General features: G+C 66.2%; 50 protein-coding genes and 1 pseudogene (2 of these 51 running past the window's edge). 16 read left to right on the top strand and 35 right to left on the bottom strand.

What is annotated here, in order from left to right; genetic code table 11:
- A protein-coding gene (locus tag AC5Y2L_RS16335) for a serine/threonine-protein kinase (protein WP_499936737.1) crosses the window boundary here: on the top strand, positions 1 to 39 show its end. The gene continues 1,479 nt to the left of window position 1, outside the view; only the last 39 of its 1,518 coding nucleotides appear in the window; its start codon lies beyond the left edge, outside the window; it ends in the stop codon at positions 37 to 39.
- A gap of 317 nt (positions 40 to 356) precedes the next feature.
- Here the strand turns inward: AC5Y2L_RS16335 and tpiA are convergent, their stop codons facing one another.
- From tpiA to AC5Y2L_RS16360, 5 genes are all read right to left on the bottom strand, one after another.
- A complete protein-coding gene (gene tpiA / locus AC5Y2L_RS16340; RefSeq protein WP_499936735.1) occupies positions 357 to 1,142 on the bottom strand; it encodes a triose-phosphate isomerase in 786 nt (261 codons plus the stop codon).
- Complete coding sequence (locus tag AC5Y2L_RS16345; protein ID WP_499936733.1) at positions 1,139 to 2,374, bottom strand: phosphoglycerate kinase; 1,236 nt, start codon at positions 2,372 to 2,374, stop codon at positions 1,139 to 1,141. Before AC5Y2L_RS16345 ends, tpiA begins: the two co-directional genes overlap by 4 nt.
- A gap of 2 nt (positions 2,375 to 2,376) precedes the next feature.
- Positions 2,377 to 3,396 carry a type I glyceraldehyde-3-phosphate dehydrogenase gene (gap, locus tag AC5Y2L_RS16350; RefSeq protein WP_499936732.1) on the bottom strand — a complete coding sequence of 340 codons (1,020 nt, stop codon included), beginning with the start codon at positions 3,394 to 3,396 and terminating at the stop codon, positions 2,377 to 2,379.
- Between the two features lie 258 nt (positions 3,397 to 3,654).
- Positions 3,655 to 5,166, bottom strand: a complete 1,512-nt coding sequence (locus tag AC5Y2L_RS16355; protein WP_499936730.1) for a WS/DGAT/MGAT family O-acyltransferase — start codon at positions 5,164 to 5,166, stop codon at positions 3,655 to 3,657.
- Between the two features lie 14 nt (positions 5,167 to 5,180).
- Entirely contained in the window at positions 5,181 to 6,731 is a 1,551-nt protein-coding gene (locus AC5Y2L_RS16360) for an acyl-CoA synthetase (RefSeq protein WP_499936729.1), read from the bottom strand.
- A gap of 335 nt (positions 6,732 to 7,066) precedes the next feature.
- Between AC5Y2L_RS16360 and AC5Y2L_RS16365 the strand changes: the two genes are divergently transcribed.
- The gene (locus AC5Y2L_RS16365) at positions 7,067 to 7,567 is read left to right on the top strand and encodes a QsdR family transcriptional regulator (RefSeq protein WP_499936727.1); all 501 of its coding nucleotides are present in this window, start codon (positions 7,067 to 7,069) and stop codon (positions 7,565 to 7,567) included.
- Here AC5Y2L_RS16365 and AC5Y2L_RS16370 read toward each other — a convergent pair.
- The 3 genes from AC5Y2L_RS16370 to AC5Y2L_RS16380 all read right to left on the bottom strand — a co-directional run bounded on the left by AC5Y2L_RS16370 (position 7,562) and on the right by AC5Y2L_RS16380 (position 11,122).
- Positions 7,562 to 9,331 carry a DUF3556 domain-containing protein gene (locus AC5Y2L_RS16370; protein WP_499936726.1) on the bottom strand — a complete coding sequence of 590 codons (1,770 nt, stop codon included), beginning with the start codon at positions 9,329 to 9,331 and terminating at the stop codon, positions 7,562 to 7,564. The genes AC5Y2L_RS16365 and AC5Y2L_RS16370 overlap by 6 nt on opposite strands.
- 87 nt (positions 9,332 to 9,418) lie before the next feature.
- Entirely contained in the window at positions 9,419 to 9,742 is a 324-nt protein-coding gene (locus tag AC5Y2L_RS16375) for a hypothetical protein (protein WP_499936725.1), read from the bottom strand.
- Positions 9,743 to 9,847: 105 nt separating this feature from the next.
- Positions 9,848 to 11,122: a PucR family transcriptional regulator gene (locus AC5Y2L_RS16380; protein WP_499936723.1), complete on the bottom strand. Its 1,275-nt coding sequence runs from the start codon at positions 11,120 to 11,122 to the stop codon at positions 9,848 to 9,850.
- A 172-nt stretch (positions 11,123 to 11,294) separates the two neighbouring features.
- Between AC5Y2L_RS16380 and AC5Y2L_RS16385 the strand changes: the two genes are divergently transcribed.
- From AC5Y2L_RS16385 to AC5Y2L_RS16395, 3 genes are read left to right on the top strand one after another with little or no spacing between them, the layout of a single operon-like run.
- Positions 11,295 to 12,038 (top strand): lysophospholipid acyltransferase family protein, encoded by a 744-nt coding sequence (locus tag AC5Y2L_RS16385; RefSeq protein WP_499936855.1) that lies wholly within the window; start codon positions 11,295 to 11,297, stop codon positions 12,036 to 12,038.
- A gap of 3 nt (positions 12,039 to 12,041) precedes the next feature.
- Positions 12,042 to 13,664, top strand: a complete 1,623-nt coding sequence (fadD12, locus tag AC5Y2L_RS16390) for an acyl-CoA ligase FadD12 (protein ID WP_499936721.1) — start codon at positions 12,042 to 12,044, stop codon at positions 13,662 to 13,664.
- Positions 13,661 to 14,947 (top strand): alpha/beta hydrolase, encoded by a 1,287-nt coding sequence (locus AC5Y2L_RS16395; RefSeq protein WP_499936719.1) that lies wholly within the window; start codon positions 13,661 to 13,663, stop codon positions 14,945 to 14,947. The genes fadD12 and AC5Y2L_RS16395 overlap by 4 nt, the downstream gene beginning before the upstream one ends.
- A 104-nt stretch (positions 14,948 to 15,051) precedes the next feature.
- Here the strand turns inward: AC5Y2L_RS16395 and AC5Y2L_RS16400 are convergent, their stop codons facing one another.
- The 5 genes and pseudogenes from AC5Y2L_RS16400 to uvrC all read right to left on the bottom strand — a co-directional run bounded on the left by AC5Y2L_RS16400 (position 15,052) and on the right by uvrC (position 21,600).
- Complete coding sequence (locus tag AC5Y2L_RS16400) at positions 15,052 to 16,440, bottom strand: WS/DGAT/MGAT family O-acyltransferase (protein WP_499936717.1); 1,389 nt, start codon at positions 16,438 to 16,440, stop codon at positions 15,052 to 15,054.
- Positions 16,441 to 16,718: 278 nt separating this feature from the next.
- Complete coding sequence (gene whiA, locus AC5Y2L_RS16405; RefSeq protein ID WP_499936853.1) at positions 16,719 to 17,696, bottom strand: DNA-binding protein WhiA; 978 nt, start codon at positions 17,694 to 17,696, stop codon at positions 16,719 to 16,721.
- A pseudogene (gene yvcK / locus AC5Y2L_RS16410) lies at positions 17,693 to 18,779 on the bottom strand (uridine diphosphate-N-acetylglucosamine-binding protein YvcK). The gene whiA and the pseudogene yvcK overlap by 4 nt, the downstream one beginning before the upstream one ends.
- Positions 18,776 to 19,660 (bottom strand): RNase adapter RapZ, encoded by an 885-nt coding sequence (gene rapZ / locus AC5Y2L_RS16415; RefSeq protein WP_499936716.1) that lies wholly within the window; start codon positions 19,658 to 19,660, stop codon positions 18,776 to 18,778. The pseudogene yvcK and the gene rapZ overlap by 4 nt, the downstream one beginning before the upstream one ends.
- Positions 19,657 to 21,600, bottom strand: coding sequence for an excinuclease ABC subunit UvrC (uvrC, locus tag AC5Y2L_RS16420; RefSeq protein WP_499936715.1), 1,944 nt, complete (start codon positions 21,598 to 21,600; stop codon positions 19,657 to 19,659). The genes rapZ and uvrC overlap by 4 nt, the downstream gene beginning before the upstream one ends.
- A 199-nt stretch (positions 21,601 to 21,799) precedes the next feature.
- Here uvrC and AC5Y2L_RS16425 point away from each other — a divergent pair, with 199 nt between their 5' ends.
- Positions 21,800 to 22,219 carry a hypothetical protein gene (locus tag AC5Y2L_RS16425; RefSeq protein WP_499936713.1) on the top strand — a complete coding sequence of 140 codons (420 nt, stop codon included), beginning with the start codon at positions 21,800 to 21,802 and terminating at the stop codon, positions 22,217 to 22,219.
- A gap of 84 nt (positions 22,220 to 22,303) precedes the next feature.
- Positions 22,304 to 23,800: a glucose-6-phosphate dehydrogenase gene (zwf, locus tag AC5Y2L_RS16430; RefSeq protein WP_499936711.1), complete on the top strand. Its 1,497-nt coding sequence runs from the start codon at positions 22,304 to 22,306 to the stop codon at positions 23,798 to 23,800.
- Positions 23,801 to 23,809: 9 nt separating this feature from the next.
- On the opposite strand, the gene AC5Y2L_RS16435 is transcribed toward zwf, so the two are convergent.
- The 7 genes from AC5Y2L_RS16435 to AC5Y2L_RS16465 form a co-directional block, all read right to left on the bottom strand.
- On the bottom strand, positions 23,810 to 25,579 hold the full coding sequence (locus AC5Y2L_RS16435) for an LppX_LprAFG lipoprotein (RefSeq protein ID WP_499936709.1): 1,770 nt from the start codon (positions 25,577 to 25,579) through the stop codon (positions 23,810 to 23,812).
- Between the two features lie 338 nt (positions 25,580 to 25,917).
- Positions 25,918 to 27,771, bottom strand: coding sequence for a protein phosphatase 2C domain-containing protein (locus AC5Y2L_RS16440; RefSeq protein ID WP_499936708.1), 1,854 nt, complete (start codon positions 27,769 to 27,771; stop codon positions 25,918 to 25,920).
- A gap of 253 nt (positions 27,772 to 28,024) precedes the next feature.
- On the bottom strand, positions 28,025 to 28,492 hold the full coding sequence (locus AC5Y2L_RS16445) for a PH domain-containing protein (protein WP_499936706.1): 468 nt from the start codon (positions 28,490 to 28,492) through the stop codon (positions 28,025 to 28,027).
- Positions 28,489 to 28,971 carry a 6,7-dimethyl-8-ribityllumazine synthase gene (ribH, locus tag AC5Y2L_RS16450; RefSeq protein WP_499936705.1) on the bottom strand — a complete coding sequence of 161 codons (483 nt, stop codon included), beginning with the start codon at positions 28,969 to 28,971 and terminating at the stop codon, positions 28,489 to 28,491. The genes AC5Y2L_RS16445 and ribH overlap by 4 nt, the downstream gene beginning before the upstream one ends.
- Complete coding sequence (locus tag AC5Y2L_RS16455) at positions 28,968 to 30,245, bottom strand: bifunctional 3,4-dihydroxy-2-butanone-4-phosphate synthase/GTP cyclohydrolase II (protein WP_499936703.1); 1,278 nt, start codon at positions 30,243 to 30,245, stop codon at positions 28,968 to 28,970. The genes ribH and AC5Y2L_RS16455 overlap by 4 nt, the downstream gene beginning before the upstream one ends.
- 92 nt (positions 30,246 to 30,337) lie before the next feature.
- The gene (locus tag AC5Y2L_RS16460; RefSeq protein ID WP_499936701.1) at positions 30,338 to 30,901 is read right to left on the bottom strand and encodes a hypothetical protein; all 564 of its coding nucleotides are present in this window, start codon (positions 30,899 to 30,901) and stop codon (positions 30,338 to 30,340) included.
- 12 nt (positions 30,902 to 30,913) lie between these two features.
- Positions 30,914 to 31,549, bottom strand: a complete 636-nt coding sequence (locus tag AC5Y2L_RS16465) for a riboflavin synthase (RefSeq protein WP_499936699.1) — start codon at positions 31,547 to 31,549, stop codon at positions 30,914 to 30,916.
- A 79-nt stretch (positions 31,550 to 31,628) separates the two neighbouring features.
- Here AC5Y2L_RS16465 and AC5Y2L_RS16470 point away from each other — a divergent pair, with 79 nt between their 5' ends.
- Both AC5Y2L_RS16470 and AC5Y2L_RS16475 read left to right on the top strand, forming a co-directional pair.
- A complete protein-coding gene (locus tag AC5Y2L_RS16470) occupies positions 31,629 to 32,360 on the top strand; it encodes an LppX_LprAFG lipoprotein (protein WP_499936851.1) in 732 nt (243 codons plus the stop codon).
- Positions 32,357 to 34,051: an MFS transporter gene (locus AC5Y2L_RS16475; protein ID WP_499936697.1), complete on the top strand. Its 1,695-nt coding sequence runs from the start codon at positions 32,357 to 32,359 to the stop codon at positions 34,049 to 34,051. Before AC5Y2L_RS16470 ends, AC5Y2L_RS16475 begins: the two co-directional genes overlap by 4 nt.
- On the opposite strand, the gene ribD is transcribed toward AC5Y2L_RS16475, so the two are convergent.
- Genes ribD through AC5Y2L_RS16500 form a run of 5 tightly spaced genes read right to left on the bottom strand, consistent with a single transcriptional unit; the run spans position 34,048 to position 38,639 of the window.
- The gene (gene ribD, locus AC5Y2L_RS16480; protein WP_499936695.1) at positions 34,048 to 35,073 is read right to left on the bottom strand and encodes a bifunctional diaminohydroxyphosphoribosylaminopyrimidine deaminase/5-amino-6-(5-phosphoribosylamino)uracil reductase RibD; all 1,026 of its coding nucleotides are present in this window, start codon (positions 35,071 to 35,073) and stop codon (positions 34,048 to 34,050) included. The two genes, AC5Y2L_RS16475 and ribD, sit on opposite strands and share 4 nt — an antisense overlap.
- Positions 35,070 to 35,783 carry a ribulose-phosphate 3-epimerase gene (rpe, locus tag AC5Y2L_RS16485; protein ID WP_499936693.1) on the bottom strand — a complete coding sequence of 238 codons (714 nt, stop codon included), beginning with the start codon at positions 35,781 to 35,783 and terminating at the stop codon, positions 35,070 to 35,072. The genes ribD and rpe overlap by 4 nt, the downstream gene beginning before the upstream one ends.
- 24 nt (positions 35,784 to 35,807) lie before the next feature.
- Complete coding sequence (locus AC5Y2L_RS16490) at positions 35,808 to 37,208, bottom strand: RsmB/NOP family class I SAM-dependent RNA methyltransferase (protein WP_499936691.1); 1,401 nt, start codon at positions 37,206 to 37,208, stop codon at positions 35,808 to 35,810.
- On the bottom strand, positions 37,205 to 38,143 hold the full coding sequence (gene fmt, locus AC5Y2L_RS16495; RefSeq protein WP_499936689.1) for a methionyl-tRNA formyltransferase: 939 nt from the start codon (positions 38,141 to 38,143) through the stop codon (positions 37,205 to 37,207). Before fmt ends, AC5Y2L_RS16490 begins: the two co-directional genes overlap by 4 nt.
- Positions 38,144 to 38,156: 13 nt before the next feature.
- Entirely contained in the window at positions 38,157 to 38,639 is a 483-nt protein-coding gene (locus AC5Y2L_RS16500; protein WP_499936687.1) for a MarR family winged helix-turn-helix transcriptional regulator, read from the bottom strand.
- A 178-nt stretch (positions 38,640 to 38,817) separates the two neighbouring features.
- Between AC5Y2L_RS16500 and AC5Y2L_RS16505 the strand changes: the two genes are divergently transcribed.
- Positions 38,818 to 39,633, top strand: coding sequence for a class I SAM-dependent methyltransferase (locus AC5Y2L_RS16505; RefSeq protein ID WP_499936686.1), 816 nt, complete (start codon positions 38,818 to 38,820; stop codon positions 39,631 to 39,633).
- 113 nt (positions 39,634 to 39,746) lie between these two features.
- Here the strand turns inward: AC5Y2L_RS16505 and AC5Y2L_RS16510 are convergent, their stop codons facing one another.
- The gene (locus AC5Y2L_RS16510; RefSeq protein WP_499936849.1) at positions 39,747 to 41,705 is read right to left on the bottom strand and encodes a primosomal protein N'; all 1,959 of its coding nucleotides are present in this window, start codon (positions 41,703 to 41,705) and stop codon (positions 39,747 to 39,749) included.
- 134 nt (positions 41,706 to 41,839) lie between these two features.
- Positions 41,840 to 42,613, bottom strand: a complete 774-nt coding sequence (locus tag AC5Y2L_RS16515; protein WP_499936685.1) for a lysoplasmalogenase — start codon at positions 42,611 to 42,613, stop codon at positions 41,840 to 41,842.
- On the opposite strand from AC5Y2L_RS16515, the gene lipI reads away from it, so the two are divergent.
- The 3 genes from lipI to AC5Y2L_RS16530 all read left to right on the top strand — a co-directional run bounded on the left by lipI (position 42,612) and on the right by AC5Y2L_RS16530 (position 46,171).
- Positions 42,612 to 43,577, top strand: a complete 966-nt coding sequence (gene lipI / locus AC5Y2L_RS16520) for an esterase LipI (RefSeq protein WP_499936683.1) — start codon at positions 42,612 to 42,614, stop codon at positions 43,575 to 43,577. The genes AC5Y2L_RS16515 and lipI overlap by 2 nt on opposite strands.
- A 47-nt stretch (positions 43,578 to 43,624) precedes the next feature.
- Entirely contained in the window at positions 43,625 to 44,602 is a 978-nt protein-coding gene (locus tag AC5Y2L_RS16525; protein ID WP_499936682.1) for an alpha/beta hydrolase, read from the top strand.
- 84 nt (positions 44,603 to 44,686) lie between these two features.
- Positions 44,687 to 46,171 carry a flavin-containing monooxygenase gene (locus AC5Y2L_RS16530; protein WP_499936681.1) on the top strand — a complete coding sequence of 495 codons (1,485 nt, stop codon included), beginning with the start codon at positions 44,687 to 44,689 and terminating at the stop codon, positions 46,169 to 46,171.
- A gap of 22 nt (positions 46,172 to 46,193) precedes the next feature.
- Here AC5Y2L_RS16530 and AC5Y2L_RS16535 read toward each other — a convergent pair whose 3' ends face one another.
- The gene (locus AC5Y2L_RS16535; protein ID WP_499936680.1) at positions 46,194 to 47,813 is read right to left on the bottom strand and encodes a GMC oxidoreductase; all 1,620 of its coding nucleotides are present in this window, start codon (positions 47,811 to 47,813) and stop codon (positions 46,194 to 46,196) included.
- 176 nt (positions 47,814 to 47,989) lie between these two features.
- Between AC5Y2L_RS16535 and AC5Y2L_RS16540 the strand changes: the two genes are divergently transcribed.
- Together AC5Y2L_RS16540 and AC5Y2L_RS16545 are read left to right on the top strand one after the other, a co-directional pair.
- Entirely contained in the window at positions 47,990 to 49,162 is a 1,173-nt protein-coding gene (locus tag AC5Y2L_RS16540; RefSeq protein ID WP_499944168.1) for an alkane 1-monooxygenase, read from the top strand.
- Between the two features lie 36 nt (positions 49,163 to 49,198).
- Complete coding sequence (locus AC5Y2L_RS16545; RefSeq protein ID WP_499936677.1) at positions 49,199 to 49,765, top strand: pyridoxamine 5'-phosphate oxidase family protein; 567 nt, start codon at positions 49,199 to 49,201, stop codon at positions 49,763 to 49,765.
- A gap of 44 nt (positions 49,766 to 49,809) precedes the next feature.
- Here the strand turns inward: AC5Y2L_RS16545 and metK are convergent, their stop codons facing one another.
- The 5 genes from metK to mihF all read right to left on the bottom strand — a co-directional run bounded on the left by metK (position 49,810) and on the right by mihF (position 53,898).
- The gene (gene metK, locus AC5Y2L_RS16550) at positions 49,810 to 51,021 is read right to left on the bottom strand and encodes a methionine adenosyltransferase (protein WP_499936676.1); all 1,212 of its coding nucleotides are present in this window, start codon (positions 51,019 to 51,021) and stop codon (positions 49,810 to 49,812) included.
- Positions 51,022 to 51,114: 93 nt separating this feature from the next.
- On the bottom strand, positions 51,115 to 52,380 hold the full coding sequence (gene coaBC / locus AC5Y2L_RS16555) for a bifunctional phosphopantothenoylcysteine decarboxylase/phosphopantothenate--cysteine ligase CoaBC (RefSeq protein ID WP_499936674.1): 1,266 nt from the start codon (positions 52,378 to 52,380) through the stop codon (positions 51,115 to 51,117).
- 21 nt (positions 52,381 to 52,401) lie between these two features.
- Positions 52,402 to 52,734, bottom strand: coding sequence for a DNA-directed RNA polymerase subunit omega (gene rpoZ, locus AC5Y2L_RS16560; RefSeq protein ID WP_499936672.1), 333 nt, complete (start codon positions 52,732 to 52,734; stop codon positions 52,402 to 52,404).
- A gap of 67 nt (positions 52,735 to 52,801) precedes the next feature.
- Positions 52,802 to 53,380 carry a guanylate kinase gene (gene gmk / locus AC5Y2L_RS16565; RefSeq protein ID WP_499936847.1) on the bottom strand — a complete coding sequence of 193 codons (579 nt, stop codon included), beginning with the start codon at positions 53,378 to 53,380 and terminating at the stop codon, positions 52,802 to 52,804.
- 200 nt (positions 53,381 to 53,580) lie between these two features.
- Complete coding sequence (gene mihF, locus AC5Y2L_RS16570; RefSeq protein ID WP_003407240.1) at positions 53,581 to 53,898, bottom strand: integration host factor, actinobacterial type; 318 nt, start codon at positions 53,896 to 53,898, stop codon at positions 53,581 to 53,583.
- A 441-nt stretch (positions 53,899 to 54,339) separates the two neighbouring features.
- Between mihF and AC5Y2L_RS16575 the strand changes: the two genes are divergently transcribed.
- Positions 54,340 to 54,768 carry a TOBE domain-containing protein gene (locus AC5Y2L_RS16575; RefSeq protein WP_499936671.1) on the top strand — a complete coding sequence of 143 codons (429 nt, stop codon included), beginning with the start codon at positions 54,340 to 54,342 and terminating at the stop codon, positions 54,766 to 54,768.
- Positions 54,769 to 55,019: 251 nt separating this feature from the next.
- On the opposite strand, the gene pyrF is transcribed toward AC5Y2L_RS16575, so the two are convergent.
- Together pyrF and carB are read right to left on the bottom strand one after the other, a co-directional pair.
- The gene (gene pyrF / locus AC5Y2L_RS16580) at positions 55,020 to 55,856 is read right to left on the bottom strand and encodes an orotidine-5'-phosphate decarboxylase (RefSeq protein WP_499936669.1); all 837 of its coding nucleotides are present in this window, start codon (positions 55,854 to 55,856) and stop codon (positions 55,020 to 55,022) included.
- Positions 55,853 to 57,671, bottom strand: the 3' portion of a protein-coding gene (carB, locus tag AC5Y2L_RS16585) for a carbamoyl-phosphate synthase large subunit (RefSeq protein WP_499936668.1). 1,535 nt of this gene lie beyond the right edge of the window; only the last 1,819 of its 3,354 coding nucleotides appear in the window; the start codon falls outside the window, past its right edge; it ends in the stop codon at positions 55,853 to 55,855. The genes pyrF and carB overlap by 4 nt, the downstream gene beginning before the upstream one ends.

Consider the following 57,671-nt stretch of genomic DNA (forward strand, 5'->3'; position numbering starts at 1 on the left):
TTCATTGATGGCGTGCTGACGACACGCGGATTCCGCTGATGATCGGCGCAGCGCCGGCACGGCGCACCGAGGTGTCCAATGACACATCTGTGATGAACACGACGGAGCCGTTTCATACGGCGCACAAGCTCGACGCAACCGAATACCGATCCTTGGACGCGATCCCGCTGCCTCGGCGATTGGCATGTGCGACACGATCTACGCAGCGAAGGCGCTGCTTTGGTGCGTGGTCGCGGCGACTATCACCCCGCGGGTGGTCAATCCATTCAGCAACAACGCATCAAGGTAAGTCGACACGACGTCGAGTCGATTCCGCTCCTTACCCACAACTGGACGCCGCATCAGCGCAGCTGCTCTTACACCAGCGGCCCGCCGGCGGCGATGGCCGCCAAAGTCGCAAACTGCTCGCCGTCCAGCGACGCCCCGCCGACCAAGCCACCGTCGACGTCGGGTTGAGCGACGAGGTCGCCGACGTTCTTGGCATTCATCGAGCCGCCGTAGAGCACTCGCACTGATTCGGCGATCTCCGACGAGGCCAGGGACGCCAACTCCGCCCGGATCGCCGCGCACACTTCCTGAGCATCGGACGCGCTGGCCACCCGTCCGGTTCCAATCGCCCAAACCGGTTCGTAGGCAATGACGACCTTGCCGATCTGCTCCGCCGACAGCCCGGCCAGGGAGCCGCGCAACTGCTCGACGTTGTGGGACACGTGATTTCCGGCCTCCCGGACCTCGAGGTGCTCGCCGATGCACACGATCGGGGTCAGCTCGTTCCTGAGTGCAGCGGTGGCTTTGTCCGCCACCAGCGCATCGTCCTCGTGGTGATAGGTGCGCCGCTCGGAATGCCCGACGACGACGTAAGTGCAACCCAGCTTGGCCAGAAAGGCGCCGCTGATATCGCCGGTGTAGGCACCCGAGTCATGTTGGGAGAGGTCTTGGGCGCCGTAGGTCAGCCGCAGCTTGTCGCCGTCGACCAAGGTCTGCACGCTGCGCAGGTTGGTGAACGGCGGCAGCACTGTGACGTCGACCTTGTCGTAGTACTTGTCCGGCAGCGCAAACGCCACCTTTTGCACCAGCGCGATCGCCTCGAAGTGGTTGAGGTTCATCTTCCAGTTGCCGGCTATCAGTGGCTTGCGGCTCACGAGTCTCCTTTGCTCGGCTGCGCGCTGCGCAGTACCTCGATACCGGGAAGTGTTTTGCCCTCAAGGTATTCCAGCGACGCGCCACCACCGGTGGAGATGTGCGAGAAATCCCCCTCGGGGATACCGAGCGCGCGCACCGCAGCCGCCGAGTCGCCGCCGCCCACCACGCTGAACGCGCCCTTGCGGGTCGTCGCGGCGATCGCCTCGGCAACGCCGCGGGTGCCGGCGGCGAACTGCGGGAATTCGAAAACGCCCATCGGGCCGTTCCAGAACACCGTGTGGGCGTTGGACAACAAGACCGCGAAGCGTTTGACCGATTCCGGGCCGATGTCCAGCCCGATCATGTCGCCTGGGATGGCGTCGCACGCCACCGTCTGCGATGGCGAGTCGGCAGCGAACTGCTCGGCCACCACGATGTCCCTCGGCAGTCGCAGGACGTCGGCGTAGGTGTCCAGCAACCGGCTGCAGGTCTCGACCATTTCGGTTTCCAGCAACGATTTACCCACCGAAAACCCTTGTGCGGCAAGGAATGTGAAGCACATGCCGCCACCGATCACGATACTGTCGGCTTTGGTCGCCAGCGACTCGATGACGCCGAGCTTGTCCGACACCTTCGACCCACCCAACACCACCGCATAGGGGCGTTCCGTGGAACTGGTCAGCTGCTCTAGCACGCTGATCTCGTCGGCGACCAGCGTGCCGGCGTAATGCGGCAGCAGCGTGGCGACGTCGTACACCGAGGCCTGCTTGCGGTGCACCACACCAAAGCCGTCGGAGACGAAAGCGCCTCCCGGCGACACCAATTCGGCGAGTTGCCGAGCCAAGGCCAGCCGCTGGCCGTCGTCTTTGCTGGTCTCGCGCGGGTCGAAGCGGATGTTCTCCAACAGCAGGATGTCGCCGTCGGTCAGGCCTTCGGCGCGGGCCAGGGCGTCGGCACCGACAACATCATTGGCCAACTGCACATGCCGGCCGAGCTGCTCGCCAAGCGCCGCGGCCACCGGCGCCAACGACAGCTTCGGGTCGGGCCCGTCCTTGGGCCGGCCCAGATGAGCCGCGACCACAACCTTCGCGCCGGCGTCCAGCAGCGTCTTCAACGTCGGCACCGACGCGGTGATCCGGCCCGGGTCCGTGATGACGCCGTCGTCCAGCGGCACGTTCAGATCGCTGCGCACCAGCACGCCGCGACCCGAAACCCCTTCGGCGAGGAGGTCTTTCAGAGTCGGGATGCCCACGGCTACAGCGACTTGCCGACCAGTGCGACCAGATCAACGAGACGGTTGGAATAGCCCCACTCGTTGTCGTACCACGACACCACCTTGGCCTGGTTGTCGATCACCTTGGTCAGGCCGGAGTCGAAGATCGAGCTGTGCGGGTCGGTGACGATGTCGCTGGAGACAATCGGCGCGTCGTAGTACTTCAGGATGCCTTTGAGTTTGCCCTCGGCGGCGGCCTTGAACGCCGCGTTGATCTCGTCGGCGGTGGCCGACTTGGACAGGTCGGCGGTCAGGTCGGTGACCGAGCCGGTGGGGATCGGCACCCGCAGCGCGTACCCGTCGAGCTTGCCCTTGAGGCCCGGCATCACCAGGCCGATGGCTTTGGCCGCGCCGGTGGAGGTCGGCACGATGTTCAGCGCGGCGGCCCGAGCGCGTCGCAGATCCTTGTGCGGACCGTCCTGCAGGTTCTGATCCTGGGTGTACGCGTGAATGGTGGTCATCAGCCCCTTGACGATGCCGAACTCGTCGTCGAGCACTTTGGCAAGCGGCGCAAGGCAATTCGTGGTGCACGACGCATTGGAGATGATGTTCTGGCTGCCGTCGTACTTGTCGTCGTTGACCCCCAGCACGATGGTGATGTCCTCGTCGGTGGCGGGCGCGGAGATGATCACCTTCTTGGCGCCGGCCTCCAGGTGGCCCTTGGCCTTGGCGGCGTTGGTGAACAGCCCGGTCGACTCCACCACCACGTCGACGCCGAGGTCTCCCCAGGGCAATGCCGCGGGTCCCTCCCTGACTTCCAGCGCCTTGATTTTGGCGGGGCCCACGACGATGGTGTCCTCGCCTTCCAGGGAGATGTCGTGCGGCAACCGGCCCAGGATGGAGTCGAATTTCAACAGGTGCGCCAGCGTGCTGTTGTCCGTGATGTCGTTGACCGCGATCACTTCGATGTCGGCGGTGCCCTGTTCCTGTTGAGCCAAGAGGGCCCGGTAGAAGTTTCGTCCGATTCGACCGAAGCCGTTGATGCCTACTCGGACCGTCACGTGTCTCTCCCTGTCTGCTGTGTCTTCGTGAGCCCGCTGATGAACCGCTCGTGGTCAGCCTAGATCAGTCATAGTCAACGGTCGCAGGGCCGGTAACAGTCGCGCAGCTAGGACCCTGTGACTGAAGTGACTTGAGAGCACCGATAGACGCATGTGTCAGGCGCTCTGCCGCCAGGTGGCCCGCCGAGCATTGATTCTGCGCTGACGGCGCACCCTACTCGCACTTCTCCTACGCAGACGCAAAGTCAAACTGCACTGTCAGCGCTTCTTCATCGGCCCGCGTCGCGGGAGAGCGGGCTGTGGCGGCTGGGCCCATTCGGCGCCGGTGGCCTCGAACAGCCGGGTGATCTCGGCCACATGCATGTCGGCGAGGTCCCACACATCGGGCACCAGTTCGCGGTCGGCGATGAAGCCGAAGTCGAGCCGGTCCAGATAGCTGACGACGGTGATGTTGAGGCCCTGCCCGTCGGTGACGATCGACACCGGAAACTGGTGAGCCAGCTTGGCCCCGGCGAAGTACAACGGCTCTCGGGGGCCGGGAACGTTGGAGATCACCACGTTGAATGGCAACGAGACCCGGTCGGCCAATCGCAGCCGCGACGCGAGCCGCACCGCGGCGGTGGACAGCACCGGGGGCGAGTATCGGGTGAGGTCGACCAGTTCGGAAGCCGGGACCAGCTCGTGGGTGCGCTTGGCGTCCTGCATGGACTTGCGGCAGCGGGCGACGCGTTCCAGCGGATCCGCGCAGTCGGTGGGCAACTCGGCGACGATGGCCGACACCCGGTTGGTCCACGGGTCCGTCTCGTCACCGCTGCGGATCGACACCGGCACCATCGCCCGCAGCGGGCGGTCCGGCAGCGCATCGTGAGCCAGCAGATACTCGCGCAGCCCGCCGGCGCAGATCGCCATGACGATGTCGTTGACGGTGCTGCCGGTGGCGTCCTTGAGCCGCTTGACGTTCTCCAGCGAGGTGGTGCGCATGGCGAAACGACGGTGCGGGGTGATCGTCTTGTTCCACGGAGTCGGCGGTGCCGTGATCGTGGGCAAGGCGATGGTAGGCCGGCTCCCGCGGCCCAGTTGGGCGACCCACTTGATGGCCGCCCCGGCGCGGCCGGCCGCGCTGCTCACGCTGTGGATCCCGGCGGCGTCGGCGAGCTGACCGACGATCCGAGCCTGCACCCGCATCGCCCGAAATGGGTTGCGCGCCAACTCACCCGCCGTACGGCGCAGCAATTCGGCGCTCGACGGGACCGGCTCTGGCTCCCACGACGGGCCCGAACCCGGCGGCGGCACATCGGGCTCGGTGTCGGTGACGATCTGCAGCATCAGCTGCCCGGAGGCCCCGTCGATGGTGGCGTGGTGGTACTTGGTCAGCAGCGCCCAGCGTCCGTCGGCCAGGCCGTCGATGACGTACACCTCCCACAGCGGCCGGGTACGGTCCATCGGTCGCCCGACGATCCGGCACACCTGGTCGGCCAGTTGATCGACGAGACCCGGTCGGGCCAAATGTAATTCGCGGATGTGGTAGTCGAGGTCGAAGTTGGGATCGAACACCCAGTAGGGATGGTCGAGTCCGAACGGCACTTCCACCAGCCGCCGCCGCATCGGCTCGAGTTCGCCGACGAGCGAAGCGTATTTGGCGTATACCGCCGCATACGGGTCGTAGTCGGGACCGGGCCGTTCGAAGATCATCAGGCCGGTGACGTGCCCGAAGGTCGTCGAAGTCTCCATGTGGAGGAACGCGGCGTCCAGGCCGGTGAGCTGTTTCACGGTTGGCTCCTTGGCTATTCCGGTGCGTCGAACGAAAACTGTTCGCGCAGAGCTCGTTTCAGTGCTTTGCCGGTCGGGGTGCGCGGGATGACGTCGACGAACACCGCCCGCTTGGGCAGTTTGAAGCGCGCCAGCTTGCCGCTGCAATGTGCGAGTACTGCGGCCTCGTCGAGATCTGGGTCGGCGGGCACCACCACCGCCAGTGGCGACTCGCCCCACTTGGCCGACGGCATGCCCAGCACCGCGACGTCCGCGATGCCGGGGTGCGAGAGCAGGACGTCCTCGATCTCGGCCGGGTACACGTTCTCTCCGCCGGAGATGATCATGTCCTTGATCCGGTCCTGGATGTAGACGAAACCGTCCGCGTCGCGGACGGCCACGTCGCCGGTGTGCAACCAGCCGTCGGTGATCGTCTCCGCCGTCGCCTCCGGACGGTTCCGATAGCCGGCCATGATGTGGCGGCCGCGCACCAGCAACTCCCCCGGCACTCCGGGATCGACATCGGCGCCCTGCAGGTCGACGATGCGCACCTCGGTGTGAAAAAACGCCTTGCCCGTGGACCCGATATGCGACATGGCGTCGTCGGGGCTGATCACGCAGGCCGGGCCGCACGTCTCGGTGAGCCCGTAGACCTGGTGAACTTCGAAGCCGAGCCCGGCATAGGTCTCGATCAACGACGGCGGCACCGGCGCCGCCCCGCTGTAGAAGCAGCGCAACTGCAGCGCCTCGCGCAGCTCTGGCCGATAGGTCGGCAGCATGAAGTTCAGCATGGCGGGCACCGCCAGCGTGGAGGTGACGCGCTCCGCGGCGAACACATCCCAGATCCGGGTCGGGTCGAAGGTACGCATCAGGATGATGGTCCCGCCGCGGTAGATGGAAGCAGCCATCGGAGTGAGCGCCCCGACATGGAACATCGGCATCGAGATCAGGTAGCGATCGCGAAACCTGATGTCGGCGCTGGCCAACAGGGTGAGCAGGGCCCACTGCACGCTGTCGTGCGTGTGCACCGCACCCTTCGGCAGCCCGGTGGTGCCGGACGTGTACATGATGAACACCGGGTCGTCCCCGTCGGCCTCGACCGGCACCGGGTCAGACGGTGCCTGCTCGACGGCGGCGTCGAAGTCCACGGTCCAACCCGGCCCGTCGGCGCCGACGCGCAACCAGTGGGAAACCGGTGTGCCGTCATCGTTTCCGTCGTTTCCGCCACGGTCGTGCAGTTCGGCCACTACCGCGTCGAACTCGGTGTCGAACACCAACACCGTCGCCCCCGAGTCGCGCAGCATGAAGGCCAGCTCGTCGGCGACCAACCGGCAGTTCAGCGGAATGAACACCAGTCCGGCCCTCGCGGCGCCGTAGAACACCTCGACGAATTGGTGATTGTTGGGCAGCAGCACCGCGACCCGGTCCCCTTTGGCAAGGCCCAAGCCGGTCAGCACGTGCGCGGCACGGTCGGCGCGCTGGTCGAGTTCGGCGAAGGTGAACCGTAGGCCTGCGGCGTCGTCGACGAGTGCCTCCAGACCGGGATTCAGCTCTGCTCGCTTACTCAGATGCGATCCGACGTTCATGCGTGCCCTTCCGGGTCGGTGCCTTGGTGGTGAGCAGGCCGCCCGCGACGGGCAGCGTGATCTCGACAACGTAGCTGCTCGCGTCGCTGGCGAGGAAGACAATTGCACCATACTATGGTATGTTGCATCCAAGCAACGGTCTGCGATTTATTTCACTTCTAGCAACGCCTGCTAACCTGTCGCATGAGCGAGACGCTTGAGCATCAGGATCGAGGAGGTGCCACATCGCCGAGACACAGCTGGCTCGCCTGCTGACAGCGACGGACCGCCGCCCCGATGCGTTGACCGCTTTCCGCATCGCCCGCCGGTGGTTCATCGCCGGCCGGCGGATCGAAATGCAGGAACTGGCAGCCGAACTCGGCGTGAACCGGGCCACCCTGTTCCGCTGGGTCGGCAGCCGCGACGATCTGCTGGCCGAGATCATCTGGTCACTCGCCCAGCCCACGCTGGCGTTGGCGACCAAGGACGCCGACGGGTCCGGTGGACAGCGGATCGCGAACATCATGGGCCGTTTCGTCGCCTTGCTGGACGAAGCGGAGTTCTTCCGCGAGTTTCTGCGGCGAGAACCGGAGCGGGCGCTGCGCATCCTGACCACGCGTGCCAGCACGGTGCAGGCGCGACTGGTTGCTGCCGTCGAAACCCTTGTCGGCGAAGAGGTTACGCGCTCCGGGATGCACCCGCCGCTGCCGCCGCATGACCTGGCTTACCTGATCGTGCGGATCGTCGAATCCTTCTTGTACGCCGACATCATCACCGGCGAAGAGCACGACACCGCGAAGGCGGCGATGGCGATCACCGCGTTGCTCGGAAGCGACGGCCCGCCCGGCAAGTCATGACGCGGCGGGCGTCGTGCGGGAACTGGTTACGTGCACGGGGAACTCGTCGCCCGGTTCGGGCCAGGGCTGCCGCGACAGCATGTCCTCGACGTTGACATAGCCCGCCTCGATCAGGCCGGTCTTGGCGTCGACAATGCGATACCACTGCTTCTGGGTCTGGAGCGGCTGGCCTTCCAGGATGATGACGCGCACCTCACCGTCCTCGAAGTTGCAGCGCCGCTGGACAGCCTCCAGCAGCTGCTCGTTGTGCAGGTGCCCTTCGCCGAAATTCCAGCCGACCAGCGGGCCCGCGATGAGTTCGCCTTCGCGCACCTTGTAGTCGGCCTCGTTGGCCTCTCCCCCCAAGGCGCGGGGAAGCAGACCGTTCAGCGCCCTGCCGTGGACGTGCATGGCGCGAAACGCGGCCGTCTTGTCGGCCATGATCTCGGCGGTCTTGGCGTCGTAGAGCCGGGCCAGCTGATTGACAACCAGCGCAGAGCTTTTGACGACGTTGGCCTCAATCCTTTCTTCGGCACCCGCACGGAAGCACCACACGCTGGTGGCCCAATTGCCGGCGTAGTACCGCATGGCGGGCAGGAACGAAATCTTTTCCGGGAACAAGTTTCCCGCGATCGCAATGGCCGCCGCGATCAGCACGAGCGCCAGCAGCCACGGCGACTGGATGTCGGTCGCCTTGACCGAGGCGTAGTGCCCGAACAGATAGAACAACGAGAAGATGAAGAAGACGTTCCACTCCAACGGAACTCCCATCGGGAGGTTGGAAATGATGTTGAGGTGGAAGATCACCATGAACCCGATGAGGTACCACCGCCACGGTTGATCGCCGGCGACGAACACCAAAACCGTCGGCACCACGAATTCCGCCGTGGTCCCGCCGACATGGGCCATCAGCTTCGGCAGCCAGGACGGGCGCAGGTCGTGCATGTGGTCGAGGTAGAGCAGGTGCTTGACCGGGTTGAACAACCGGCTGCGCAACAGGGCATTGTTGCTGGTCATCACCGCAACCACGTACGGGAAATGGTGGTTGAGCTTGGACGTCGCCGCCCCCCACCACAGGCACAGCATGATCAGTTTGAAGGCCGCGATCTGGTCGGGGATGAACGGGAAGAAGAACACGAACAGCTTCAGCCAGTAGTGCTCACCGCGCGCGGCCAGGAACACGGTCTTGTCGCGCAGACCCAACAACGCCAGGGCCACGATGGTCGGGATCACCAGGACGGGGTCGATCACACCGACGCCACCCACACCGGGAACCGGCCCACCATGGCCGGGTGAGAGCAGCGCCCATACCGCACCGGCCAGCACGACGGCGTACAGCACGACGTCGACAATGGTGCGGGTATCTCCTTTGGTGAGCGGCACCTTGCCGGGCCACGGGGGCAGCCGAATTGTGTTGGGCCGCAACCAATAAAGGAACCCGCCGATTGGTGGCATGAATCGCCCGGTTAGCGGGCCCGATCCACACCCGAAGCCCAACACCTCGAACAGCAGGGTGAAGACGATGAATTTCTGGTACACGATCGGCTGGGTCCACCAGTCGGCGATGTGGCCAAGCCCGCCGAGGCCGGGGGTCAGCGAGATGATCGCGGCGGGAACGGCGACGTACAGGCCGATCTTGATCAGATAGAGCAGATACACCGCATAGGGCGTGCCGAAGCCGTGCTCGGCCCAGTGCCGGGTGACAGTCTGCAGCCGCGCCGCCCGGGGCTGAATCAGCCAGGTATCGGGGTCGACATCCGGAAGCTCTGGTGACATGAATCCCATGGCGGCCTCACTCCTAGCGATCGTGCAACCAGTCGGTCGCTACACAATCTATTCGGAAGCAAGAGTCCGGTGGATGATTTGCGCTCGTCAGGTGTTTTCTGCGGTCCCACCGGGACCAGCCCATGCCTTCCGAGGAATTAACGGAATCGACTCCTCACTCGGGGGGAATCGTCGCTGCAGGCTATCGATCAGCAGCTCGAGAACTTGCCGGTCCTGTTCGTCGATACGGGTCAAATGCCGGAAAGCGCAGGCATATCCGATATCGCCCCGCTCGGTGGCGTAGGCAATTCCGCGCCGGTACATGTCGATCCGGAGGTCGGTACGCCACACGATCTGAGAGGGCAGCCGCCAAAAGTACTCGGGCCACTCATCGGCAGCAGTGGCATCGCGGATCATGGTTCTCTCTCTCAACCGGATTGGGTGCGAACCGGGCAAACGCTAATCCGCTGAGTTCGCTGACCACATATGCGCCGATCCCGAAGCTTGAGCCCGGTGTTGTGCGCGCCGCACCAACAGCTAGGACGTCGGCTTAGCCGCGCGCAGCACCCCGGGCGCCATCCACCGGCAGATCTCCAATGCCGTCTGCACCCGGAAAACAGCGTCGGGATCGTCAAGGCTCTGTCCGCACAGCTCCATCGCCTGTGCCACCCGGTACTGAATAGTGTTGCGATGCAACGTCATCGCCTCAGCTGTGGCGATATAACTGCGATTGCGGGCCAAGAACTCCCGCAACGTCTCACGCAGCCACCCGTTGCGCTCGTCGTCCACACCGAGATCGCCCAGCACGTCGAGAACGAAGCGTCCCAGCTCTTCCACATCGCCGGCCATCAGAGCTATTGGCGCGACCTCCGCATAGAAGATGACCCGACCCCGACGGCGCCACTCGCCGGCGAGAACCACCGCCTTCGCCCGCTCGGCTTGTTCCAACGACGCGCGGAACCCGCGTAGGCCGCTCTCGACTCGACCGAACGCCACGCATGCCCGCAATCCTGCTGACTCGAGAATCGAGCGCAGCCGCGACCTGTCGGGTGCGTCGCTGTTGCGGGCTTGCCCCAGGGCAAACCACAGCCGAACCTCACGCTCGTCAATCGGCACCAACAACGGGCTGACCACCGGGTTCAGCTCCGCCGTCAATTGCGCCCGAACCTGATCAACGAGCGCCACCACGTCAGCGGCGGCGACCGTGGCATCCACCCAGACCACCGCCGCGAGATGAGTACCGTTCAACGGATAGCGCAACACCTTCTCGGCGCGCGCCACGTCGATCGGAGTATCGGCAAGCACCTCGCCGATCCACCGCTGTTGCAGGCCACTGCGGCGGCTCAGCCAACGGTCGTGTTCCTCCTCGTAGGCCACGATCAATTGATCGGCCACCATGTCGATGACGCGAGCCGAGCGATTGACCAGCTCGACAATCGTCGGCATTTGCTGCTCGGGCGGTAACCCCGATACGAATTGCATTGCCACTTCGACGAAATGCGCATGTCCCAACCGATGCGCACGAACCAACGGCGCCAACGCGATATCACGCTGCGCGGCCGCGCGCGCATATGCCAGCGCGGCAGCCGGAGCCTCCAACAACGATGTCGGCTCATCCCGAGCCAGGTAGTGAACCGCCGCCACGAAGTTCTCGGTGACGCTGGCCCGCCACAAGTCGATCATTCGAGCGTCGTAGTTGAGCCCCTTGATCTGGGTTCTCATTATTTCGAACAACTCGGCGATGAATTCGTCGCGGATCTTGTCCATCCGCCGAACGATCGTCAAGAGGGCCTCGCCGTCGACCTCGGCCACCGCAGTGTCCCTTCTAGGAACCCCCGGCACCATTTGACACCGCATCGGAGCACCATCGCTACCATCGAGGAACTTGACGGCCGAGCCCTTTCAGGAGGCTCGAAGGAGGAACGTGAGCACCGACAGCGAAGACCACGAGCACGGCAAATGGGACCCGGGCCTGACCAAGCGGATGATCAGCGTGCTGCGGCCGGTATTGAAGACCTACTTCCGATCGGAAGTGCACGGCCTGGAGAACTTTCCGCCGGGCGGGGCGCTGGTGGTCGCCAATCACTCCGGCGGCCAATTCCCGATGGACATCCCGATCCTCAGCGTCGACTTCTATGACAAGTTCGGCTACGACCGGCCCATCTACACGCTCAGCCACGACATTCTGTTCACCGGTCTCACCGGAGATTTCTTCCGGCGCACCGGCTACATCCGGGCGAATCGTGAAAACGCGGCGAAGGCACTCCGGACGGGCGGCATCGTGGTGGTCTTCCCCGGCGGCGACTACGACGCGTACCGGCCGACGCTGGCGGAGAACGTGATCGACTTCAACGGGCGCAAGGGATACGTCAGCACGGCCCTCGAAGCCGGTGTGCCGATTGTGCCGATGGTATCCATCGGCGGACAAGAGACGCAGTTCTACCTGACCCGAGGCACTTGGCTGGCCCAGAGGCTAGGGCTGAAGCGCTTGCTGCGCAGCGAGATTCTGCCGCTGTCCTTCGGCTTTCCGTTCGGACTCACCTCCCCGATCCCGCCTAACCTTCCGCTGCCCGCCAAGATCGTGACGCAGGTGCTCAAACCCATCGATCTCACCGAGCAATTCGGTAAAAATCCCGACGTCGACGAGGTCGACGAGCATGTCCGCGCGGTGATGCAGGAAGGCCTCGATCAGCTCGCCGCCAAGCGCCGTTTCCCGATTCTGGGCTGAGCCATGACATCTCGTCTGGAAAAAGCCGCCGGAATCATCAGCACGCTGTACCGCGCCCGGATGATCGCGCCGATGCGACCGGACCGCTACCTGAAGATGGCGGCGGCCATGCGTCGCGAAGGCATGGGCATGACGGTGGGTTTCGCCAGCGCAGCGCAGCGCTGCCCGGACCGCCCCGGCCTCATCGACGAACTGGGCACACTCACCTGGCGACAGCTCGACGAGCGGATCAATGCATTGGCATCCGCTTTGCAGAAATTGCCCTCTGGCCAGCCGAACGTCATCGGGATCATGTGCCGCAATCACCGTGGTTTCGTCGAGGCGGTGGTGGCGGCCAACCGGATCGGATCCGATGTCTTGTTGCTCAACACGTCATTCGCCGGCCCCGCGATGGCCGACGTGGTCAACCGCGAGGGCGTCGACGCCGTCATCTATGACGACGAGTTCACCGCGACGGTGGACCGCGCGCTGGCCGACAAGCCGGATGCCACCCGGATCGTGGCATGGACCGAGGCGCAGCACGAACTCACGGTCGAGAACCTCATCGCCGACCACCTCGGGCAGCGGCCGGAGCGCACCGGTCGCAAAGGCCGGATGATCCTGCTCACCTCGGGTACCACCGGAACGCCCAAGGGCGCCAACCAAACTGGTGGTAACGCCGGCGTCGGCACACTGAAGGCAATCCTGGACCGCACGCCGTGGCGTGCCGAGGAAACCATTGTGATCGTGGCGCCGATGTTTCACGCCTGGGGCTTTTCGCAGTTGATCTTCGCCGCGTCGATGGCTTGCACCGTCGTCACCCGACGCAAATTCGACCCCGAGGCGACTCTGGACCTCATCGACCGCCATCAGGCGACCGGCCTCGCGGTGGTGCCGGTGATGTTCGACCGCATCATGGAGTTGCCCGACGAGGTACGAAACCGCTACAGCTGCCGCTCGCTGCGGTTCGCCGCGGCCTCCGGTTCCCGCATGCGGCCCGACGTCGTCATCGCGTTCATGGACCAGTTCGGCGACGTGATCTACAACAACTACAACGCGACCGAGGCCGGCATGATCGCCACCGCCACGCCCGAGGATCTGCGTGCGGCACCGGACACCGCCGGCCGGCCCGCCGGCGGCACCGAAATCCGCATCCTGGACAAGGAATTCAACGAACTGCCGGTCGGCGAAGTGGGCACCATCTACGTCCGCAACGACACCCAGTTCGAGGGCTACACGTCGGGCGCCACCAAAGACTTTCATGCCGGGTTCATGTCGTCGGGTGACGTCGGCTACCTCGACGAGAACGGGCGGCTGTTCGTCGTCGGACGCGACGACGAGATGATCGTCTCCGGCGGTGAGAACGTCTACCCGATCGAGGTGGAGAAGACCCTGGCAGCCCACCCCGAGGTGGCCGAAGCCGCGGTGATCGGCGTCGACGACGAGCAGTACGGGCAGCGGCTGGCGGCGTTCGTCGTGCTCGAGCCCGGCGGCTCGGCGTCCGTCGAGACCCTCAAGCAACACGTCCGCGACAACCTGGCCAACTACAAGGTGCCCCGGGAGATAACCATTCTCGACGAGCTTCCCCGTGGCAGCACCGGCAAAATCCAGCGCAACGAACTCAAGTCTTTGGTGAGTGACTCATGAGGGGCGCCCGACTGCTCCGAACATTGCGGCGGCCAAAGCCGTTGACCCGGGCAACGCTGGAGTTAGTCAACGCTGCCAACGGATTACGTCCGCTCAGCCGTAACCCGTACGCTTCGGTGCTGGTGTTCTGGTTCGGCTGGCCGGCCTCGGAGGTGCCCGGCATCTACGGCGCCGTCTCCGCTCTGGACGCCGTGCGTCGGGCCCGCCGCGGTGACTTCGCCGACGCGAAAGGCAAAGCGGCGCTTGCCCTTACCGCCGCATCGTGGGGGATCCTCGGGGTGGTCCGCTATCGCAATGCCACGACAGCCGGCCCGGTTCTGGAAGCGGGGCTGACCGATCAACTCGGGGCCGACTACGAAGAGGAACTGAAGGCGCTGCCGACGGAGCCCACTCGCAGCGGCCGGCGCAACCTGCCGCTGCGCACCACGGTGGCCCGGCGGCGCTTCGTCGACAAGCAGAACATCGTGTCCTACGGGCCGCACGGACGCGCCAATCTGGCCGACATCTGGCGTCGCCGAGACCTGCCGCGTGACGGCAAGGCGCCGGTGCTGCTGCAGGTACCCGGGGGCGCCTGGATGATCGGGTGGCGCCGTCCCCAGGCGTATCCCTTGATGAGCCACCTGGTTTCGCGCGGCTGGGTGTGCGTCTCGATGAACTACCGGGTGTCACCGCTGCACACCTGGCCCGACCACATCGTCGACGTCAAGCGCGCACTGGCGTGGGTCAAGGAGAACATCGCGGCCTACGGCGGGGATCCGAATTTCGTTGCGATCAGCGGTGGTTCGGCCGGCGGTCACCTGTCCGCCCTGGCCGCATTGACCCCCAACGATCCCAAGTTCCAGCCGGGCTTCGAAGAAGCCGACACATCGGTGGTGGCGGCCGTCCCGTTCTACGGTCGCTACGAGTGGTACACCACCGAGGCTCCTGGCCGCGCGCAATTCGTCGACGTGCTCGAAAGACTGGTGGTCAAACAGAAACTCAGCACCCACCGCGACATCTATCTCGACGCGTCGCCGCTGCGGTACGTGCACGCCGACGCGCCACCGTTCTTCGTGCTGCACGGAACCGACGACTCCCTGATCCCGGTGGTCGAAGCGCGGGAATTCGTCGAAGAGCTGCGCCAGGTGTCCAAGTCCCCCGTCGCCTATGCCGAGCTGCCGCACGCCCAACACGCGTTCGACATTTTCGGCTCACCGCGGGCGCACCAGGCCGCCGACGCGGTCGCCCGGTTTCTGTCCTGGGTATATGTGACGAATCCGCCGTCCTCGTCAGGTCTTGCCTGACAAAGGTTTCCGTGGTCTCCGTGGGTATGCACCGAGATCGACGCTAGCGCGGAAAAGTTCGAGTGACCACGCGCCAGGGTCGATCTCGGCATCGACGCCGGTGTCTATAACTGCTCGGCGGCGCGTTCGAGTTCGGCCAGCGCCGGCTCGATGGCGTCGGCCATCTCGTCGATGTCGTTGGCCACTTCGGGTGTGGTGACGAAGCCGAAGTCCAAGTACTTCTGGTAGGAGAAACAGGTGATGTTCAGCGCGACGTCCATCACCGGCGGTCCGAGGGGCACCAACGAATCCAGCTTGGCGCCGGCCATATACAGCGGGACGGACGGGCCCGGGACATTCGAGACGACCAGGTTGATCGGCGCCAGGTTGTGTGACAACCCGGTGGCCGTGTAGGCACGCGCGGCCAGCTGCAGCAGCCCCGGCGGTGTGGTCTCGGTGAGCCCCATGATCTGATGCGCCGACAGGGCCTTGGCCATTTCTTTTGCGCTGCGGGTACTTTCGTGGATGGCTCTGAGCCGCTGCCCGGCGTCCTCGATGTCGGTGGCCAGCGATGCGGTCATCGAGCTGATCTGATTGCCTACCTCGCTGGCCGTCGCGTCGGTGCGGGTCGAAACCGGGATCTGCGCGATGAGCGGCTTGGCCGGCAGCTCACCATGCTTTTGCAAGTACTCCCGCGCCGCACCGGCCACCATCGCGAGCACCACGTCGTTGAGCTTGACACCGAACGCGTCTTTGACCGCCTTGGCCCTGGCCAGCTCGACACGGCAGCCGGTGATCCGCCGGTGCGGCGACACCGGCGCGTTGAATCGGGTCTTCGGCGCCTCGAAGTAGCGCGGCGGCCGGTTGCTCACACCCAAGGCGGCGATCTGCTGGCGCACGGTCTGCTCCAGCAGCCGGGTGATCCGGAACGGCGTCTTGATCGCCACGTTGATCAGTGCGCCCACCGCTCGCCGTTCCAGACCCGGCAGCTGAAATCCCACCAGTGATCCCACCGTCTCCTCTTGCGGCGGGCGGGGTTCCGGTGTGACGTCCAGCAGGATCTCGCCCAGCCCCGCGCCGGAGACCCCGTCCACGATGGCGTGATGCATTTTGGTCAGCGTCGCCATACGACCGCCGCTGACGCCCTCGATCACCCACAGTTCCCACAGCGGCCGGGAGCGGTCCAGCTTGTAGGACATCAGCCGGCCCACCAGCTCCTCGACCTCGCGACGCTCGCCAGGGGCCGGGACGCCGATGCGGCGGAGATGGAAGTCGATGTCGAGGTCCTCGTCCTCGACGAACCACGGCCGGTCCAGCCCAAGCGGGGCACCGGTGACCCGCCACCGCAGCTGCGGCAACTCCGGCAGGCGCTCGATGAGGAGTTCGCGAAGTCGCTGAAAGCTGTAGTCCGGGGCGTGCTGAATGTCGCAGATCGCGAGCGCACCCACATGCATATGCCAACCCGCAGTCTCCGCCGACCAAAACGCCGCATCGACACTCGAAAGCCGCTTCATGCGATGACCGTAGCCCTCGCTAGCGCGCCGCGCCCAGCTATCGACGACAATCTCACAACGCGCGGCGTCGTGAGCTCATCGAACTTGGGTAAGTTGCCGCAACTGACAAGTCGAACACGTTTCTGCGGCGGACATTCGAAGTCTCGTGATTGGGTGTGAATCCTGGGCGTCGCGAGTGAATCCTGGGCGGAAATCCGCGCCGAATCCCGCCCTACGCTCACGCCGAAAGCCGTCAGCTCACACTCAGCGCCGTCAGCTCACACCAAACGCACAGTAGGTCAGGCGTCCTCGAGCAGGTCGGGCGTCACCACCGACTCGGTGTCCGGGATGCCGTCAACCTTCGCCTTGCGATCGGCCATCGACAGCAGCCGTCGAATGCGGCCTGCGACAGCATCTTTCGTCATCGGAGGGTCGGCGAGCCGACCCAGCTCCTCCAACGACGCCTGCCGGTGCTCGACGCGCAGTTTGCCGGCCGAGGCCAGGTGCTCGGGCACGCTGTCGCCGAGGATCTCCAGCGCCCGCTCGACCCTCGCGGCCGCGGCCACCGCGGCCCGCGCCGAGCGGCGCAGGTTGGCGTCGTCGAAGTTGGCGAGCCGGTTGGCCGTCGCACGCACCTCGCGGCGCAGCCGGCGCTCTTCCCAGATCACCCGAGTGTCCTGGGCACCCATCCGGGTCAGCAACGCGCCGATCGCTTCGCCGTCGCGCACCACCACGCGGTCGGCGCCACGCACCTCGCGCGCCTTGGCGCTGACCCCCAGCCGGCGGGCCGCCCCCACCAACGCCAGCGCGGCCTCGGGACCGGGGCAGCTGACTTCCAGCGCCGACGAGCGTCCCGGCTCGGTCAGCGAACCATGCGCCAGAAAGGCGCCTCGCCACGCGGCTTCGGCGTCGCCGACGCTGCCGCCGACGACCTGGGCGGGCAGGCCCCGCACGGGGCGCCCACGCATGTCGAGCAGCCCGGTCTGGCGAGCCAGCGCCTCGCCGTCGTTGGCGACCCGCAGGACATAGCGAGTGCTCTTGCGAATTCCGCTGGCGGACAACACATGCACGACGGCGTTGTACCCGTACAGGTCGAAGATGTCCTTACGGAGGCGCCGTGCGATACCGCCCAGGTCCACCTCGGCCTCGACAACCACCCGACCGCTCACGATGTGCAAGCCGCCGGCGAACCGCAGCAGGGAAGTTACCTCGGCCCGACGCGCACTGACGGATTTCACTACCAGGCGGCTGAGCTCTTCCTTGACTTCGGTCGTCATCGCCACGCGTCGTCACCCCTTGGTCCGTTGTCGACCCGGTTCCTGCACGCCACTCTGTGGACGTTCACCATCGATCGGGATCTCCTCGGTGGCCGTCACCGCGGGCACCGCCGGGCCGTCATCGCCCACGCGTACCCCATCCAAAGCCGCCGCCAGCTTGCCCGGGTCATGTAAAGGTGTACCAGGTCTGGCCACGTCGACGAAGTGGACCTCGGCTTGCAGCAGTGTTGCGGTGCGGCGCAGCTGATCCCGTTCCCGCTCACTTGGCACTCGCTCGGCGTCGATGATGATGTCGTGCACGGTGAAACCGGGCGCATGCTGGGCGAGCACGTGCAGGTGCCGCTCCACCGAAAAGCCGGCGGTCTCCCCCGGTTCGGCCACCAGGTTGAGCACCAGCGCGCGTCGGGCCGTGGTGGCCCGCAGGGCCGCCGCCAGCCCCGGCACCAGCACGTGCGGGATCACGCTGGTGAACCACGATCCGGGTCCCAGCACCACCAGGTCGGCGGCCATGATGGCGTCAATGGCCTGCCGGGTCGCCGGCGGGTCGGCGGGCAGCAAGCGGACCCGCCGGACCTTTCCCGGAGTGGTGGCGATCGCCACCTGGCCGCGGATCACCCGGAACATTCGCGGGTCGGCTTCCAGGCCCGACACGTCGGCCTCGATTTGCAGCGCGATCGGGCACATCGGCAGCACCCTGCCCTTGACGCCGAGGATGCGGCCGAGCTCGTCGAGCGCGGCGACTGGGTCGGCCAGCACCTCGTTGAGCCCCGCCAGCAGCAGGTTGCCGATCGGATGCCCGGCCAGCGCGCCACTGCCGCCGAACCGGTGTTGCAGGATGGTGGCCCACAGCCGCCCATACGGGCTGTCGGATGCCAACGCCGCCAACGCCATTCGCAAATCGCCGGGGGGCACCACCTCGAGCTCGCTGCGCAGGCGCCCCGAGGAGCCGCCGTCGTCCGCGACGGTCACGATGGCGGTGACGTACGGGGTGAGCCGGCGAGCGGCCGACAACGTCGCATACAAGCCGTGCCCGCCACCCAGGGCAACGATGCTCTTGTTCGCGGGGACGCCTGGTGAGGTCATTCGCGACCCAGATCCCGGTGCAGCACCCGCACCGACAGCTGGGGATCGGACCGCAACAGTCCCATCAACGCCTCGGCGATCGCGACGCTGCGGTGCTTACCGCCGGTGCAGCCGATGGCGACCGTCATATAACGCTTCCCCTCCCGGCGGTAACCTTCGACGACCAAGGACAGCAACTGATGGTAGGCGTCCAGGAACTCGGCCGCGCCAGGTTGCCCCAACACGTAGTCACGCACTGCGGGATGTTGGCCGGTGAGCGGGCGCAACTCGTCGACCCAGTGTGGATTCGGCAGGAACCGCACATCCATCACCATGTCGGCATCCATGGGCAGGCCGTACTTGAAGCCGAAAGACTCCACGGTGACGCTGGTGGTCGCCCCGGTATCGCCGCCGAATGCGCGCTCGATGCTTTCGCGTAGACCGCGCACGGACAGTGTCGAAGTGTCGATGATCAGGTCGGCGGTGGCACGGACCGGGGCCAGCATCCGGCGTTCGGCGGCGATGCCTTCGGCCAAGGTCTGCTGGCCTTGCAGTGGATGGCTGCGGCGGTTCTGTTCGTAACGGCGAACCAGCATGTCGTCGGATGCCTCCATGAACACGACGCGGGGGGTGATGTGCCGGGTAGCCAGTTCGGTGCGCACCGAATCCAGGTCACCGGTGAACCCGCGCGACCGCACGTCCATCACCACCGCCAACTGGGTGATCCGCGACCCGGCCGCCAGTCCGAAGTCCACCATCCGGGTGATCAGCTGAGGCGGCAGGTTGTCGGCCACATACCAGCCGAGGTCCTCGAGCACCTTGGCCGCAGTGCCGCGACCGGCGCCGGACAACCCGGTCACCAGGACGACGTCGATATCGGCCGGCGAGTCCTCCACGGTCATTCCGGGGCTCCGGAATCATCGGGTCGCAGGGCCTCGAGCACGGCGGTGGCAGTGGCCACGCCGATACCCGGAACGGCGGTGATCTGGTCGACGGTGGCCTCCTTGAGGCGGGCTATGGATCCGAAGTGGGTGACCAGCGCTTTGCGACGATGCTCTCCCAATCCGGGCACCGAGTCCAGCACCGATGCCGTCATTCGCTTGGAACGCTTGCTGCGATGGTAGGTGATGGCGAATCGGTGCGCCTCGTCGCGGATCCGCTGCAACAGATACAGTCCCTCGCTGTTGCGCGGCATGATGATCGGATCCGGTTCCGACGGCACCCACACCTCTTCCAGTCGCTTCGCCAAACCGATTACTGCGACGTCGGTGATGCCGAGCTCGTCGAGCACCGCCTTGGCCGCATTGACCTGCGGGGCGCCGCCGTCGACGACGAACAAGTTGGGCGGATAGGCGAAGCGACGTGATTTGCCTTCCGGGGAAAGCAGATTCGGGTCGTGCTGATCTTGCAGGTGGCGCCAGAACCGGCGTCTGGTCACCTCGGCGATGGAGGCGACGTCGTCCGAGCGTCCCTGCCCGGCCGCCTCGCGGATGCCGAAGTGGCGGTAGTCCGATTTGCGCGGCAGGCCGTCTTCGAAGACCACCAGCGAGCCCACCACGTCGGTGCCCTGCACGTGGCTGACGTCGACGCATTCGATCCGCAGCGGCGCGTCGGCCAACCCCAGCGCCTCCTGAATATTCTGCAGCGCAGCAGATCTCGCGTTGAAGTCGCCGGCACGCTTCAGCTTGTGTTGCTGCAGAGCCTCTTTGGCGTTGCGCTGCACGGTTTCGGCCAGCTTCCGCTTGTCGCCGCGGCGCGGGACCCGTAGCACCACCCGGCCGCCGCGCAGACCGGTCAGCCAGCTGGCCAGCTCGTCGGCGTTGGACGGCAGGCACGGGACCAGCACCTCGCGTGGCACCGGGTTGGCGGCTTCGTCGGCGGCGCCGTCGAGCTCGGCCTGCTCGCCGTAGAACTGGGTGAGAAATTGTTCGACGAGTTTCTCCTCGCCGGATTCATTTGGGTCGCCGGGCTTTTCGACGATCCAGCCGCGCTGGCCCCGAACCCGGCCGCCGCGGACGTGGAACACTTGCACCGCCGCTTCCAGTTCGTCGTCGGCGAAGGCGACCACGTCGGCGTCGGTGCCGTCACCCAGCACCACGGCCTGCTTCTCCATGGCGCGCTTCAACGCGGACAGGTCGTCGCGAAGCCGTGCGGCCCGCTCGAAATCGAGTTGCTCGGCCGCCGCGTTCATCTGCTGTTCCAGGTCGCGGGCGAACCGGTCGGTCTTGCCGGACAGGAAATCGCAGAAGTCCGTCACGATCTGGCGATGCTGCTCGGCGCTGACCCGGCCGACGCACGGCGCCGAGCACTTGTCGATGTAGCCGAGCAGGCATGGCCGGTCGATTTGCTTGTGTCGCTTGAACACTCCGGCAGAACAGGTGCGTGCCGGGAACACCCGGGTGAGCAGATCCAGCGTTTCCCGGATCGCCCAGGCGTGGGAGTACGGCCCGAAGTAGCGCACACCCTTGCGCCGCGGGCCGCGATAGACCATCAGCCTCGGAAACTCCTCGTTGAGGGTGACGGCCAGCGCCGGATAGGACTTGTCGTCCCGGTAGCGGACGTTGAAGCGCGGATCGAACTCCTTGATCCAGTTGTATTCCAGCTGCAACGCCTCGACTTCGGTGTTGACCACCGTCCACTCGACCTTGGCTGCGGTGGTCACCATCTGCCGGGTCCGCGGGTGCAGGCCGGCGACGTCGGCGAAGTAGGACGTCAACCGGCTGCGCAGGCTCTTCGCCTTGCCGACGTAGATGACTCGCCCGTGCGCGTCCCGGAATCGGTAGACGCCCGGCTCGACCGGGATGGACCCGGCCGGGGGGCGATATGTCGCGGGATCTGGCACGTATCCCAGGCTATCGGGCGCTTGAGGAGTGGCGGCATCGGTGCCGAGCAGACGCAAAAGCACCTCATTCGAGCCTGAATTAGGTGCTTTTGCGTCTCGCGAGGGCGCCGTCGTCCTCGTCCCAAACGAGATAGCCGGGTGGCGAAGCTGCTTTCGATAGGTTGTCGTTCAGATGCAGTTGTCCGCCCAGGAAGCAGTTATGACAGCTCGAACGCGCACACCGCGCCTAGCGCTCTGGTTGTCGCTGACGGCCGGTCTCGCGTTGATCTTGAGTGCCGCCGCTGTGTGGTTGCCGGTGCACCGGGACGACGTGTGGAACGCCTACGTATCTCACCACTGTGGTCACCTAGATCCATTGCCGCCGTTGCCCGATAACCGAATCTTCGGGTGGACTGTCATCGTGTTGCTCGTCGTCGCGGCGACCTGCGCCCTAGCTGCTCTCGCACTTGTTCTACACGGCCGCCATCCGCCGCAGAAGAAGATCGGTGCGGCGCTACTCGTCGTCCTCGCCCTTCCTTTCTCACTGTTTATCGGGCTGGGTGGCCTTGAGGAGACCGAGCTGCGGGACCGGCCTGGCAGAGGCACCGACGGAAGTGGGCTGCCATGCCCGTTCGGTTAGTCGACCGCGCCGATTTCAGCAAGAGCGACGGCATTAAGACCACTTGAGCGCCTAGCGCCGCAAAAAAGTGGAAGTATCGCGAGAGTGGCCACCAAGAAACCGCAGACCATCTCTTATCCGGCACCGGGTGCACGACCGCGTCGCCACGACGCTACCCCGCTCGATCCCCACGTCATCGTCCTGTTCGGGGCGACCGGAGACTTGGCTAAACGCAAGCTGCTCCCCGGTCTCGCGTACCTGGACCAGTCCGAGCTGGCGCCCGACATTCAGATCGTCGCGACGTCGCTGGAAGACTTCGACGACGACCAGTTCCGCGATCTCGCCAGAAAGGCGATCGACTCGTTCGGCACGCATAAGCTCACGCCCGACCAGTGGGACAACTTCGCCCGAATTATCACCTACGTCCCCCAGGGCGCCGGACCCGAGGCACTCGCTGAGGCGGTCGCGCAAGCCGAAGACAACTTGGGCGGCGAGGTGCGGCGGCTGCACTACCTCTCGGTTCCACCGAAGGCGGCGCGTGACGTCATCACCATGCTGCGCGACGCCAAGCTGGTGGAGCGCTCCCGGGTAGTGATGGAGAAGCCGTTCGGCACCGACCTGGCCAGCGCCGTGTCGCTCAACGACTTCCTGCATGAAACATTCGAGGAATCGCAGATTTTCCGGATCGACCACTTCTTGGGCAAGGAGGCAGCGCAGAACATCTTGGCGTTCCGCTTCGCCAACGGACTATTCGAGCCGATCTGGAACCGCAACTTCATCGACCACATCCAGATCGACATCCCCGAAGCGCTCGGTCTGGATCAGCGCGCCAACTTCTACGAAAGCACCGGCGCCTACAAGGACATGGTGGTGACCCACCTGTTCCAAGTGATGGCTTTCGTGGTGATGGAGCCGCCTACGGCCCTCGAGCCGCGCGCCATCAGCGAAGAGAAGAACAAGGTGTTCCGGTCGATGCTGCCGGTCAAGCCGTCAAATGTGGTGCGGGGCCAGTACGCCGGTTACCGCCAAGAGGAAGGCGTGGCAAAGGACTCCGACACCGAGACGTTCATCGCGCTCAAGATCGGCATCGACAACTGGCGCTGGGCCGGTGTGCCCATCTACCTGCGCACCGGCAAGAAGATGGCCGAGGGCATCCGCGTCATCTCGATCGCCTTCAAGGAAGCTCCGCGGACCATGTTCCCGCCGGGGTCTGGGGTCGGGACACAAGGTCCCGATCACCTCACATTCGACCTGGCGGACAACTCGAAGGTCTCGCTGTCCTTCTACGGCAAACGGCCCGGCCCGGGTATGAAGCTCGACAAATTGTCGATGCAGTTCTCCACGCAGGAGGTCGACACCGTCGTCGACGTGCTCGAGGCCTACGAGCGGCTCATCCTCGATGCGATGCGCGGCGATCACACACTGTTCAACACGGCCGAGGGCATCGAATCGTTGTGGGAGCGTTCAGAAGAACTGCTGAACGACCCGCCGCCGGTCAAGATGTACCAGCCCGGCACCTGGGGACCCAACGCCATTCATCAGTTGATCGCGCCGAATGCGTGGCGGTTGCCGTTCGAACGGGAATGGCGCGAAAAACGTTGAGGGGCAACCTCATACGGGCTTCTGAACGCTGACCGGCTCATTCCATTTGGACAGAGTCGACTGGATGCTATTGCCGGGGCTGGGTTCCAAAATCAGCTGGACCAACTCGTGGTTACCGTCCTGGCGGATCCATGCGGTGGCGGGAACCGGTCCGTTGGCCGTGATCTGCGGGAACAACTTTGTGACAGCGTCGGCGCTGACCTGACCAATGATCTTCACCGTCTGAAAACCCCTGATCGTTTCGCGCCCAACGGCCTTCGGGGCACTGACAGTCGACAGCAGGTTCGCCAGCCCCGTGCCCGGGTTCAGGATTGACGACGGGTCGTACCTGATGAGGTCGGCGGCTTTGCCCATGTCGTCCCACGTTCCTGGGTTGAGGGTGATATAGAGCTCGCCGTCGAGGATCACGAAGTCGGTATCCACCTCACTGCCGGCGAACAGGAGTTTGGCGTTGCCTTTGGAGGCAGCGGCCGGGGTGGTCTGGATGTCACTGTTCATTGCCTTGATGGGCAAACCCGGGACAGTGCCCGTGACAGTCTGATCGAGATGTGCGGTCCTGAGCGCTCGTGTGCTATCGGCGGACTGCATCAGCAGGGTGCCTGCGTTAGGCAAGTCGTTTTCGGTGGGTTGGCCGGATTGGCCGGCTTGGCCAGCCGGATGGTTCGTCGTGGTGGCCAGGGCAACGGCAAGGACGCTCACGACGATTGCGGCGATGACGGCGGCCGAGATGAGGAGGGCTTTGCGCCGCGACGATGGCCGCGAAGTCTGCATCGGCTCAGGAACTGGCCGGTGCGCTGGTATCTCCACGGGCGAAGGTTGGGGGGTAGGCGGCGCGGCATCAACGGCGTGTACGTCGCTCGAGGGCGAGGTCGGAGGTTGAACCTGGAATGCCGGCGCTGGGGCGGGCACCGGCGCGGGCCGCGTGGCGGGTTCCGCGATGGGTGTCGGCTCAGGCGCAGGAGTTGGGAAAGTGATGGCGTCGCGGGCGGCGGCGGCCAGCGCAATGGTTGTGGCATACCGCTGATCGGGGTCTTTGGCCATTCCGCTCGCGATCACCTGATCGAACTGCGCCGGCAAGTCCGGGTGCGTAGTGGATGGGCGGGGTGGAGCGATGTTGAGGTGCGCGACAACCAGGTCCGCCATCGTGGCGTGGCCAAACGGCGGCGTCCCGGTGAGACACTCATACAGCACACAGGCCAAGGAGTAGATGTCGGCCCGGGCATCCTCCTTCCCGGAGCCTAAACGCTCGGGTGCGATGTACTGGAAGGTGCCGATCGTATTGCCGGACTTCGTTATTCGTGTTTCATCCAGGGCACGGGCGATCCCGAAGTCGATCAGATAAGGGAAGTCGTCGCGGTCGAGCAGGACATTCGAGGGTTTGACGTCACGGTGCACCAACCCCACCTCGTGGGCCGCATGCAACGCCTTGGCGACTCCCTCGACAATGCGCACCGCGCGGGCCGCATCTAGAGCGCCATCGGCAAGCACAGTCGCCAAGTCGCGGCCCTCGATCAAGCGCATGTTGACGTACAAGCGTCCGTCGATTTCGCCGTAGTCGTGGATCGGGACAACATGCGGGGTGTTTAACCGAGCCGCGGCTTGAGCTTCTCGCCGGAATCGCCGCTGGAAGTCTTCGTCGTCGGAAAAATGCGCGGGCAGCAATTTTATGGCGACCGTCCGATCGGTGGCAGTGTCATGAGCACGCCACACTTCGCCCATCCCGCCGCGACCGAGCAGGTCGATCAGCCGATAGCGTCCGAACGGCGTCCCCTCCAACATCAGCCTCCCTGACGACAGCAGTCCAGCAACACGATAAACGTGAGGACGGGCGCGCTTCCGACTAACACCGAAGTCGTCACGCGCGGCTGTCCAGTTGCACCCCGTCCTGCAGCAGATCGCGTGCCGGCATCGCCGTAGCCTTCGCGGTCGTCGGGGATTGGCCGGAAGATCGAAACCGCGTGACCTATCAACGTTTTGGCGCAACTGCCACCATCATCGCGGCGATGACCGGAGCGACCGTCACCATGCTTCATCCAACCCGCAACATCGGGCGATCACACAGTGGATAGGGACGGGCCCGTTTCGGGCCGATGAACCATCGGCAACCTTGCGATGCATTACCCCGCTGGTAGTTTCAGGACTTTCCCGTTGTCGTCGTCGGTGACGTAAGCGCTGCCGGCGGTATCCACCGCCACACCGGTGGGTTCTTCGAGTTCGGGCAAGGGCAGCGGGGTTGGGTTGGCGGAGCCGGCCGGCAGCTTCGCCACCATATGGTTATGGCGTTCGGTGACGTAGATATTGCCGGCGGCGTCGACTGCCAAGCCGTCGGGGTGATCGAAACCGACGATGGCGTCCGCGGCGGGTGCGCCCGTCGGCAGCTTCAACAGCCGATTGTTACCCTGGTCGATGACATAGACGGTCCCCTTGGCGTCCACTGCCACACCGATGGGGTGATCGAGGCCGGCGAACGGCAGCACGATCGGGTGGCTGAAGCCGACCGGAAGTTTCAGTACCCGATCGTTCCCCGTGTCGGCGACGTAGACAGCGCCCGCGGTGTCCACCGCGACGCCAGAGGGGTGTCGGAGTGCAGGACCGGGTGACGCCGAGAGTTCCACCTCGGTCGGCATGCTCGACCCCACTGACAGTCTCATCAGCCGACCACCACGCGTGCCGTCGGTGATGTAGACGGTTCCATCCGGTGCCACCGCGATGCCGGAGGCTCCCTTGAGCCCACCGAAGGGCAGGACGCTGGGCTTGGTTGACCCCGCTGCCAGCTTCAAGACCTGGATGTTGTCATCGTTCACGAAGACGACGAAAACGTTGCCCTGAGCGTCCACCGCCACAGCTTTCGGATGTTCGAGGCCACCGAAAGGGAGCTCGATTGGCGCCGGAGGCGAATTGGGTCGCACTGATTGCATGGAAGGAGTGGCAATTTGTGCCGAAGGCTTTGCGGTTTGCCGGGCTGCCGGTTGGGAGGCGGTTTGCCACGGCCACAGGAGGTAGCCGGCAATGATGGCCACCAATAACACGACGCCCAGAGCCAGCAGGCCCAGTTTCAATCTCCGGTGTTGCCGAGGCCATGGCTGCCGCCCCGGCGTCCTCATCGGAGGGCGGCGCATCCGACTGGCCGGCGGCGGGGGTGGCGCAGGTTGCTGCGGCTGAGATGCCGCCTTGGGAGTGGCAGCGAATTCGGGCGCGTTCGGTTCAGTTGCAGGCCGGGCGCTGGTCGGCGCTGGGCCGGCATCGACCACCACAGCGGTGATGTTGTCGGGTCCCCCGCCCCTGTTGGCGGCCTCGATCAACGCACGGCACGCATCGGACGGGTCTGGGTGGCTGGTGAGGACGGCCGCCAGCGTGGTGTCATCGACGACGCCGTGCAAACCGTCGCTGCACAAGAGGATTCGGTCGCCGGGCCGCAAATCGAACGTACCTACGTCGGGCTTCGCGGGCGGGGGCATCAGCACTTGGCGGGTGACTATTGACCGCTTCGGGTGATGCGCGGCCTCCTCCTCGGTGATTTGACCGGCATCCACCACCGCCTGCACCAGAGTGTGGTCGCTGGTCAGCCGCCGCACCTGGCCGTCTCGATACAGGTACGCGCGGCTGTCGCCGAGATGAGCGATCACCACGTGTGAGTCGATAATCATCGCGGCGACGAGCGTGGTGCCGGCCCCGGCGAGTTCGGAGTCGACGAGGCTGCGGGCGTGCAGGTCGCCGCACATCTCCACTATTGCTCGCTCCAGCCGCGCGGGAGCCTGGCCATCTTGGAGGTCCGCCCCGGCGAAGTGGCGCGCCACATAGCTTGGCAGCTGCTCGACGACCAGTGCAGCGGCTATGTCGCCGTGAGCGGTACTGCCCACCCCGTCGGCGACCAGGTAGAGCCCCTGCGCCGGGTCCGATCCCCATCGATCGTCATTACGCGATCTTTGACGCCCAAGGTCGCTGAGTCCGGCATAGGTTGTGGCAGGCATGGCTATTTCGCAGCCAGCTGCACTCGCGAGGCAGGTGGTCGCGGCGTGATCCGCGCTGTGCACGGCGGCCGACCGTGGCGAATTCCTTCGCAGAAGCCTGCGGCTGCAATGTGTGCCATCCCCGCCTCCAACGACTTGTTTCGTGAGCCTACTGCTGACGGGCAGCATAGTTGCGCATTACCGCGCGCCGACTTTTGCGGCGAGTGTGGACTTGTCGCACGAGAACGGCGCTCAACAGGGCCACAACCGTTGCTCAGCGAGTGCGCAAATCCGGCCGGTATCGGGCCAGCAACGATCGCACGGTGTCCATGGCCGCAACGGCACGCTCCTTGTCGACGGCCTGGATCGCCATCACGGGAATGTACTCGTCGTCGGGCAAATCGATTCGCGCCCAGCGGCTTCCGGCGGGAAACGATACACCGACCACATCGGACCAGTCGATCAGCTTGTCGCCCAACAGGTTACGTACCGACAGTCCAGGACGACCGACCCTCAGCCGCGGCCGGGTGAAGAGCAGTATCACCCCGGCGATGACCACGCCGAGTGCTGCCATCGCCACCTGGTCTGCGGTCTGGAAGATCACTCCGCTGGACTTCATCTTGAGCAGCAAACCCACGACGATATGCGCTCCAGCGATCAAAAATGCCGCGATGTAAGCGAATATCGGGGTCAGATGGGAACGCAGCTCGACATCCCAGTCGGCGGGCGGCGGCGACGTCACGGCCGAGCGCGCAGGTCGCGCAGGGTGAGCGCGGTGGCCAACGCCGCCGCCGTCGCCTGGGCGCCTTTATCCTCGGCCGAGTCCGGGAGCCCCGCCCGATCCAGCGCCTGCTGCGCATTGTTGGTCGTCAGCACCCCGTTGGCAACCGGCGTCGACTCGTCCAGCGAAACCCGCGTCAGACCCTGCGTCACCGCATCGCACACATAGTCGAAATGCGGTGTCTGACCGCGGATTACCACACCCAGTGCGACGACGGCGTCGTGGCTGCGGGCCAGTTCCTGTGCCACCACCGGAATCTCGATCGCACCGAGCACGCGTACCACCGTGGGGTTGTCGATGCCCGACTCGCTGGCCACCTTACGCGCGCCGGCCAACAGCGCATCACAGATTTCGCTGTGCCAAGTGCTGGCGACGATGGCGAGCCGCACAGCTGCAGCGTCCAGCACCGGCACGTCCGGCACTCCGGCGCCACCACTCATAAAGCCCCGCCGAATTCACCTGGCAGATGAACAGATTCGTGGAAATCGTCCAACCCGGCGAGGTCGTGGCCCATCTTGTCGCGTTTGGTCATCAGATAGCGGATGTTCTCGGCGTTGGCCCGTACCGGCAGCGGCACCCGCTCGATGATGTGCAACCCGTACCCGTCGAGGCCGACTCGCTTGGCCGGGTTGTTGGTCAGCAGCCTCATCGAGCGCACCCCAAGGTCCACCAGGATCTGCGCGCCAATCCCGTAATCCCTTGCATCGGCCGGCAATCCGAGCTTGAGGTTGGCCTCCACGGTGTCCTCGCCTGCGTCCTGCAGCTGGTAGGCCTGCAATTTGTGCATCAGGCCGATGCCGCGGCCCTCGTGGCCGCGCATGTACAGCACTACCCCGCGTCCCTCGCGCGCGACCATGGCCATCGCGGCGTCCAGTTGTGGTCCGCAATCGCAACGGCGGGAGCCGAACACGTCGCCGGTCAGGCATTCGGAGTGCACCCGGACCAGCACGTCGTCCCCGTCGGCATTAGGCCCGGCGATGTCGCCGCGGATCAGCGCGATGTGCTCGACGTCCTCGTAGATGCTGGTGTAGCCGATCGCACGAAACTCCCCGTGCCGCGTGGGAATGCGCGCCTCGGCGACGCGCTCGATGTGTTTTTCGTGTTTGCGCCGCCACTCGATCAGGTCGGCGATGGTGATCATGGCCAGACCGTGCTCGTCGGCGAACACCCGCAACTCGTCGGTCTGGGCCATCGAGCCCTCGTCCTTTTGGCTGACGATTTCACAGATGGCGCCGGCCGGTTGCAGGCCGGCCAACCGGGCCAGGTCCACGGCGGCCTCGGTGTGTCCGGGACGCCGTAGCACCCCACCGTCCTTGGCGCGCAACGGAACCACGTGACCGGGGCGGGTGAAATCGTCGGCGATGCTGGCCGGATCGGCAAGTAACCGCATGGTGGTGGCCCGGTCGGAAGCCGAAATCCCGGTGCCCACACCGATTTTGGCGTCCACCGTGACGGTGTAGGCGGTGCCGTGCTTGTCTTGGTTCACCGCGTACATCGGTAACAGCCCCAGCCGGTCGCAGATCGCGCCGTCCAACGGAACACACAGATAGCCCGAGGTATATCGGACCATGAAGGCCACCATCTCCGGCGTCGCCATTTGCGCGGCGAAGATCAGGTCGCCCTCGTTCTCGCGATCCTCGTCGTCGATGACGACGACGGCCTTGCCGGCCGCGATGTCGGCAACCGCCCGTTCGACGGAGTCCAACCTCGTCATCGCTACTACCTTGCTGTCGGAAGGGCCCGTACAGAGTGCCCAAGTGTTGCATTCAGTATGAACCACCGCGCCCCCGGCATTATTGCCACGGTTTATTCAGCGGGATGGTTCAACTCGAGGTGCTGTCCGGCCGGTTCCAGGGCCTCCCGCCACTGTTGGCGGATACCGCGCGTTTGGAAGGCCCGGAAGACGTGGAAATAGCGGACGAAGTCGAAGTCCTCGTAGTCGGCGGGCAGGGTGAAGGAAATTACCCAGGGCTCGGCTGGTCCTTGGCGGATCTCGCACAAATTGCCCAGGCTGGTATCCGGCCACGTGATCTGATAGCCGTCGCGCGGAAATTCGAACACCGTCACCGGCTCCCCGCTTTTCAACCGCTTCTTGAGGTCCGGTACCTGAAGTCGCCGCGCCAACCAGCCCGCATATCCGCTTTTGTCGACGAGGGTGCAGCGCAAAGTCCGATCAGTGAGCTCCAGGCGCGCGATCGGCGGCGATCCCCGATGCAACAAACCCGCGTATGGCAGCCCCCAGAACACACTCAACATGGGGCGACGACGCAGCAGGTAGACGTCGGTCACCGGTGGCGGGGTGGTCGACATGAGTAACGTCGCGGCGTTGAGGTTCAGTAACCGGTGTGGTGAATATCGGAAGACGCTCACGCGGCTCTCCTGTCAGGGTGCTTCCGCTATTTTGGCAGGGTTTCCGCCGCTCACGGTCAGCAAACGCTCCACATACTTCGCGATGACGTCGACTTCGAGGTTCACCTGGGTGCCGACGGGCGCGGCGCCCAGCGTGGTCAGCTCCCGGGTGGTCGGGATCAGCGAGACCTCGAACCAGTCCCTCGGTTCTGAACCCAAACCGGACACCGTCAGCGAAATCCCGTCGACGGTGATCGAACCCTTTTCCACCACATAGCGCGCCACCGAGGCCGGCACTTCGATCCGCACCACCTCCCAGTGCTCGGACGGCGTGCGGGCCACCACCACGCCGGTGCCGTCCACGTGCCCCTGCACGATGTGGCCCCCGAGCCGGCTGTTGACCGCTGCGGCGCGTTCCAGGTTCACCCGGCTGCCGGCCCTCAGTTCACCCAGGTTGGACCGATTCAGCGTCTCGGCCATCACGTCGGCACTGAACTGACCGTCTGGCAGCACCTCCACAACGGTGAGGCAGACGCCGTTGACCGCGATCGAATCTCCGTGACCCGCGTCGGCGGTCACGACAGGACCTCGAACCACCAATCGCGCAGCGTCAGGCAAGCTCTCCCGGCCGGTCACCTCTCCGAGTTCCTCGACAATTCCGGTGAACATCGCACCAGGTTAATGAGTGTTACGACGCTCCGGCACCCCCGTGGTTCACCGGACGCGTCAGGAGCACCCTCTACGATGGCTGACTATGCAGACCCGCCGTCGCCGTCTCTTCGCTGTCCTTGCCGCCCTGAGCGTCGCCGTCGCCCTGATCTCCGGATGCACGTTCAGCAGCTCGAAGAGCGGTGGGCCACTGCCCGACGCAGCAAAATTGGTCAAGCAGTCGGCTGACACCACCAAGACCGTCAAAAGCGCGCACATGGAACTCACCGTGACCGGCAAGGTCGCCGGGCTGCCCGTCAAGAAGTTGACCGCTGACCTCACCACCAACCCGAACACCGCCGCAAGCGGGCACGCCAGCCTGACAGGCGTGATGGGCGGCGATCTGGAAGCGGACTTCGTGGTGCTCGACGGCGAGCTCTACACCACGGCCCTCAGCAATGGCAGCCAGTGGGATGACGTCGGCAAAGCCGTCGACCTGGTCCACTACGACCCGTCGACACTTCTGAACCCGGACGTCGGGTTGGCCAACTTGCTGGCACAGTTGACCAACCCCAAGGCCGAGGGTCGGGAGAACGTGGGCGGACAGAGCACCATCCGAATCAGCGGAACCGTCCCCGCTGACGCCGTCAACAAGTTGGCGCCGCCGTTCAAGGCGTCGGATCCAGTGCCTGCCGTCGTTTGGATCCAAGAATCCGGCGACCATCAACTGGTCCAAGCCAGCCTGCAGAAGAGCCCCGGTAACAGCGTGCAGATTCTGATGTCGAAGTGGAACACCCCGTTCCAGATCAACAAACCGGCGGTGGGCGGATGAGGCGCCTGGCAGGGCGCCGAGTCGCGATCGGCGCGGGCAGTCTCGCGGTACTCCTGGGCGCTCTCGATGCCTATGTCGTAGTCACGATCATGCGCGACATCATGCACGACGTCGGCATCCCGATTAACCAACTGCAGCGAATCACCCCGATCGTCACGATGTACCTTCTGGGCTACATCGCGGCAATGCCACTGCTCGGCAGGGCTTCCGACCGATTCGGACGGAAACGACTGCTGCAAATCAGCCTGGCCTTCTTCATGATCGGATCGGTGATCACCGCACTATCGGTGGCGATCGGTAACTTCAATGTGGCCGACGTGAACTTCGAAATCTTCGGGCATCCGCTGCAAGATATGCGGATCCTCGGGCAGCCCGTGACCGACTTTCATGTGCAGAGCCTTCACGTGCTGATCGTGGGCCGCACCATCCAGGGCATCGCCAGTGGTGCGCTATTGCCGGTCACCCTGGCCCTGGGTGCCGATCTGTGGGCGCAGCGTAACCGCGCAGCAGTGCTCGGCGGCATCGGCGCCGCACAAGAATTGGGCAGCGTACTAGGCCCCTTGTACGGAATTTTCATCGTCTGGCTGTTCCGAGACTGGCGAGACGTGTTCTGGATCAACGTCCCCTTGACCTTGGTCGCCATGGCGTTGATCCAAATCAGTCTGCCGTCGCACGACCGCAGCGAGGCGCCGGAGAAAATCGACCTGGTCGGCGGTGTGCTGATTGCCATCACCCTCGGTCTGGCGGTCTTCGGGCTGTATAACCCGAATCCGAACGGCCAACAGGCGCTGCCCGATTACGGGCCGCCGTTGGTCATCGCCGCGGCCGTCTTCGGCGTCATATTCCTGATCTGGGAGCGGTTCGCGCGGACCCGGCTCATCGATCCGGCAGGAGTGCAGTTCCGCCCATTCCTGGCCGCAATGGGCGCTTCATTCTTCGCCGGCGCCGCATTGATGGTGACGCTGGTCGACGTCGAATTGTTCGGCCAGGGTGTGCTGGGTCTAAACCAGAACAAGGCCGCCGCGATGCTGACGTCGTTCCTGATCGCACTTCCCATCGGGGCGCTGCTCGGTGGCATCATCGCCACCCGGGTGGGCGACCGTCTGGTCGCATTCGCCGGCCTGCTCATCGCTGCGGGTGGCTACCTTCTGATTTCGCACTGGCCGGTCGACCTCCCGCATTTCCGGCACAGCTTCTTCGGATTGTTCAGCGTGCCCGCGGTGAACAACGACCTGATCATCGGCGGAGTTGCGGTCAACAACGACCTCCTGATAGCCGGCCTGGGACTCGGACTGGTGATCGGTCCATTGACGTCGGCCGCGCTGCGTGTCGTTCCCGCGGCCGAGCACGGCATCGCCTCGGCGGCGGTGGTAGTTGCCCGGATGACCGGCATGCTCATCGGTGTGGCCGGGTTGAGCGTCTGGGGCTTGTACCGCTTCTACCAGATCCTCAATCAGAAGAACGCCTTGATTCCCGGCAACTTGAAGGGCACGGATTTGACGTTGGCCAAAGCGCAGAACGTCATCCCGTCATTCGCTGCGATGTACGGCGAGGTATTCACCATGACTGCGGGGGTCTGTGTGGCGGGGGCGCTCCTGGGCTTGCTGATTGCCGGTCGCAAGGAGCACGCCGAAGAAGCCGGGGAACCGGAACTGCCGGAGCCAGAGACGGTAGGCGCTCCTACGTCCTAGCCGCCGCGCGGCACCAGGCTGAGCATGAGGTCCGGGCCGACACGCTCGACACCGTCGAACTGCCAGCGCAACGCCCGGGTGATACTCGGGACTCCCACGTCGTCAACCGCGACCACCGGACCGCCCAGCAGGATCGGCGCCACGTAAGCCAGGATGCGGTCGACCGCGCCCGCCCGCAGAAAAGCACCGGCGAGGGTCGGGCCGCCCTCCAACAGGACGTCGGTGCGATCGGAAAGCGACTTGAGCACTTCCAGCGGGTCGCGGGTCCGGATCACCATGGTCCGCGCGTCGTCGTTGAGAACTTTTGCCTCTGAAGGTATTTCGCGCATACCCACCACCACGCGCAGCGGCTGCCGTTCGGCCAGGGAGCCGTCGGGTAGCCGGGCCGTCAACGCCGGATCGTCGGCCAGCACCGTGCCGGTGCCGACCACGATCGCGTCGGCGTCGGCGCGGCGCCGATGCAGGTCGGCGCGCGCGGCCTCGCCGGTGATCCACTGGCTGGATCCGTCGGCCGCGGCGCTGCGCCCGTCGATACTGCTGGCGTACTTCCACGTCAAGTGCGGCAGCCCGGTCCGCTGCTTATGCAGCCATTCGCGCAGCGGGCCGCTGGTCACCTCATCGGCCAGCACACCGGAGCGCACCCGCACTCCCGCCGCCGACAGCCGTTCCGCCCCACCTGCCGCAATCTCGTGCGGGTCGGCCACCGCATAGATCACTTCCTGGACGCCCGCTTCGATCAAGGCGTCGACGCACGGCGGAGTCTTGCCAAAGTGATTGCACGGCTCGAGCGTCACCACCGCGATGCCGCCGGCGGCCAGACCGCCCGCCCGACGCAGCGCGATGACCTCGGCGTGGTCGCTGCCCGGCGGCTGCGTGGCGCCGACGCCGACCACCCGGCCGTCGTGGTCCATGATCACCGCCCCGACCGGCGGGTTCGGATACGTTGTGCCCTTGACCTGGAAAGAGTGGTCGATCGCCAGGCGCATCGCGTCTTCGATGCTGTCGACCCGCTCGACGCTCATGACGTGCGATGACGACCGCTCGACCGACCCAGATGGGGCGAGGCGGCAACGGCCTGGCGCCGTAGCGCCTCGACCGCGGACTCTGGGTCGTCCGCGCCATAGACCGCCGACCCGGCGACAAAGCAGTCGACGCCGGCCTCGGCTGCCTGCTCGATGGTGTCCTCGTTGATCCCGCCGTCGATCTCCACCAGGATGGTCAACTCCCCCGCATCGACCATCTTGCGCACGACGCGCACCTTGCCCAACACATCGGGAATGAAGTCCTGGCCACCGAAGCCCGGCTCTACCGACATGATCAGCAGGGTGTCGAAGTGCGGCAGGATTTCCAGATAGGGCTCGAGCGGCGTGCCAGGTTTCACGCTGATCCCCGCTTTGGCGCCCGCGGCGCGGATATCGCGGGCCACGCCGACAGGGTTGTCGGTTGCCTCCGCGTGAAAGGTGACGTTGTAGGCGCCCGCTTCGGCGTATGGCGGCGCCCAGCGGTCCGGGTTCTCGATCATCAGATGGCAATCCATCGGGATATCGGTGACGGCCAACAGGCTCTCCACCACCGGCAGGCCGATCGTCAGGTTCGGCACGAAGTGCGCATCCATCACGTCGACGTGCAACCAATCGGCGCCGGCTACGGCGGCTGCCTCGTCGGCGAGCCGGGCGAAGTCGGCGGCCAGAATCGACGGCGCGATCAGCGGTCTGTCAATGCCGGAAGACATGTGCGCCAGACTACTTACTTCCGGTTAGGGCCGGGCAGACCGGCGCAGCGCGGCGGCGAACATGGCGTCGGTGCTGTGCCGGTGCGGCCACAACTGGACGTGCGGGCCGTCCCCCAGGCCCTGGCTGACCGGCTCGAACAACGGCCGAGTGTCCAACGCGCACACCGGATGACGACGCAGCGCGTCGGCGACGACCCCGGTGGTTTCGGCCAGATGCGGAGAACAGGTCGCATACAGCACCACGCCGCCCGGGCGGGTCAGCGTGATCGCCGCCGCCAGCAGCTCACGTTGCAGCCTGGCCAATCCGGGGACATCGGCCGGCTGACGGCGCCAGCGGGCCTCGGGCCGTCGGCGCAACGCGCCCAACCCGGTGCACGGCACATCCACGAGCACGCGGTCGAATCCAGGCTCGAGATCGGTATGTCGCCCGTCCACCCGGAGCACGTCGACGGGAAGGCCACGGGTGTTCTGGGCCACCAGGTCGGCACGCCGCAAAGACGGCTCCACCGCGATCACCCGGGCCAGCGCGCCTAAGTCCTGGTTCACCAGCAGCGCCGCCAGCAGCGCGGTCTTGCCGCCCGGCCCAGCGCACAGGTCCAGCCAGCGTCCGGCGTCCCCGTCGACCGGCGCCAGCGTCAGCGCGCGGGCCACCAGCTGGCTGCCCTCGTCCTGCACCAGGGCCCTACCGTCGCGTACCGGCGCCAGCTGTGCCGGGTCGCCGCCTGACAGGTAGACGGCATACGGCGAATAACGCCCGACGGCGGCGTGCGTCTGTGGGCCGAGTTCGGCGGCCAGTTCGGCGGCGGTCAGCACACCCGGGCGGGCCGCCAGATGCACCTGGGGCCGCTCGTCGTCGCTGGCCAGTAACGCGTCCAGTTCTCCGGCCGCCGCCCCCAGTGCGTCGGCGAAGGCCTGGGCGATCCAGCGCGGGTGCGCATGCACGAAGGCCGCGTGACCGATCGGATCCCGCGACCGCTCCGGCGCCAGCTCGTCTACCCAGGACCGTTCGTCGCGCTCGGCAATCGTGCGCAATACGGCGTTGACGAAACCCGCTCGCGCCGAATCGAATTCGATCCCAGCCTGTTCCACGGTGGTGGACACCGCCGCGTGCGCGCCCACCCGCGTGCGCAGCAGCTGGTAAGTGCCGAGCCGCAGCAGGTCGAGCAGCACCGGATCGATCGCCTGGGTCGGACGTCCGGCCGCCGCACTGATGACCGCGTCGAGCAGACCCAGGGTGCGGCAAGTGCCGTACGTCAGCTCGGTGGCGAACGCCGCATCACGTCCGCTGATTCCACGTTGACGCAGCAGCGCCGGCAGAGCCAGGTTCGCATACGCGCTGCGGTCGCTGACCGCCCGCAGCACATCGAACGCAGCGCGACGTGCCGGGTCCAGCGGCCGGCGGCGCGGCTGGCGCTTAGCGGTCACGACGCCCGCGCGGTGGGATCGAGCCGGGCGCCGCGAGCCCAGTCGACGGCGTCCATGACCTTCTTTCCGGGTGGCTGAATCTGGCCCAGCCGCACCGGATCGGTGCCGGTACCGATCCAGACGCCTTTGCGGCCCACCTGAATTGCCCCGGGCGCCAAGGCTTCTGGGGCCGCGGAGCCGGTGTCGAGGTGTACCGGCCCCAACTTCACCCGAAGATCGCCGATGAGCGTCCATGCACCGGGATTCGGTGTGACAGCGCGGATTCGGCGTTCGACGACGGGCGCGGGCAGATCCCAGCGCACCCGCGCCTGCTCGACAGTGATCTTCGGGGCCAGGCTGACTCCATCGGCGGGTTGCGGTCGCGGCGTCAGCGTCCCCTCGGCGATGCCGTCCAGCGTCGTATCCAGCAGGACGGCACCCGAAATCGCCAGCCGCTCAAGCAGATCCCCGGCGGTGTCGGTAGGCCGGATCGTCTCGGTGACCACACCATAAACCGGTCCGGAGTCCAGACTCCGCTCGATCCGAAACGTCGTTGCCCCGGTGATCGTGTCGCCAGCCGCGATCGCGGCCTGCACCGGTGCCGCGCCGCGCCAGGCCGGCAGCAGCGAAAAGTGCAGGTTGACCCAGCCCTGTGGGGGGACCGCCAGCAGGGCGTCGCCGAGCAGCGCGCCATAGGCCACCACCGCGCAACACTCCGGCGTCAGCTCCGAGAGCTCCGCGACGAACTCCGGGGAGTTCGGCCGCGACGGCCGCAGCACCGGAATACCGCGGTCGAGCGCCTCGCGGGCCACCGCGGAGGGCTGCGGTTTCCCGCGTCGGCCCGACGCGGCGTCCGGTCGAGTCAGCACCGCCACCACCTCGTGGCGTGGCGAGTCGACGAGGCGACGCAGCGCGGGCAGGGCGGTGTGGGGAGTGCCGGCGAAGACGAGACGCATCAGGCCGGAAGTTCTACATTTCGTCGTCGAGGTAGGCAGCCGGCTCACCGCCGGCCGTGGTAAACGCGTTGAGCGCGCGCACCAGCCCGTGCCGATCCTGCGCCGGCATCTGCTCCACAATGCGGGCAATCTCGGCGCGCCGGTGCGCGGTGACCTGTCGCACGATCTTGCGTCCATGTGGCGTGAGCGCCGCCAGCAGCTCACGTCGGGAGGTCGGGTGCGGCATTCGGTCGATGAGGCCGGCGCTGACCAGCCGATCCACCATGCGCCCGGTAGCCGAGGGCTTGACGCCCAACAGCCCGGCCAGCGTCGCAAGGTTTATCGGGCCCTGATTGGACAGGATCACCAAGGTCCGAAACTGCGGGATGGTAATGCTCTCGTCCACCAACGCGATCGAACGGGCAGAGATGGCCACTAATAACCGCGACGCGGTCAGCAACGAATCGGTGATCGCGTCCAGGGAGTCGTCGACTGGTAACGCGTTTTCCGCCGGCATCCTGGGTCCCCTTTTCCCGAGGCGTCAAATGTGCCTAGCGCCGTCAAGCTATGGCCCGTGAGTCTAGCAAAGCCCTAATGTAGTAGCTGTAAATTATTTCGTATGTATACTATTGCTGGCGCTGTCGACGACGCCGTCCACCGCCAGCTTCCCCCGTCGCCGCACCCTAGGAGTTCGGATGATCATCGATACGCCCACACAAGAGCTTGCCGACACGCACCGTGCGGTGTGGGCATCGGGCGACTACGCCCTGATGGCCGAGGAGGTGATGGCCCCGCTCGGCCCAATCCTGTTGGCGGCGACGGACATTGGGCCCGGCAAGCGCGTGCTCGACGTCGCTGCGGGATCGGGCAACATCTCCCTTCCAGCGGCCCGGGCGGGCGCCCAGGTGGTTTCCACCGACCTGACACCGGAGTTGCTGGACCGGTCCCGGGTCAGGGCCGCGGAGCTGAACCTGATGCTGGACTGGCAACAGGCCAACGCGCACGCCCTACCGTTCGACGACGGCGAATTCGACACCGTGGTCTCGGCGATCGGGGTGATGTTCGCTCCGGATCAGCAGCGGGCGGCTGACGAGTTGGTGCGGGTTTGCCGCCGCGGCGGCACGATCGGCGTAATCAGTTGGACGCCAATGGGATTCTTCGGCCGGATGCTGGCAACCATCCGGCCGTATCGGCCCACGCTTTCGGCGGCCGTCCCGCCGGCGGCACTGTGGGGTCGCGAGGACTATGTCCTCGGGCTGCTGGGAGATCGCGTCACCGATGTCAGGGTGAAGCGAAATATGTTGACCGTCAACCGGTTTGACAGCGCCGAGGAGGTCCACTCTTACTTCAGGAACCACTACGGGCCGACGATCGAAGCCTTCACGAACATCGGCGACAATGCGGTGCTGGCGGCCGCGCTCGACGCACAGCTCGTCGAGCTGGCGCACGAGTTCCTGGTGGACGGCGTCATGGGATGGGAATATCTGCTGCTGACCGCGAAGAGACGATGAGCCGGCCCTGCCGTCGAGATCGACGCTGGCGCGAAGAAGTTCGAAAGACCCGCGCGCCTGCGTCGATCTCGCCGTCCGAGATTGGCGCCTACCGTCCGCCGGCTGAGCACCCGTCAACCGATATGTAATGGGTCCATCTGAACCCGGACCGGCTCGTGGGTTTGCCTGGTGCTGAGCACACTTACGCCGCGGCGCAGTGCCGCTGCCAGCTCCAGGCCGCGCTCCCGGCGGACCCGGATCAAGATCCTGGTGACCGTGGCGCCGGCGGGAGTGCCGGCCGGACGGCGTGATCCCGGCGGCAGGTCCACCGGGCCGAGAAGGTCGGCTTGCAGCCGGTCCAGGTCCGGGGATCGGACGACATCCAGCAGGGCCGCAACGGTTTCCGCCGAGCCGTCCACGGCGGCCAGATGCACGCTCGGCGGCAGGCCGACCTCGGTCCGCGCGGCAAGCTCGGCATCCGCGTGACCCACCGGATCCCAGCGAATGAGCGATTGCACCGTCGGGATGGTCGCGTCGGCAATCACCGTCACCACGCCGCCGTCCCCGCGGGGGCGCACCAACGCCGCCGCTGTCATCCACCGCCACAGCGCGTCCTCGGCGGCCCGCAGGTCCTGCCTGCCCAGCAGCGCCCAGGTGTCCAGCAACAACGCCGCCCCATACCCACCCGATGCGCGTGGCTCTGCCCCGGGGGTGGCGACGACGACGGCCGGGCGGGCGGGAACGACCGGCACTATCGCCTCGCCACTGGAGGTCACGACGGGCGTGCCCGGGAATGCGCGGCCGAGCTCTTCGGCGGTGCGCCGCGCGCCGACGACGACAGCGCGCACCGAATCCGATCCGCAGCGTGCACATTTCAGCGTCGGCTCAACCCGCCCGCACCAGCGGCACGCTGTGGCCGGTGCACCACGATCCGGCAGCGACAGCGGGCCGGTGCAATGCCGGCAACGCGCAATCGTGCGACACCGCCCGCAGGCCAGCGACGGCACATACCCGCGCCGCGGCACCTGCACCAGAACCGGCGCGGCCGCGTCCAGCGCCGAACGAGCGGCGCGCAACGCGATGGACGGAATTCGCGCGGTGCGGGCCGCGGGGTCCCGCTCATCGGCGTATCCACGATCGTCCAGCGCGACCACCCGCGGTGTGCGAAGCCGTACCACGGGCCGGGCCGCGACGATGTCGTGCGCCCAGCCGCTGCGCACCAGCGCATGGGCTTCGGCGGTCCGCGCGTAGCCGCCGATCAGCGCCGCGCACCGGGCCTGATGCGCGCGCAGCATCGCCACCTCCCGGGCATGCGGATACGGCGCCCTCGGCTCGGCCAGCGTGTCGTCGGCGTCGGCCCAGACCATCACCAGACCCAGGTCGCTCAGTGGAGCGAACACGGCACTTCGGGTACCGATGACCAGCCGGGCGCTGCCCCGCAACGCCGCCAGCCACCGCCGGTAGCGTGCCGCTGGCCCCAGGCCCGCCGACAGCGCCACGACGATGTGCTCGTCGATCCGAGCCGTCGCGGCCTGCCATAGTGCGTCCAGATCCCGCTGGTCGGGCACGACCGCCAGCACCGAACGTCCGGCCCGCACGGTTTGGGCGGCGGCCTCGGCGAAGCGGTCGGCCCAGGACTCGCCCGGTAACGCCTGCCAGACGGCGCGCGCGGCCCGGGACTCGGCCAACGCCGCCAGAAACTGCCCGCCACGCCCGTAGACCTCCCACCCACCCGGGTCGACGGGAGCGACCTCCGGACGCACAGTGATGGCGATCGGTTCGCGCTCCACCCGGGCGTGACGGGCCGGCACCGCCAGGCGCAACACATCCGGCCGGGTGCCCGCGTAGCGCGCCGCGACCGCGTCGACCAACCGGCGGATCTCCGCGGTGAGCACGGGTTCGGGCGAGATGACCCGATCGAGCCAGCCCAGCCTGCCGGTGTGGTCGGTGTCGTTGCGCCGCTCCAGCAGGAATCCGTCGACCAGCCGGCCGTGAAACCGGACCCGCACCCGCACCCCAGGCTGGGCGTCGTCGGACTGCTCGGCCGAGACCAGGTAGTCGAATTCGCGGTCCAGGTGTGGCACCGACAACATCGGGAGCACCCGCGCGATCGGCTCCACCTCTGGCGGGGTGCGGGCTGTGCCGGCGCGCGTCACCGCTTACCGGCCGGCGCAGCGAGGTTCGCGATTTGACCGCATGAATCGTTATTACCGGCGCCTACCGACAGTCAGTCATCGGCGGTGACGGTGTCGTCGGGAGCGTCAGCGCCGCCGGATCCATCGTCGGATTTCTCTGACGGCTCACGGCCAAAGAAGAACCCCGCCGTGATCAGGATCAGCGCCGCCGCATACGACCACCAAATCGGTACCGCCAGCACCTCGTTGCCCAGGATGAACCGACCGATCGCGATCATGGTGTCCGAGACCGCGAAACAGACCGCCCCGACCGCGGTCCAGATCGTCGGCAGCTTCGCCAGCAAGGCCGTGCACACCATTGCACACAGCACGACGATGTAGACCGTCACCGGAACGGTCAGCCTTTCCGCGCCCAGGTGGGGCCAGAACCAGCTCAACAGTGCCGCGCACAGCACCACCATCAGCCCTACGGCCGTCAGGCGCGCGCGCGAGGGACCCGACCGCCACGCCAGCGGGAGCAACGCGCCCAGGAAACACAAGTGCGCCAACAGGAATGCGCTCAGCCCGAAGACAAACGACTGCGCCAGCCAGGGAACCGCGAGCAACCAGTCGCCGATCGCCGAAAGCAGCAGCGCCGGCATCAGCCACCGTCGCTCGCGAACGACGGGGTGCGCGACGGCAGCCAGCGCCAGCAACGCCGCCATCGAAGCTTTGAACGGTGGCTGCAGGACCCAGCGCCCGGTCAGGTCGGCGCCCGGGGGCGAGCTCAACGCGATCACGGTCAGATACACGCCGTAGGCGATGCCGGCCCATCCGGCGACCACCCACCCGCCGGTCACCAGGCGCTGTGCGTACGGTTCGTCCATGCCCAACTTGGACGAGACTGCCGACGAGAAACCCGCTATCGACCCCATCCTGTTGAAGGTACTGGATAAGGTTCCGTTCCGGCTATCGGCCGAAGACGGGCTCGACGCTGCCCGGCAACGGTTCCGCGACCTCAAGCGCCGTGCGGTGCATCCCGAGCTGCGGGTCGAAGACCGCACCATCGAGGGACCGGCAGGATCGATCGACCTCCGAATCTATTGGCCGCCAAGTGATTCCACGACCGATCCCCCGACGCCAGTGGTGATGTTCTTCCACGGCGGCGGCTTTGTCCTGGGCGATCTGGATACCCACGACGGAACATGCCGTCAACATGCGGTCGGCGCCGGGGCGGTCGTGGTGTCGGTCGACTACCGGCTGGCGCCCGAGCACCCCTACCCCGCCGCGGTCGAAGACGCTTGGGCCGCAACGGTATGGGTCGCCGAGCACGGCCCGGACCTGGGCTCCGACACCGACCGGCTGGCCCTCGCCGGGGATTCGGCCGGCGGCACTATCGCCGCCGTGGTGGCGCAGCGGGCCCGCGACAGCGGAGGTCCGCCGGTCCTGTTTCAGCTACTGTGGTATCCCTCCACGCTGTGGGACGTTTCGCTACCGTCCTTTACCGAGAACGCCACCGCACCCATCCTGGACACCGCCGCAATCAACGCGTTCTCCCGTTGGTACGCAGGCGAAGTCGATTTGTCCGACCCGCCGGCCGGGCTGGCGCCGGGCCGGGCGAAGGACCTGTCCGGGCTGCCGCGCGCCTACATCGGCGTGGCCGGCCACGACCCGCTGCGCGACGACGGCATCCGGTACGGCGAGCTGCTGTCCGCCGCCGGCGTTCCCGTCGAGGTGCACAACGCCCAGACCATGGTGCACGGCTACCTCGGCTACGCCGGTGTGGTGCCGGCCGCGACGGCCGCGATGGAACGCGGGCTGGCCGCGTTGCGGGCTGCGCTGCACCCGTGACGCAGGAGCGCCGCAGGCGCGAATCACCTATTGCGTACGGTAGGCGGATGACCGACCAGACCACTGCCCGGCCACCCATCGATCCGGTATTCAAGGCGCTGCTTGACACGGTTCCGCTGACGTTCAACGCCGCCGAAGGCGTCGAGGTCGCACGGGCCCGGATGAAGCAGCTGCAAGCGCCCCCGGAAATGCTCCCCCAGCTGCGCATCGAGAATCGAACCGTCGACTACGGCGAGCTCACCGACATACCGGTCCGCATCTACTGGCCGCCTACGGCAACGTCCGATGCTGCCGCTCAGGGCGTCCCCGTCGTCGTGCTCTACCACGGCGGCGGCTGGTCTATCGGCGACCTGGACACCCACGACCCGGTCGCCCGCGCGCATTCGGTCGGCGCGGACGCGATCGTGGTGTCCGTCGACTACCGGCTGGCGCCCGAGCACCCGTTCCCCGCCGGGATCGACGACAGCTGGGCGGCGCTGCGCTGGGTCGGTGAGCACGCCGGCGAGCTGGGCGGCGACCCGAACCGGATCGCGGTCGTCGGCGATTCCGCGGGTGGCAACATCGCGGCGGTCATGGCGCAACTGGCCCGCGATAATGACGGGCCGCCATTGGTTTTCCAGCTGCTGTGGTACCCGTCCACCACGGCCGACTTGTCGTTGCCGTCATTCACCGAGAACGCCGACGCACCGATCCTGGACCGCGACGTCATCGACGCCTTCATGCAGTGGTACATCCCCGGCGTCGATATCACCGACCACGCGACGCTGCCCGCCACCCTGGCCCCGGCCAACGCCGCTGACCTGTCCGGCCTGCCTCCCGCCTTCATCGGCACCGCCGAGCACGACCCGCTGCGCGACGACGGCGCGCACTATGCCGAGTTGCTCAGCGCGGCCGGCGTGCCCGTGGAGTTGTGCAACGAGCCGAGCCTGGTGCACGGCTACGTCAGCTTCGCTTTGGTGGTTCCCGCGGCGGCAGCGGCAACCGACCGTGGCGTCGCGGCATTGAAGAAGGCGCTGCACAGTTAGCTTTCGCACCAGCCCGCTGAACCCGGGGCTACGCTGGCACTACGCTCGAATATGGCCTGCACGTCGCTTGAAGGAGCCGTCTGAATGACCGCGCAGCCCGATCACCACGTGCTGATTGTTGGTGCCGGATTCTCCGGTATCGGCGCCGCGATCCAGCTCGACCGGGCAGGGTTTCACGACTTCTTGATCCTCGAGGCCGGCGACGGAGTCGGCGGCACCTGGTACTGGAACACCTATCCCGGTATCGCCGTTGACATTCCGTCGTTCTCCTACCAGTTCTCGTTCGAACAGAGCCCGGACTGGACGCGGACCTACGCGCCCGGCGGGGAGCTCAAGGCGTACGCCGAACACTGCGTCGAAAAGTACGGGCTGCGCTCCCGAATCCGTTTTGGCACAAAGGTCCTCAGCGCAGAGTTCGACGACGAGCACGCGTTATGGCGGCTGGAAACCGATCCGGGCGGTGAGATCACGGCACGGTTCGTGATCAGCGCCAGCGGCGTGCTCACCGTGCCGAATCTGCCCGATATCGACGGAGTGGACTCCTTCGACGGCATCACCATGCACACGGCACGCTGGGACCACAGCCAGGATCTGACCGGCAAGCGGGTGGCGATCATCGGCACCGGCGCTTCGGCCGTGCAGGTCATCCCGGAGATTGCGCCAATTGTCTCGCACCTCACCGTTTTTCAGCGCACGCCAATCTGGTGCTTCCCGAAGTTCGACGTCCCACTGCCGACCGCGGCACGCTGGGCGATGCGGGTTCCCGGCGGCAAATTCGTGCAACGGCTGCTCAGCCAGGCTTTCGTCGAATTGACTTTTCCGATCTCGGCGCAGTACTTCACGGTGTTCCCGTTGGCGAAGAGGATGGCCGACGCCGGCCGCCGCTACTTGCGTCAGCAGGTCAAGGATCCGGTGGTACGCGAGCAACTCACCCCGAAGTACGCCGTCGGCTGTAAACGGCCCGGCTTCCACAACGGCTACTTGGCAACGTTCAACCGCGACAACGTCCGTCTGGTTACTCAGCCGATCGACAAGATCACGCCCGGCGCGGTGGTGACCACGGACGGCGAAGACCACGAGGTCGATGTGCTGATACTGGCCACCGGCTTCAAGGTGATGGACACCGACAACGTCCCGACGTATGCCGTCCGGGGCAGCGGTGGCCGGTCCTTGAGCCGGTTTTGGGATGAACACCGGCTGCAGGCCTACGAAGGCGTCAGCGTTCCCGGATTCCCTAATATGTTCACCGTTTTCGGTCCGTACGGCTACGTCGGGTCGTCGTACTTCGCGCTCATCGAAACACAGACGCATCACATCGTGCGCTGCCTGAAACGGGCTCGGCGCAGCGGCGCCACCCGGGTCGAGGTGACCGAGGAGGCCAACGCCCGGTACTTCGCCGAGATGATGCGCAAACGCCACCGGCAGATTTTCTGGCAGGACAGCTGCCGACTGGCCAACAGCTACTACTTCGACAAGAACGGCGACGTCCCGCTGCGGCCGGCCACGACGGTGGAAGCCTACTGGCGCAGTCGGCGCTTCGATCTGGACGACTACCGGTTCACCGGGTAGTGAGCTGATCAGCGCGGAAAAGTCACCTGCGCCCTTGCAGGATCCCCTCGATATTTCGTTCGGCCAGCGCGGTGATCGTCATGAACGGGTTGCAGCCGAGGTAGCCGGGAAGCAACGACGCGTCGTTGACATAGAGGTTGTCATATCCTTTCACCCGGCCGTAGCCATCCGTGGCTTTGCCGCGCACAACCCCACCCAACGGGTGAACGGTATTGGGCGCGAACACGTTTCCTTCGAACAGATCGTCGCGATAGTCCACCCGGTTGGCGTGTGTCACTTTGTCGAAAACCAGCTTCGCCTTCGCGCGCAGGTGATCGGTATGGCTCTGCGGCCAATTGATGGTGATCGAATCTTTCGCGCGGTCGTAGCTGATGTCGGCGCGGTCGCCGGTTCTGACCATCACGTAATAGCCCAACGCAAACGTCTCGACCGGAAGTGGAAGCGAGAACATGCTGGCGTATACCGGATTCACCGGATCGTCTCGCCCGTCCAGGTTGATCATTCCCATCAGGGACTGCTGAGTGCCGGCGGGATCGCCGGGTTGCAACATGTGCGAAACCATGATGTCGCCGTTGTTTCCGTAGCCACGGCCGATCTCGTGGCTCAAGTGCGGCAGCGACCCCGTCTCGCGTGCCCGCAGCAGCAACTCGGTGGTGCCGAGTACTCCGGCACTGAGATATAGCTGGTCACAAGCGAGTTCGGCGCGCGCCAGCTCTTTGCCGAATCGGTCGATCTCGCGCGTCGACAGGACGTACTGGCCGGAGCGCTCGCGCCGGATCGCGGTCACCTTGGTAAGTGGCTTCAGGGAGACCCGGCCGGTGGCCAGCGCAGCGGCGAGATAGGTCTGATCGATGCTGCCGAACCTGCCGTAGTTGTTGCCGTACTGCTGCTCGAAGTCCAGGGCCGAGCGTGGAACCACGCCAGCCTCTTCCCTTTTCATGTAATCGAACGAGTAAGCGCTGCCGTTGTAGTCGACGCGGTAGCCGGCTGCCTCCGCGTACCGGCGCCCCACTCGCGCGTATTGGAACCATGGTGTGCGCTCGAACCAGTCCATGTCGCGATAGCTGATCCGCAGCGTCGCCTTCGCGCGTTCGATGTACGTGCCCAGAAAAACGTTCGGGTCGATGTCCGGGAAGGCCGCTCGGAGCTGGGCCGGGGTCGGGATGGCGGCGATCGCCGCGTTGACCATCGACCCGCCGCCCACGGCCGTTCCGCGGAACACCGTATGAGCGCCGTGGACAACCTTTTCGCAGATCCCGGCCTGGACCGGCTGCGGCGACGGAGTGTGCCTGGCCACCTCCGCCATCGATACACCACGGAATGACGACACCAAGCTGGGCGGCACGGAGGTGAACCAGCCGGCGCGGTTGTCCGCGGGCAACATTCGCGAAAAGCGCTTGCCGTCCGTGTCGGCGGTGTCCCACCGACGTCCCATCTCCAGAATCAGGGTGTCGATGCCGGCTTGACCGAGCCGAAGCGCCGTAACCCCGCCGCCGTAGCCGCTGCCCACCACGATGGCCCGGTAGTGCGGCCGTTGGGCGCTTGCCTCCGCGGTTCGTCTGGCTTCGATGGCTCCGGCCCCGAAGGCGCCCGCAGCAGCTCCGGCGGCGACACCCAGAAAACGTCTGCGCGACAGCTGCATTCAGCGCCTCCACCACCGCAACCAGGGCCAAGGCCAAGGCGTAGCGCCTCACATGGCCTCAGGCCTAACTGTGATTCATATAACTACGCGATAACCATACCATTAGTATGTGATAACTGCTACTTTGAACAAGCATGACAGTGCCTACGCATTTATCTAGACCTCTAGAATGTAATTTGGCGCAAGTAGTATTACTCGACACTGGCGCCACCGAGCCGCGGCCTTCGGCCGTGACCTGGCGGCATCCCAAGCGATATCTGTGGCTGATCGCCGCGGCCATACCGGCGCTGGTCTACGGGTCGTGGCTCGCCGCATGGGCCACCGGCCTCGGCGTGTTCTGGTGGAGCAGCCCCATCCTGGCGTTCGGGGTCATGCCGATCCTCGATCACCTGGTACGCCGCCACACGAACGATCCGCCGGACAGCATCGTCGACTGGCTGGAGAGCGACCCCTTCTATCGCTGGGTCACCTACCTCTACGTGCCCAATCAGTACCTGTCACTGGTCTTCGCCTGCTGGCTGTGGGCCGGCGGCGGCTGGCTGACGATGTCAGTGGTCGACAAGCTCGGACTGATGGTGACGGTTGGGCTGATGGGTGGGCTGGCCATCAACGCGGCACACGAGCTGGGACACACGCGCGAACGACACGAGAAACGCTTGAGCAAGATAGCGCTGGCGCAGACCTGCTACGGGCATTTTTTCGTCGAGCACAATCGTGGACACCATGTCCGGGTGGCTACCGCTGAGGACCCCGCGAGCGCAAGGTTCGGCGAAACGCTGTACGCATTTCTACCCCGGTCGGTCATCGGCGGCCTGCGCTCGGCCTGGCGGCTGGAGGCCGCCCGGTTAGCGGGCCTCGGAAAATCCCGCTGGTCCATGCGCAACGACGTGCTCAATGCCTGGCTTATGACCTTTGGGCTGTTTACCGTACTCGCGGTATGGTTTCGCCCCGTCGTGCTCCCCTGGCTTGCCGGGCAGGCGATCATGGGATTTTGCCTGTTGGAGACCGTCAACTACCTCGAGCACTACGGCCTGCGACGGCAGAAGCTGCCCAGCGGACGCTACGAAAGAGTGCGCGCCGAGCACAGCTGGAACAGCAGCACCGTGATCGCCAACATTCTGCTCTTCCACCTGCAGCGGCATTCCGATCACCACGCCAATCCACTGCGCAACTACCAGGTGCTGCGTCATGTCGGTGAGGCGCCGCAGCTTCCCAGCGGGTACAGCGCCATGCTGCTGCTGGCGCTGTTCCCACCCCTGTGGCGCCGGGTGATGGATCCGCGCGTGCTCGACTTCTACGGCGGCGACATCAGCCTGGTCGCGCTGAAACCGGGGGCACAGCCAGGTTAGGCTGATGGCGATTCCATACCTGGCAAGGAGACCTCGGTGGCGAAAGAGTTTTCGCGTATCGACGAGGCGCTCCGCGAGTTCATGCAAAGCCAGGCCATGTTCTTCGTCGCCACCGCCCCGTCGCAGGGCGGGCGAGTCAACTTGTCGCCCAAGGGTTATCGCGACACCTTTGCGGTGCTCGACGACCACACGGTGGCGTACCTCGACCTGTTCGGCAGCGGCATAGAGACGATCGCGCATCTGCGTGACAACGGCCGGATCACCATCATGTTCTGTTCGTTCACCCGCAACTCACGCATTTTGCGGCTGTTCGGCACCGGACGGGTAGTCCGGCCGGATGACGACGAATTCGACTCGCTGCGAACGTATTTCAAGAACATGCATACGGGCCTGCGGGCCGCCGTCGTCGTCGATGTGGACCGGATTGCCGACGCCTGCGGTTACGCGGTACCTTACTACGAGCTCGTCGACGAGCGACCGGTGCTCGACGCGCACCACGCGAGGGCGACCGAAGAAGCCTATGTTCGGCTGCGCCACCGCAACCAGCACAGCATCGACGGCCTGCCGGCGCTGGACCCCGACCACCCGCTGCCGCCCCGCTGAGGCGCCCGGCGTGCGGCTGGCCGCACACTCGAGTCGGAAAAGATCTAGATGGCGCGCTTGAGGTCGTCGACCTTGTTGAGCTGCTCCCAGGGCAGTTCGATGTCGGTGCGGCCGAAATGCCCATAGGCGGCGGTCTGCGCGTAGATCGGCCGTAACAGGTCCAGGTCGCGGATGATCGCCCCCGGGCGCAGATCGAAGACCTCGGGGATCACCTTCTCGATCTTGATCGGGTCGACCGCCTCGGTGCCGAACGTCTCGACGAACAGGCCGACGGGGGCGGCCTTGCCGATGGCGTAGGCCACCTGCACCTCGACCCGCTCGGCCAGCCCCGCCGCGACGATGTTCTTGGCCACCCAGCGCATCGCGTACGCCGCTGACCGGTCCACCTTGGACGGATCCTTGCCGGAGAAGGCGCCGCCGCCGTGACGGGCCCAGCCGCCGTAGGTGTCGACGATGATCTTGCGGCCGGTGAGTCCCGCGTCGCCCATCGGCCCGCCGAGCACGAATTTGCCGGTCGGGTTCACCAGTATCCGTACCGACGACGCGTCCAGCGTGTCGTGAGACAGATCGTCGAGCACGGTGTTGAGCACCTTCTCCCGGATGTCAGGAGTCAGCGTGCCTTCCAGATCGACGTCGGCGGCATGCTGGGTCGAGACCACGACGGTGTCCAACCGCACCGGGACGTTGTCTTCGTAGGCGATGGTCACCTGCGTCTTGCCGTCCGGACGCAGGTACGGCAACACGCCGTTCTTGCGGACCTCGGTCAACCGCCGCGACAGCCGGTGCGCCAGCGCGATGGGAAGCGGCATCAACTCCGGCGTGTCGTTGATCGCGTAGCCGAACATCAGCCCCTGGTCGCCGGCGCCCTGCGTGTCCAGCGGGTCCGCCGCGCCCTCGACGCGCGCCTCGTGGGCGGTGTCCACACCCTGGGCAATGTCGGGCGACTGAGCGCCGATGCCGATGTTGACCCCGCAGGATGCTCCGTCGAAGCCCTTGTCTGACGAGTCGTAGCCGATCTCGAGAATGCGCTCGCGGACCGTGTTGGTGATGTCGGCGAACGCCCGCTTGGCCGTCGTCGTCACCTCGCCGACCACGTGCACCTGCCCGGTGGTCACCAGCGTCTCGACCGCCACCCGTGAGCGGGGGTCCTCCGCCAAAAGCGCGTCGAGGACGGAGTCGCTGATCGCGTCACAGATCTTGTCGGGATGGCCCTCGGTCACCGACTCACTGGTAAACAGCCGACCCTTCTCGCTCACCCTGTCATCCTTCCGTCTTTCGTAAACTTAGTTAGGCAAATTATCTTAATGGCCGCTGCTTGAACCGGCCAAGCCGGGCGTCCCGCCAGGCCGCTATCTGTTTTCGCCTTGCAGGAACGCGACGATTGCGTCAACGATACGGCTGGCCATCAGCGTCTTGGAACCGTGCTCAAGCGCCGACTCGGTACCGTCGGAGGCCAGCAGCCAACCGTCGTTGCTGTCCACCTCGAAGGCCCTGCCGTCGCCGACGGCGTTGACCACCAACAGGTCGCAGCCCTTGCGACGCAGCTTTTCCCGGGCATGGAACAACACGTCGCCGTTGGCGTCCCCGGTCTCGGCGGCAAAACCCACGATGGCCCGCATATTGGGCAGCTCGCCATGGGCACGTGCGCGTACCGCGCCGGCCAGCACGTCGTCGTTGCGCACCAGTTCGATCGTGGGCGCTTCGTCCTGACCGTCTGGGCCTTTCTTGATCTTCGCGGTCGCCACCCGCGAAGGCCGGAAGTCGGCAACCGCGGCGGCCATCACCAGGACGTCGGCTTCGGGAGCGTGCTTGGACACCGCGTCGCCGAGCTGTTCTGCCGAGCTGACGTGCACCACGTGGACACCGGCGGGGTCGATGAGCCCGGCCGTGTGACCGGCGATCAGGGTTACCTCGGCACCGCGCTGGGCGGCGACCCGCGCGACGGCATAACCCTGCTTGCCGGAGCTGCGGTTTCCGATGAAGCGCACCGGATCAATGGGTTCGCGGGTGCCGCCGGCGGTCACCAGGAGCCGACGGCCGGCGAGGTCGTAGGGCAGCGCATCGTGGCGCTCGAGTAGCAGGTGAGCCAGCGTGGTGATCTCCTCGGCCTCGGGCAGCCGGCCCATGCCGCTGTCGGTCCCGGTGAGCCGTCCCGACGCGGGTTCCAGCACCACCGCACCCCGGCGGCGCAGGGTGGCCACATTGTCGACGGTGGCCGGATGCAACCACATCTCGGTGTGCATGGCCGGCGCGAACAGCACCGGACATCGGGCCGTGAGCAGCGTCGCAGTCAGCAGATCGTCGGCCCGGCCGGCGACCGCCCGGGCCAGCAGGTCCGCGGTGGCCGGCGCCACCACCACCAGGTCGGCCTGCTTGCCGAGCTGAACATGCGGCACTTCCGGAACGTCGTCGAAAACGCCCGTGTGCACGGGCTGGCCGGACAGGGCCTCAAAGGTCGCGGCCCCGACGAAGCGCAACGCCGACTCGGTGGGGATGACCCGAACGTGATGACCGGCTTCGGCGAGCTGGCGGACGACCGTGCACGCCTTGTATGCGGCGATGCCTCCGGTGACGCCGACGATTACCCGTTTCGCAGTCCGATTACGGTCGTACACAGCGCGCCTGGCCCGGCCCTGTTACTCGCCCTCGGTGTGCTCGAGCAGGTCTGCGTGGATCTCGCGCAGGGCGATGGACAGCGGCTTTTCCTGCAGTCCGGGCTCGACCAACGGGCCAACGTATTCGAGGATGCCCTCACCAAGCTGGTTGTAGTAGTCGTTGATCTGCCGGGCTCGCTTGGCCGCATAGATCACCAATGCGTACTTGCTGGAAACCCGGTCCAGCAACTCGTCGATGGGCGGGTTGGTGATGCCCAGGGGGGTGTCGTAGGCGCCCTGCCCACCCGCCGACGGATCGAACTGATCCACGGCAGGGACGGCGGCCAGCGACGTGTCGGACTGAGGATTACTCACGTAGTCAATCTCCTGGGACGGCTTTGGGGGCGGCAAAGGGGTTTCGGGCGGTTAAGAACCTGGGTTCTTAAGCGGTGCTCACCAGCAACGATACCAATTCGGCGCACGCCGACTCCAATCGACTGTTCACCACCACCACGTCGAAGTCGTTCTGAGCTGCCAGTTCGGTGCGCGCGGTGTCGAGGCGGCGCCGGATCACCTCCGGAGTTTCGGTACCGCGCCCGACCAGTCTGGACTCCAGATCCTCCCAGCTGGGCGGCGCCAAGAACACCGCGACGGCTTCCGGCAGCGCTTGCTTGATCGCCCTGGCTCCGGCCAGGTCGACCTCGATGAGCACCGGCACGCCGGCTGCGGTCGCGTCGCGCACCGGCTGGGCCAGCGTGCCGGACCGGTGCAGCCCGCCGTGGATCTCGGCCCACTCCAACAGCGCGCCCTCGTCGATGAGCTGCTGGAAGCGGGCGGGACTGACGAAGTGGTAGTCGACACCGTCGATCTCGCCCGGCCGCGGCGCCCGCGTGGTGGCCGACACGCTGAAATGCAGGTTTGGAACCCGCTCCCGCAGACACTTGACCACGCTCGACTTGCCGACCGCGGAGGGACCGGACAGCACGACCACGGGGCCGGATGGTGGCGACCCGTCCCCCAGCTTCGCGGGGGCGCCCCCACGCCCGGCTCCGCCGCGCTCGCGATCGCCACGGCCATATGGTGGCGACCCGCGTCGCCCGGCTCCGCCGTGCTCGCGATCGCCACGGCCGGATCCTCCGTCGGCGCTCATCGACGCTCCGGCCGGGTCGGATGACCGGCCTCCTCCTCAGGCCTAACGGCCTGCATCGTCGGCCGGCGAGCTCAGGCGGAGCCGAACTTTTCCAGCAAAGCCTTGCGTTGGCGGTCGCCCAGGCCACGCAGGCGGCGGGTCGGCGCGATTTCCAGCTCGGTCATGATTTCCTGCGCCTTGACCTTGCCGACCTTCGGCAACGCCTCGAGCAGCGCAGACACCTTCATTTTGCCCAAGACTTCGTCGCTCTCGGCATCCTTGAGCACCTGCGTGAGGTTGGTGCCGCCGCGCTTCAGCCGATCCTTGAGCTCTGCTCGCGCTCGGCGTGCGGCAGCAGCCTTCTCCAACGCGGCCGCGCGCTGCTCGTCGGTCAACTGGGGAAGAGCCACGATTCCTCCGTCTCTCATCGATATCAATCGATCGTTTCTTGTCTCAGCCGGGTACTCCAGCCAGCGGGAACGACCGTACTCACGCTTCCCGACGAAATCTAACCCGCCCCCCTGCTTGGCGGGCATAAACGCCCAGCGTGGGCGCGGCGCATGGCAACGGTCCGCGCGCCTTGACGGGGCTCGGCGCCGGACTCGGTACGCCATCAAGCACGCTATGCAGGCCACTCGCGAATGACTTGCATAACCCGTCTACCAGCAGCTTTAGCCTGCCGGCGAGACTGTTCGCGGCCTACTGGCCAGCCGTCGTTCTCGTCTGGACCATCGGCTTGCGACACAGTGGGGCGCCGCAGTGCAAAGAATCACCGATTGCCACCGCGTGTCGCGCGTGTCGCGCCGCCGGTTACGCGACCTCTGGCCGGTGCGCAGCGCTACCATCAAGCGGTGCCGAACCTGCGGATACGTCAGGCGGCCGAGTTGCTGGGGGTCAGCGACGACACCGTCCGGCGATGGATCAACAACGGCACTTTGGCGGTAAGTCTCGACTCGTCCGGCCGCAAGGTCATCGCCAGCGAGGAACTGGCTCAGTTCTCGCGTGACAACGCGCCGTCGCCGCCGCCGAACCCGCTGGGCGTCGGCAGCTCGGCCCGTAATCGTTTCGTCGGCCTGGTCACCAAAGTGGTAAGCGACACGGTGATGACCCAGGTCGAGATGCAGTGCGGGCCCTTCACGGTGGTGTCTTTGATGAGCACCGAGGCGGCCCGGGAGTTGAACCTGCAGCCGGGCAGCGTCGCCGTGGCCGTCGTCAAGGCCACCACGGTGATCGTCGAGACCGCGGCGGCCACCGAAACCGAGGCGCTGAGCCCTGAGTGACGCCCTGGGCGGGCGTTCCGGCTGGTCGGAGTGAAGTCCCGGCTTCCCGTGTGAATCCAGGGCGTTGGGTGTGAATCCAGGGTGTTGGGTGTGAATCCAGGGCGTTCCGAGTGGATCTAGGGCGGGATCTGGGCGATTTTCCCGCCGTGGTTTCACGCGCAACGCCAACGTTTCATGCGCAACGCCAACATTTCACGCGCAGGCAGGCGCACGGCACCAGTAGGGCGCCAACGCCGTCGGGACCGACAAGCCTAGGACTTCATCAGATACGCGACGGCGTCCAGCATCCGTTCGCCTGCGGCCCGTAGCTCCGCCACGGCCGGCCCGGCCCGCAAGACCTCGCGGGCCACAGCAGGCAGCAACTGGTCCGGCGCCGCCCCGCCCAGACCGCCCAGCGCCTCGGGCCGTCCGCCCTGGGCCCCCACGCCTGGCACCAGCACCGGTCCGCCCAGGGCGCTCAGATCCGGCGCCTGCAGGACTGTCGCGCCGACGACGACGCCGACGGATCCGGGCTCGTGCTGCGTCGCCTTGTTGGCCTCGCGATTGAAATTGGCTACGTGGTCGACGATCAGCTGGGCCACCGTGCGGCCGTCGGCGTCGGCGCGCTGCACGGTCGCGCCCTCCGGGTTGGAGGTCGCCGCCAAGACGAACACCCCACGGTCATGCGCCGCCGCGACTTGCAGAAGGGGCCGCAGGGAGCCGAACCCGAGATAGGGCGAGGCGGTGACGGCGTCGGCGGCCAGCGGCGAATCGCCCGCCCACGCCGTGGCGTACGCGGCCATGGTCGTCCCGATATCGCCGCGCTTGGCGTCGGCCACCACCAGCACCCCGGCCTCGCGCAGCGCGGCGATCGTGCGCTCCAGCACCGCATACCCCGCAGCGCCGTAAGCCTCGAAGAACGCCACCTGTGGTTTGGCGACCGCGAAACCGGCGTACGCCGCTACGCAGGTATCGCAGAAAGCGGCCAGGCCGTCGGCGGTGGCCGGCAGGTCCCAGGCTCGCAACAGCTCGGGGTGGGGGTCGATGCCCAAGCACAGCGGCCCTCGACTCGCCTTGGCCTCGGCCAGGCGGGCACCGAAACCGGTCACTTGCCGTTGCCTCCGAGGCTGATGCTGCGATGCAGTTCTTGCAGCGACCGCACGTCGATGTCGCCGCGGATGCCGGCCTCGATCCCCTGCACGGCCGCCGAAGCGCCCTGCACCGTCGTCACGCAGGGGATGTTGACGGCCACGGCGGCCGACCGGATCTCGTAGCCGTCGATGCGCGGACCGGAGTTGCCATACGGCGTGTTGATCACCATGTCGACCTCACCGGCCCGGATGGCGTCGACGGCCGATGCCGCGGGCCGGCCCGGTTGCGGTTCCTCGAAGTGCTTGCGCACTTCGTCGCAGGGAATCCCGTTGCGCCGCAACATCTCCGCGGTGCCTTCGGTGGCGAGGACACGAAAACCCAAGTCGGCCAAGCGTTTGACCGGAAACACCAGCGAGCGTTTGTCCCGGTTGGCGACGGACACGAACACGGTGCCGCGAGCGGGCAGCGATCCGTAGGCCGCCGTCTGGCTCTTGGCGAAGGCGCTACCGAAATCACGGTCGATGCCCATGACTTCGCCGGTCGATTTCATCTCCGGGCCGAGCAGGGAGTCGATGGCGGCTCCGTCGATGCGGCGGAACCGGTGGAACGGCAACACCGCCTCTTTGACGGCGATCGGCGCGTCCTGGGCGGCATTCGCCCCATCCCCGGAACGCGCCAGCAGCCCCTCGCCGCGAAGCGCAGATATGGTGGCGCCCAACATGACCCGGGCACAGGCCTTGGCGAGCGGGATGGCGGTGGCCTTCGAAACGAAGGGCACCGTGCGGCTGGCCCGCGGGTTGGCTTCCAGCACGTAGAGCACGTCGTCCTTGAGCGCGTACTGCACATTGATCAGCCCGACCACGCCGATGCCGTGTGCGATGGCTTCGGTGGCACGTCGTACTTTGTCGATGTCGCTGCGGCCCAACGTCACCGGCGGCAGCGCACATGCCGAGTCGCCGGAGTGGATGCCGGCCTCCTCGATGTGCTCCATGATGCCGCCGATGTAGACCTCGGTGCCGTCGCAGAGGGCGTCGACGTCGATCTCCACCGCGTCCTCGAGGAAGCGGTCGACAAGGACGGGATGCTCGGGGGAAAGCTCGGTGGCCCGGGTGATGTAGCCCTTGAGCGTCTCCTCGTCGTAGACGATCTCCATGCCGCGACCGCCCAGCACATACGACGGCCGCACCAAAACCGGGTAGCCGATGTCGGCGGCGATTTGGCGGGCCTGCGCGAAAGTTGTTGCCGTGCCGTATTTCGGCGCGGGCAAGCCGGCGGCGTTGAGCACGTCGCCGAATGCGCCGCGATCCTCGGCCAGGTCGATCGCTTCGGGCGGCGTGCCGACGATGGGAACCCCGGCGTCGGCGAGCCGCTGCGCCAGCCCGAGCGGGGTCTGTCCGCCGAGCTGGACGATCACCCCGACGACGCCAGGGCCGCCGGCGCCGGATTGCGATTCAGCGCGGTACACCTCGAGGACGTCCTCGAAGGTCAGCGGCTCGAAATACAGCCGGTCGGCGGTGTCGTAGTCGGTGGACACCGTCTCGGGGTTGCAGTTGACCATCACCGTCTCAAAACCGGCCTGCGACAACGTAGTTGCCGCGTGCACACAGCTGTAGTCGAATTCGATGCCCTGGCCGATCCGGTTCGGCCCCGAACCCAAAATCAGCACCTTGGGCTTCTCGGTCTGCGGGGCCACCTCGGTTTCGGCGGCCGGATCGAGCTCATAGCTGCTGTAGTGATACGGGGTTTTGGCTTCGAACTCCGCCGCGCAGGTGTCCACGGTCTTGTACACCGGGTGGATGCCCAGCCGCTCGCGCAACGACCGCACGCCGTCT

Source organism: Mycobacterium sp. NGS66 (genome assembly GCF_059812225.1).

Coding starts and splice junctions, on each gene's coding strand:
- AC5Y2L_RS16360 (WP_499936729.1), bottom strand. CDS start 6,731: ATGAACGTCGGATCGCATCTGAGTAAGCGAGCAGAGCTGAATCCCGGT.
- AC5Y2L_RS16365 (WP_499936727.1), top strand. CDS start 7,067: ATGCAGGAACTGGCAGCCGAACTCGGCGTGAACCGGGCCACCCTGTTC.
- AC5Y2L_RS16370 (WP_499936726.1), bottom strand. CDS start 9,331: ATGGGATTCATGTCACCAGAGCTTCCGGATGTCGACCCCGATACCTGG.
- AC5Y2L_RS16385 (WP_499936855.1), top strand. CDS start 11,295: ATGATCAGCGTGCTGCGGCCGGTATTGAAGACCTACTTCCGATCGGAA.
- fadD12 (WP_499936721.1), top strand. CDS start 12,042: ATGACATCTCGTCTGGAAAAAGCCGCCGGAATCATCAGCACGCTGTAC.
- AC5Y2L_RS16395 (WP_499936719.1), top strand. CDS start 13,661: ATGAGGGGCGCCCGACTGCTCCGAACATTGCGGCGGCCAAAGCCGTTG.
- AC5Y2L_RS16400 (WP_499936717.1), bottom strand. CDS start 16,440: ATGAAGCGGCTTTCGAGTGTCGATGCGGCGTTTTGGTCGGCGGAGACT.
- whiA (WP_499936853.1), bottom strand. CDS start 17,696: ATGACGACCGAAGTCAAGGAAGAGCTCAGCCGCCTGGTAGTGAAATCC.
- rapZ (WP_499936716.1), bottom strand. CDS start 19,660: ATGACCGTGGAGGACTCGCCGGCCGATATCGACGTCGTCCTGGTGACC.
- AC5Y2L_RS16425 (WP_499936713.1), top strand. CDS start 21,800: ATGACAGCTCGAACGCGCACACCGCGCCTAGCGCTCTGGTTGTCGCTG.
- AC5Y2L_RS16435 (WP_499936709.1), bottom strand. CDS start 25,579: ATGTTGGAGGGGACGCCGTTCGGACGCTATCGGCTGATCGACCTGCTC.
- AC5Y2L_RS16440 (WP_499936708.1), bottom strand. CDS start 27,771: ATGCCTGCCACAACCTATGCCGGACTCAGCGACCTTGGGCGTCAAAGA.
- ribH (WP_499936705.1), bottom strand. CDS start 28,971: ATGAGTGGTGGCGCCGGAGTGCCGGACGTGCCGGTGCTGGACGCTGCA.
- AC5Y2L_RS16455 (WP_499936703.1), bottom strand. CDS start 30,245: ATGACGAGGTTGGACTCCGTCGAACGGGCGGTTGCCGACATCGCGGCC.
- AC5Y2L_RS16465 (WP_499936699.1), bottom strand. CDS start 31,549: ATGTTCACCGGAATTGTCGAGGAACTCGGAGAGGTGACCGGCCGGGAG.
- AC5Y2L_RS16475 (WP_499936697.1), top strand. CDS start 32,357: ATGAGGCGCCTGGCAGGGCGCCGAGTCGCGATCGGCGCGGGCAGTCTC.
- ribD (WP_499936695.1), bottom strand. CDS start 35,073: ATGAGCGTCGAGCGGGTCGACAGCATCGAAGACGCGATGCGCCTGGCG.
- rpe (WP_499936693.1), bottom strand. CDS start 35,783: ATGTCTTCCGGCATTGACAGACCGCTGATCGCGCCGTCGATTCTGGCC.
- fmt (WP_499936689.1), bottom strand. CDS start 38,143: ATGCGTCTCGTCTTCGCCGGCACTCCCCACACCGCCCTGCCCGCGCTG.
- AC5Y2L_RS16500 (WP_499936687.1), bottom strand. CDS start 38,639: ATGCCGGCGGAAAACGCGTTACCAGTCGACGACTCCCTGGACGCGATC.
- AC5Y2L_RS16505 (WP_499936686.1), top strand. CDS start 38,818: ATGATCATCGATACGCCCACACAAGAGCTTGCCGACACGCACCGTGCG.
- AC5Y2L_RS16510 (WP_499936849.1), bottom strand. CDS start 41,705: ATGTTGTCGGTGCCACACCTGGACCGCGAATTCGACTACCTGGTCTCG.
- lipI (WP_499936683.1), top strand. CDS start 42,612: ATGCCCAACTTGGACGAGACTGCCGACGAGAAACCCGCTATCGACCCC.
- AC5Y2L_RS16515 (WP_499936685.1), bottom strand. CDS start 42,613: ATGGACGAACCGTACGCACAGCGCCTGGTGACCGGCGGGTGGGTGGTC.
- AC5Y2L_RS16525 (WP_499936682.1), top strand. CDS start 43,625: ATGACCGACCAGACCACTGCCCGGCCACCCATCGATCCGGTATTCAAG.
- AC5Y2L_RS16530 (WP_499936681.1), top strand. CDS start 44,687: ATGACCGCGCAGCCCGATCACCACGTGCTGATTGTTGGTGCCGGATTC.
- AC5Y2L_RS16535 (WP_499936680.1), bottom strand. CDS start 47,813: ATGCAGCTGTCGCGCAGACGTTTTCTGGGTGTCGCCGCCGGAGCTGCT.